Consider the following 53,578-nt stretch of genomic DNA (forward strand, 5'->3'; position numbering starts at 1 on the left):
GGGGTATAGCGCAGTCCGGTAGCGCGCCTGCTTTGGGAGCAGGATGTCAGGAGTTCGAATCCCCTTACCCCGACCATATTCACGAAAAAGGGCACCTCAATGAGGTGCCCTTTTTCGTATGCCCGTGGAAAAGTTCGCAGGCCCGCTGGCGTCGAGCCTGGGTAGGGTACCTACAGCCCTTGATGCCTCGATTGTGCTTGTGCTGAATGTTCTCCGTCGCTGTATTTGGCTGATGACTCGAGTCATGGCTGAAGCGGCGAGCCCTCTTTGTGGGGGAGGGCGTTTTCCAGGCAGTTGAGTCAACTGCCAATGATGTTGTACCGCGGTCCGTACGGCAGCCCGGTGATATTGCACGCACCGTGCTCGTCGACGATCAGGATGTCGTGTTCCCGATAACCGCCGGCACCGGGCAGGCCTTCGGGCAGCCTGATCATCGGTTCGATGGACACCACCATGCCGGGCTCAAGAATGGTCTCCACATCCTCACGAAACTCCAGCCCGGTCTCGCGCCCATAGTAGTGGTTGAGGATGCCGAACGAATGGCCATAGCCGAAGGTACGGTATTGCAGCAGGTCGTGCTCCAGGTAGAGGGCGTTCAGTTGTCGAGCGATATCGCTGCAGCGTGCGCCGGGCTTGACCAGTTGCAGCCCGGCTTCATGCACCTGGACGTTGATCTCCCACAATCGCAGGCAGGCGTCGGGGCAATGGCCGAGGAACAGCGTGCGCTCCAGGGCGGTGTAGTAGCCGGCGATCATCGGGAAGCAGTTGAGGCTCAGCACTTCTCCTGGGCTGACCCGTCTCGAGGTCAGTGGATTGTGTGCGCCATCGGTATTGAGCCCGGACTGAAACCAGGTCCAGGTATCCATCAGTTCGGCCCCCGGAAACGCCTCGGCAATCGCCCGCACCATGGCCTGGGTGGCGTGTCCGGCCACTTCGTATTCCGGTACCTGGTTGTGCAGGGCTTCGATGGCGGCGGCCCCGCCGATGTCTGCAATCCGCGCCCCCTGGCGGATCAGCGCTTGCTCTTCGGCGGACTTGAGCATGCGCAGGTTCATGCAGGGCGTGGCGATGTCCAGTAACTGTGCCTGGGGATAGAGCTCGGAAAAGGCCCGGTGATTGGGCAGGGTCAGATGATCGAACTCCAGCCCCAGGCGCGAAGCGCGGGGCAGGGCCTGCTTGACCGCGACGAAGAAATTGCCTCGCTGCCAGTCGGTGTAGATCACCTGGGCATCGCAGGTCGCCCGCCGCCCCGGTTGGCCGCCGTCGATATTGGCGCTGATCAGCACGCTGTGTTCCTGGGTCACCACGAGGGCGTACTGGCGGCCGAAGGAGCAATACAGGAAGCCGGCGTAGTAGTTGATGTTGTGGTACGAGGTGAACAGCGCGGCGTCAATGTCCTGTTGCGCCATGTAGGCCCGCAGGGCGCCCAGGCGTCGAGCGTATTCTTTGGGGGAGAAGGTGGCAGGGGCTTTGTCACCGTTGTGCAACTCAAGCGTCTGGGGCATCTGCATGGCCTGGGTCCTTGTCTGCTATGAGCGATGCATGGCGCCACACGGGGTGGGCCGTGACACTGCATTGCAGCAGATAGGGCGGGGGCAGGCATGTGCGGTACCGACCTTGAGCTGGTTGTCAGCGCTGTTTTGCGGGTCATGGCTATGGGCGCCGATGACGCTGGGGCAAGCGCTGGTTGTGCCGCAAACCTGGTATTTCTTATAGGTTTTGCCTGGCCCGTTGCTGCCGGGCGTGGCATTCTGGCCCTTCGCTGTTAAGGATCAACAGTAAGGAAGCGGCAAGGATGCAGAGCAGGCTCGCGGAATTTGATACCCATCTTTTGTCCGGAAACTCGCTGCATGAGCGAATGACGGGAACCATGACACTGGCCTCGGAACTGGGTTTCGATGCCCTGGTTTATGACTACAGCCCGGTGCCTTTCGATCAGGCAGGCGAGCTGATCATCCCCAGTGCCATGGTCTGCAATACCCCCAGAGACTGGCTGGAGCTCTGGTGCGATCAGGGTTACTACCATATCGACCCGGTCCAGCAGGTTGCTCTGGACAGCTCCTCGCCCTTTATCTGGTCCTACAAGCCCGAGGCGGAAACCGTCCTGCGTCAGGCCCTCGGGCAGCAGCACGCTCCGGTATCCAGTTACCTGCACCATCATCAAATGGCCCACGGCATGACCGTGCCCATCCATTTACCCAGGGGCGGTTTCGCCAGCCTCACCGGTTTGCGCTCCGGCAATGCCACGGTGGCATTACAGGACTTGCAACAGGTTCAGGGCCACTTCACCCTGCTTGCTCATGCGTTGCAGGAGCATCTCTATCCACAGCTCAGCAAATGCGTTCGCAGTTATCCGGTTGATCTGACCCGGCGTGAACGCGAGTGCCTGAAATGGGCTGCAGAGGGCATGACTTCCGGCGAGATTGCCGAGCGCCTGCAGCGTTCGCAGGCCACGATCAACCTGCACCTGACCTCGGCGATGCACAAGCTGGGCGCCAGGAATCGGGTTCAGGCGGTGGTTCGCGCGGTTCACTATCGCCTGCTGGGTAACTGAGGCGAGTAGCACAGGCTCTGCCGCACTGGAGGCGTCGGAGCGCGGAACGGAAGATTGAACGACACAGGCTGATTGTCATCAGGGAGCGATGCGCAATGAATGCAAGCAAACCACCACTGGAAGGCTATGCCTCCTTTGGCGTCCATCAGACGTGGTATCGGGTCACCGGGGATCTGCACAGCGGACTTACGCCCCTGGTGATTCTGCACGGCGGTCCGGGCTGCACCCATGACACCCTGGACGCCTTCAGGGATGTGGCCGCCAGTGGTCGGGCGATCGTTCAATTCGATCACCTGGGAAGTGGCCTCTCCACTCGTCTGGATGGCAAGCCGCCGTCGTTCTGGAGCCTTGAACTCTACCTGGAGCAGCTGGACAACCTCCTGGACCACCTGCGCATCAGCCAGGACTACGCCCTGCTGGGTCACTCCTGGGGAGCTGCGCTGGCCAGCGAGCACGGGGTGCGCGCGCCGGCCGGCTTGCGTGCGCTGATCCTGGCCAATGCGCCAGCCGACATGCGCACCTGGGAAGCCGAGACCCTGAAACTGCGCGCAGCCCTGCCTGAGGAGGCGTTGCAGGTGCTGACCTGGCATGAGCAGCCGGGCTCCCCTCGTGGCGCCGAATATGTGCAGGCCTGGCAGTTGTACTTTGAACGGCATGTATGTCGGCTGCGCCCGTGGCCTGAAGAGGTGGCGCGGATGTTTGCCCAGGGCCGTGGTACCGATGGCGCGGAGCGGGGGGGAGGTTTTCCGCTGATGGACAACCTGCGGGACTGGAGCATCGTCGAGCGCCTGGGACGCATCGAGGTGCCGACGCTTTTGATCTGTGGCCGCTACGATGAAGCCACGCCAGTTGTGGTCAGCCCCTACCTGGAGAAGATTCCCGGCATTCGCCTGGCGTTGTTCGAACACTCCAGCCACATGCCCCACGTCGAGGAGCGGGTCGCCTGCATGGGCACCGTCGTGAATTTTCTCGATGAATGCCTGTAACCGTACGCCAGCAGCCCCCGCTACGTTACGTAGCGGGGGCGTGGTTTTTCAGGGGCCTAGTGCAGCTTCAGGCGTGGATCGGTACCGCGGCCGATTCGGCTGCCAAGCATCAGCATCGCGGTGCGGAAGACTCCGTACAGCGCCATCTGGTGCATGCGATACAGCGAGATGTAGAACATCCGCGCCAGCCAGCCTTCGAGCATCACGCTGCCAGTGAGGTTGCCCATCAAGTTGCCCACCGCCGAGAAGCGCGACAGCGAGATCAGTGAGCCGTAGTCGGTGTACTTGTAGGTCGGCAGGTCCTTGCCTTCGATGCGCAGCTTCAGCGACTTGGCCAGCAACGAGGCTTGCTGGTGCGCGGCCTGGGCCCGTGGCGGCACATTACGGTCGCTGCCTGGTTGCGGGCAGGCGGCGCAGTCGCCGAAGGCAAAGATGTTCTCGTCGCGAGTGGTCTGCAGGGTCGGTAGTACCTGCAGTTGGTTGATGCGGTTGGTCTCCAGGCCGTCGATGTCCTTGAGGAAGCCTGGCGCGCGAATGCCCGCGGCCCAGACCTTGAGGCTGGCGGGAATGGTCTGGCCGTCGGCGGTGATCAGGCTGTCGGCGGTCACTTCGCTGACCGAGGCGTTGGTCAGCACCTTGACCCCGAGTTTCTCCAGGGTCTTGTGCACCGGGCCGCTGATGCGTTCGGGCAGGGCAGGCAGCACCCGTGGCCCGGCCTCGATCAGGGTGATGTGCATGTTTTCCGGGAGAATCCGGTCCAGCCCGTAGGCCGCCAGTTCATGGGCCGCGTTGTGCAGTTCTGCCGCCAGTTCCACGCCAGTGGCGCCGGCGCCGACGATGGCCACGCTGATCTGCTCCACGGCATCGGTCTGCCCGGCATGGGCTCGCAAGTAGTGGTTGAGCAGTTGCTGGTGGAAGCGCTCGGCCTGCTTGCGGGTGTCGAGGAACAGGCAATGCTGGGCCGCGCCCTGGGTGCCAAAGTCGTTGGTGGTGCTGCCCACGGCGATCACCAGGGTGTCGTAGCCCAGCTCCCGGGCCGGCAACAGCTCCACGCCTTCTTCGTCGTAGGTGGCGGCCAGTTGGATCTTCTTGCGCTGCCGATCGAGCCCGCTCATGCGGCCCAGCTGGAACTCGAAGTGGTTCCATTTTGCTTGGGCGACGTAGTTGAGTTCGTCTTCGGAAGAGTTCAGGGAACCGGCAGCCACTTCGTGAAGCAGCGGTTTCCAGATGTGGGTCAGGTTGGCGTCCACCAGCATCACACTGGCGGTGCCGCGCTTGCCCAGAGTCTTACCCAGGCGGGTCGCCAACTCCAGGCCGCCGGCGCCGCCGCCAACGATGACAATACGATGAGTCATGGGGATATCTCGCAAGGCTAAAAGAAATCGGTGCAGTCAACCGAGCGAGCGCGAAGCAGCTCATAGCGTCAGGTAACTGATGAAACGGCTCAACAGGCCCAGGGCGACAGTCACCGCAATCACCACCACGAGGAGCATCCACGGCCGGAAGGGCCGGCGCTCGACTCGATGCTGGGGCAGTTGCAGGTATTCTTCGACATGGCGTTGGTCGTCGGGGTTCAGGCGGCTGCTCATAAAAGACCTCGTCAGATAGACGTCGCAACGTTGAGGAATGTTACAGCGCGGTGTTATCCGGCATGAACGGAGCATAGCCGCTGCCGCGTGAGGGCTCGCTGGCACGGGCCCGGCGTTGGCAGGCAAGTGTGCTTTTTTACCATTGCCGGGCGGATTGCGCCATGGCTACACAGGCCGCATTGACCGGCGTTACAAACTGATGCCGACGTCGAAGAGGATGCTGCGGCCCAGGTTGCTGCGCAGGAACTCCGGTGCATCCGGGTGGGCGAACAGCACGCGGGCGAACGTCGGCCCCACCAGGGACAGCGAGCGCCAGCCCTGGCGCAGGTATTCGGTGGGGGGCGGGAAGTGGCTGTTGAGATCCAGGACTTCGCGTTTCAGGGCGGCGAAGGCAATGATGTCCAGCTCGCCGAGGTTCATTCCGCGCTCCTGATAGTTGTGGGCCTTCTTGCGCAAGGTCGGTGCCAGGCGCAGCAACAGTTCGCTGGCCGGGATGCGCTTGGGCTTGGCTTCGCGGCGCACCAGCTGGCTCAGGGAGAACGCGCTGCGCCGGCGCTGCAGTTCGTCGCGCCATTCATCGTTGAGCCTGCGGCCTTCGTCGAGGACGAAGAACACTTCGAAGCTGGCCTCGCGAAACAGCACATCGGGGGGCTCTTGCCCGGCGGCGGTGAACTCGTCGTTGCGGTAGGGAATGTTCAGGCCTTGCAGCAGGCGCTGGCAGACCCAACGCTCACGCTCCCATTTGCGGGCATTGGACAGGAACGCGTTGGCTTGTTCGGCCTGGATGGTAAGCAGGCGCAAAAAATCTGAGTCATCCATACCCCCAAGCTTAGCGCTCAAATATGACCTTAAAAACCACAGCCGTGCAAAAACCTCCGCAGGCGTCGCCGGCAACCTCGCTGGAGCCTGCCCAGGGGCGGTGTAGACTGTTTGCCGTCCAACCATTCGATAAGGAGTGCGCAGTGAAGCGCTGGTCAATGCTGTTGCTGGCCCTGTTGCCGTTGTGGGCCCAGGCCCTGGAAATAGGAGAGCGCCTGGCGCCCTGGACCCTGCTGGATCAATTCGACCAGCCCTACAGCCTCGATTCCCAGGCGCGGATCCTGTTGGTGGCACGCAGCATGGATGCCGCCAAAGTGGTGAATGCGGCGCTCAAGGACAAACCCAAGGGCTACCTGCAGGAGCGCCACGGGGTGTTTGTCGCCGATATCCAGCGCATGCCGACAGTGATCGCCAAACTGTTTGCGGTGCCGGCCATGAAGGATTACCCCTACCGAGTGATGCTCGATCGCGATGGGCGCGTGGCACCACGCTATCCCGCCGCCGAGGATCAGGTGCTGTGGCTGCAACTGCAGGATGGGCAACTGGTCGCCCGGCAGGCGTTCGCCACGGCCGCGCAATTGGCTGCGGCGCTGGAACGGGCCCAGCCATGATCAGCGCGGCGCTGCTGTCGCCGCAAAGCCTGATTGGCGGCTGGCTGCTGTATGTGCCAGTACTGATCTGGGCGGTACTGCGGGCGCCCTGGGTCGAGCTGTTTACCGACAGCCGGCGCCAGCACTTGCTGTTTGGCACGGTGTTCGCCTTGTTTCTGCTGTGGCTGGTGCGCCGGGATTTCGACACGGGGGTCTCCTACCACTTCATCGGCATGACCGCAGTAACCCTGCTGCTGGACTGGCCGCTGGCGATAGTTGGCGGCTTGATCGCACAGTTGGGCCTGCTGGCCCTGGGCCGGCAGGACCTGGCGGCGCTGGGGGTCAATGGAACCTTGCTGATCCTGCTGCCGGTGGCGGTCACCGAGGCCTGCGCCTGCCTGGTGGAACGGGCCCAGCCGCGCAATCCCTTCGTCTATATCTTCTGCTCGGGGTTCTTTGCCGCGGCACTCTCGGCATTGTTATGCCTGCTCTGCGGCCTGGGCCTGCTGTGGTTCGACGAACGCTTTGCCATGCCCGAATGGCTGGAAGATTTTGTCGGCTACCTGTGGCTGATCATCTTCCCGGAAGCCTTTATCAACGGCATGGTGATCAGCGCCCTGGTGGTGTTCTGCCCGGAATGGCTGGAAACCTTCAACCGTACCCGCTACCTGTCGGCGCCCTGGAAAGACGAGGATCCGCGCCCTTGATCCATATCAATCCACGGTGTTTTGCCGGGCTGCATGCTCGGCAAAAATCTCAGGAGTGCGGTCATGAGTGTCTACCAGTGGGCCCGGCAGGAAGTGCGCGACAGTCTGCACAATGCTCAGCAGGAAGGTTTTGAACCGGGGTTGAGCCTGCGCGCCCTGCTCAGTGCGGTGGTGCAGCAAAGCAAGAGTGTGCGCAGCATCGAGGACCTGGCAGACGAGCTGCAGTTTCTAGCGGAAAACCTCGACGACGATCAGGACTACAGCTTCATGCGGCCCTGACCGGCGCCGGGGTGAGCACTCAGTGAGCGCGAGGGGGCAGCTCTTCGGAGAACAGCTCGTCCTCGGCATCCGGGCTCACCGGAATCTTGTGCTCCTCGGCAGCCCAGGCGCCCAGGTCGATCAGCTTGCAGCGATCGGAACAGAAGGGCCGGTTGATGTTGGTCGCGGTCCATTCCACAGGGGCGCCACAGGTTGGGCATTCGACGGTCAGGGGTTGGCTCATGACTGGCCTCCACGCAAAGTTAGGTAAAAGTGATGCAGGCGCTCGACCTCGCTGCGCAACCAGGCGTGGTCGCGGTCGTTGACCAGCACGTCATCGGCATGGCGCAGGCGTTCCTCACGGCTGGCCTGGGCCTGGAGAATCGCCTGGACCTGCTGTTCGCTGATCTGGTCGCGCCGCAGGGTACGCTCGATCTGCAGTTGCTGGGGCACGTCGATCACCAGAATCCGCTGGGTCATCCGCGACTGGCCGGATTCGATCAGCAGCGGCGACACCAGGATTGCGTAGGGCGATTCGGCGCGGGCCAGGTGGCTGACAATTTCCTCGGCGATCAGCGGGTGCAGCAGGGCTTCCAGCCAGCGACGCTGTTCGGGCACCTCGAAGATCAGCTTGCGCAGAGCCGCGCGATCCAGTTGGCCGTCGGCCTGCAGCACGCCTTGGCCAAAGTGCCGGGCAATCTGTTCCAGGGCCGGGCGGCCGGGCTCCACCACCCAGCGGGCGGCATGATCGGCATCGATCACATGCACCCCCAGGTCGATGAAGTGCTGGGCGGCGGCACTTTTGCCGCTGCCGATGCCGCCGGTCAGGCCGAGGGTCCAGGGTGTGTTAACGGAGCGAGTCATTGGAAACCGACAAACTGCAGATAGAAGTCGGTTATTTGACCACCCCAGAGCAAGGCAATCCAGCCGGCAATGGCCAGAAAGGGTCCAAAGGGGATTGGCGTCGAAGTCTTTTCCCGGCGCAGGCGCAGCAGGATCGTGCCGAGAATCGCCCCCAACAGGGATGACAGTAGCAGGGTCAGCGGCAGGATCTGCCAGCCGCCCCAGGCCCCGAACAGGGCCAGCAGCTTGAAATCACCGTGGCCCATGCCCTCCTTGCCGGTCAGCAGCTTGAACAGCCAGAACACCGACCACAGGAACAGGTAGCCGATCACCGTCCCCCACAGCGCATCCTCCAGGCTGATCAGCAGGCTGAAGCTGTTGGCGATCAGCCCCAGCCATAACAGTGGCAGCACCAGCACATCCGGCAGCAGCTGGTGATCGGCGTCGATCAGGCTCATTGCCAGCAGCCCCCAACTGAGGATCAGCATCAGCCCGGCCGCCCAGCCGAAGCCGAAGTGCCAGGCGATAAAACCCGAGATCAGCCCGCAGGCCAGTTCGGTCAACGGGTAGCGCGGGCTGATGGAGCTATTGCAGTGGGCGCAGCGGCCACGTAGCCACAGGTAACTGAGCAGCGGAATGTTTTCCCAGGGGCGGATCGGCTGCGCACAGTGCGGGCACTGGGAGTGCGGCAGCATCAGGTTGTAGGGCGCAGCCACAGGTTCCGGCTCCAGCCCCAGCACGTCGCGGGCCTGGGCTCGCCAGTCGCGTTCGAGCATTTTCGGCAGGCGCCACACCAGCACGTTGAGAAAGCTGCCGACGATCAGGCCCAATACCAGGGCCGCAGCCACGAAGGCCATGGGGTAGAGAGTGAGGGCGTCAGTCAGGGGCATGTTCAGATCGCTGTACCGAGTTGGAAGATAGGCAGGTACATGGCAACCACCAGGGCGCCGACGATACCCCCCAGGACCACCATGATCAACGGCTCCATGAGGCTGGTCAGGCTGTCCACCAGGTTGTCCACCTCGACCTCGTAATGGATCGCGACTTTTTCCAGCAGATGATCCAGGGTTCCGGACTCTTCGCCGATGGCGGTCATCTGGATCGCCATGGTCGGGAAGACCCCGCTGGCGCGCATGGCAAAGTTCAATTGCATGCCGGCGGCGACCTGCTGGCGGATCCGTTGCACCGCTTGCCTGAAGACAGGGTTGCCGCTGGCTCCAGCCACTGAATCCAGGGCCTGCACCAGGGGAACGCCGGCGGCGAAGGTGGTGGCCAGGGTCCGTGCGTAGCGGGCCACCGCGGATTTATGCAGCAGTGGCCCGGCCAGGGGCATGTGCAAAAGGCCGACATCCAGGCGGTCACGCAAGCTCGGGGAGCGCTGATAGGCCAGGCGCGCCGCAAGCCCGCCCAGCACACCGGCGGCCAGCAGCAGCGCCCCCTGCTGCTGGATGAAATGTGACAGAGCGATGACCCACTGGGTGAGCAGTGGCAACTCGGCATTGAAACCGGCGAACAAGCTCTGGAACTGGGGGACCACCTTGAGCAGCAGGATGCTGCTGACCACGACCGCCACGCCGATCACCGCCAAGGGATAGACCATGGCTTTCTTCAGCCGCGCCTTCAGGTTCTCGCTCTTTTCCTTATAGGTGGCGACTCTCTCCAGCAGGGTATCCAGGGCGCCGGCCTGCTCGCCGGCGTCCACCAGGTTGCAGTACAGCGGGTCGAAGTGGCGCGGTTGTCTGCGCAATGCCGCGGCCAGGCTGGAGCCGGCCTCGATGTCGCGCTTGAGGCTGGCCAGCAGTTGGCGCATCTGCGGATGCTCGAAACTTTCGGCAATGATGTCGAAGGATTGCAGCAGCGGCACCCCGGCCTGCATCAGCGTGGCCAGCTGCCGGGTGAGCAGGGCAATGTCCCGTGCCCCTACTCGCTGATGCAGGCGCAGCCAGCCCTTGGGTTTGCGTCGGATTCGGGTTGGGGTGATGCCCTGTCTGCGCAATTGCGCCCTGATCAGGGCCGGGGTCGCGGCGCTGAGTTCTCCGGTGAGGGGGCGGCCCTGGCTGTCGGTGCCGTGCCAGAGATAGACACTGGTCGCGGGTGCTTTTACCGCCATGGTTCGATCCTTGGTGCAAGGGTGGATAGGGAGGCGCAAGCGCCCTGCTGTGTTCGAACGGGTGATAGATCACCCTGACCCCCGGACGTTCCTTGGTGGGCGCGCGAGCCGACTGTCGGGTCGCCATGCACCTGTCCAAGCCTAGCTGGCGAGGCGCTGCCGGAGAGGGGCAGGGGCTGACGAAATTTGTCAGTTTGTGCGACTCCTTGCGCTCAAGGCCATGGGCTATCGCGCCTGCAGGCCACGTAATCCGTGGGTTATCCCCTGGCACAGGCTGTGCTTCACGCCTTTGTGCTCATGCAACATTCGTCCATGCCAGGAGGCAACCCATGAAACATCAATCCGGTTTTACCCTGATCGAATTGCTGGTGGTGGTAGCCATCATCGGCATCCTCGCCACCGTGGCGATGCCGATGTATGCCAAGTACCAGGCGCGGGCCAAGGTGATTGCCGCCCTGGCCGAGGCGTCGGCCCTGAAGGTCAACGTCGAGGATCTGCTGAACCAGGGGACCGATCCGACCCTGGCCCTGGCCGGGGGCACGGCCCAGACCGCCAACTGCCGGATGAGTGCCGGCGGGACGGCGGCCACCGGTGAAGGCAGCATTGGCTGCACCCTGCTCAATGCGCCGGGGCCGGTGCTGAACAAGACCCTGACCCTGACCCGTTCGGCGACTTCAGGATGGACATGCACCACCACTGTGGAGGCCGACTATGCGCCCAAAGGCTGTGGTGCGGAGGGGGCTTGAGGAGGCTTTTCACGATTGGCCAGGCCGCGCTGAAAAAGCCGCAACTTGCATGCAGATTGGCGGGCAGTCATGCATTTTGCATGATGCCGAATTATTTTGGATTTTATAACTTATTGATTTTTATGAATATTTATAGGCTCCCAGACTTGGCACAGCATCTGCAATATCCCTCATAACCCTGTTGCCAGGACACGGCGCAGGCTTTCTTAAAGAACAGGAGTTACTCGTATGAAGAAGTTCGCTATCGCTGCCGCAACTGCTACCGCTCTGACCCTGACCATGGCTAACGCAGCATTTGCGCAGACCACTCAAAACACCCAGTCGCCCATGGTGGTGGCTGCCGGTGAAGTGACCAAGGCCAAAGAGGCCACCTCCGATACCTGGATCACCACCAAAGTGAAAAGCGATCTGGTAACCGAGAAAGGCATTCCTGGCACCGACATCAAGGTTGAAACCAACAAGGGCGTTGTTTCGCTGTCGTCCACTGTTGCGGTAACCGAGGCTCAGAAAGCTACCGCCGTGGCCATCACCAAGAAAATCAAAGGCGTCAAGGCAGTTTCCGCTGACGGCCTGAAAGCCGAGTAACACTCACGCTTCTCGCCTGGACAGGGAGAGGGTGCGGTAGACGAGCCGAGTGATACGTCTGCCGCTTCTCAAAAGGGTTCATGCGGAAGATCACAAGGACGTGATCATTACAGGCCCCGGCACTGAGTGTCGGGGCCTGTTCTATTGTGGGCGCCAAGGCAGGCGCTGCAGGAGAGACCGGCCGGGCTGGGTGGAGCCCGGCGCGAGAGGTTTATTCGCTGTCCAGGTGCAGCGGGGTGACGACCCGGCCATCGCTTTCGGCCTGGCCCAGGTTGGCATCGATGAAGTAGACCCGGTCGTCGGCCAGTTGGCCCTTGTCCACCAGGAAGTCCTTGATGCTGCTGGCGCGCTCCTGACCCAGTTGTCGCAACAGCACGTCGCTGCTGCTCCAGAACTTGATCAAACCTTCACGCAGCTTGGCGCTGCGTTCGTCGCGGCTGAGCTGGGTCCATTCCGCCGGCGGCTGCTGTTTCAGGCGGGTGCGGTAGATGCCTTCCAGCAGAGGGGCCTTTTCGCCCTCGGGAACCTGCAGCAGGGACGCCTGGGCGGGGACCTTGTCACCGCGGCGCTGGAGGATCTTGTAGTAGTTGTACTGGTATTCGCGCTCCAGCCGCTGCTCGGCGATCAGCGGGCCGTCACTGCTCTGGGCGCTGGTACCTTCGATTTCCAGGCGCAGGGTCGGACGCTCCTTGAGCGCCTTGGCCAGGGTGGTCAGGGCCGACTCGGATTCCTTGCTCAGGTCGCTGGAGCCTGGAGCGAAGGACACGTTGCTCAGGTCTTCCGAGCCACCACCGCTGACCAGCCCGCCAATGAACTTGAAGGGTGCCTGGGCGGCGCGCAGCACCAGATTGCGCAGGGTCTGCCAGACAATCGGCATCACGCTGAACTGCGGGTTGTTCAAATCACCGGAGATAGGCAGCTCGATGGAGATCTTGCCGTCCGTATCTTTCAGCAAGGCCACTGCCAGGCGGATCGGCAGATCCACGGCGTCCGGGCTGTCGACCTTTTCCCCCAGTTGCAACTGCTCGACCACCAGTTTGTTCTCGGCCTTGAGCTGGCCCTTGGTGATCATGTAGTGCAGGTCGAGGTTGAGCCGGCCCTTGCGGATGCGGAAACCGGCGAATTTCCCGGAGTAGGGGGTCAGGGTGGTCAGTTCCACTCGTTTGAAGCTGGTGGCGATATCCAGGGCGGCCATCGGATCGAACGGGTTGACGCTGCCCTTGATGGTCACCGGCGCATAGCGGTCGACCTTGCCCTTGACGTCCACGTCTGCCGGCTTGGCCTGGCGGCTGTCGATGGTGCCGACATGGCCGTTGAGCTGCTGGATGGCGGTAGCGAAGTTCGGCGTCAGGCTCAGGTCGGCGAAGTTCGCCGAACCGTCGTTGATGGCGATTTCACCGATGTGGATGCCCAGGGGCTTGCTTGAGCTGGGCTCGGCCTTCGTCGAGGATTTGCCACCACTGCTGGGTGGTTGTGGAATCAGCAGGTCGTCGATATTGGTGGTGCGGTCATCGTTGATGATGAAACGTGCATAGGGCTGCATCAGGTTGACCCGGCTGATGGTCAGGCTGTCACCGTGCTGATAGTTCAGGCCTTCGACCACCAGTTGTTTCCATTTCACGAAGTCGCGGGTCTTGAGGGTGTCCAGGGTGTGCAACTGGTCCACATTGGCCCGGCCGGTGACGCTGAAAGTCAGGGGTTCGACTTTCTTCAGGTCCACTGCCAGGTCACTGCCGAGCATGCCGCTGCGCAGTTCCAGGCGGATGAACGGGCTGATATAGGACTGGGCGACGCGCAGATCGATGTCCCGGGTCTGCACCTTGAGTTTGGCGCTGACGGGGTTGAGGTTGACCTCGCCGGTGGCGTTGACCTTGCCTTGTTTGCCCAGGCCGGTATCGAGCTTGAGGGTGAAGGGTGACTGGTTGAGGCTGTCGAAGTTCTGCAGGTCCAGGTTCAGCGGCCCCAGCTCCAGGGCTACGGCGGGCTTGGCCTTGCGATCGGCCAGGTGCACCTGGTAGTTGCGCAGTTGCACGTCCTTGAGCAGCACCTGCCAGGGTTTGCCTGGTACTGCCGGTTCCTTGGGGGCGTCGGCGGCGGCCGGCTCGGGTTTTGGCGCCGGTTTGGCCGGCTGACTGGCGAAGAGCTTTTGCCAGTCCAACTGGCCATCGGCTTCAAGGGCGGCCCAGGTTTCGAGCTTTTGGCTGCGGACCTTGCCGACAATCACGTGCTGCTTGGCCAGGTCGACTGTGGTTTCGCTGACGTCCAGGCGCTCCAGGCGCGCCAGTGGGCGACCGTCCGGGGCCTTGATGGCAAAGGGCGCGACGCTGATGGAGGTGTTGTCCAGCAGCAGCTCGGTTTCCTTGGTCAGGCTGAATTTGTAGTGGGTACTGAGGTTGACCACGCCGTCTTCCAGCACCAGCGGCACCGCATCGCGCACATAGGGCCACCAGGCTTTCATCTTGCCGTCGGTGACTTTCAAGGTGCCTTCGGAGGTCAGCGGCGTCACGCTGAAGTTGCCGCTCCAGTCGATCTGCCCGCCCTCGGGGCCGGTGGCCACCAGCGTCATGTCGGCGCTGTCGTCCGGCAGGGTACTGAGGTTCTTCAGCTCAAAATCGAGCTTGTTGTAGAGGAATTCGATGGGTTCGCTGGGGCGCAGGTCCTGGAAATGCAGGTAGCCGCCGGCCAGCTTGATGCGTTCGATGCGTACCGGGAAGGGTTTGGCGTTGGGGTCGCTTGGGGTCGGTTCGCTGGCCGGCAGCTTGAACAGGGCCAGGAGGTTGAGCTTGCCTTCCTTGTCGAAGAGGATTTCGGTCTTGGGCTGGTCCAGCTCGACATCCGCCAGGTGCAGCGCGCGTTTCCACAGGCTGTCCAATTGCAGATTGGCGTAGAGGCGATCGAAGGCGATCTGCTCCTTGCCCGGTTCACCGATGCTCAGGCCCCAGAGGGTCAGCTCCAGGCTGAAGGGGTTGAGCTCGATGCGCTGGATATGGGCTGGGGTGGTGGCGTAGTTGGCCAATTGCTGGTTGGCCACCCGCAAGGCAATGCCCGGCAGAATCAGAAAGCCCAGCAGACTGTAAAGGGCGAGAGCGGTCAACAAGGCGCAAAGAGCGCGAATCAATCCTTTGGTCATGCGAGGCTTCATCTATCTGAATCGGAAGTGCCTTGGAGTATGGCACGCGTTTACGGTTCCGAAACCACTCCAGTCTTCAGGATTGTTCAGATTTCCTGCCCTTGGTCAAAGTTGCAGGATCAAGGTTTTCAGTGGGGGTTGCCCGTCTTGGGAGGGGAAGTCCGCGGCGGGTACCAGGACCTGGCAGTCGCGCACCGGACGCCCGGCCTTCTCGGCGCAGCGCAATACTTGTTCACGCCAGTCCGGCATCGAGACCTTGGCCAGGTTGTTGCAGCAGATCAGCACGCCGTCTTCGGCGGTGGCAAGCAGTGCCGGCTTGAGCAGGCTCTGGTAATCACGCAGCAGGTCGACCGTACCGAAGGCGCTCTTGGCCCAGGCTGGCGGGTCCAGCAGTACCAGATCGTACTGGCGCTGTTCAAGGCGCGGATAGCTGGGCAGTTTCTGCCCGCGGCGCTGGCTGATGGGCAGGCCCGCCAGTTGGCGGATGGCCGGGAAATAGTCCGACTGCACGAACTGCATCTGTGGCAATTGCGGGTTGAGCTGGCCGTTCTCCCGTCCGACGGCCAGGTTGCCCTCGGCGAAGTCCAGGTTGCACACTTCGCGCGCGCCGCCAGCTGCGGCGCTGAGGCCTACGCCACAGGTGTAGGCGAAGAGGTTGAGCACGCGTTTACCCGCGCTGTGCTGCTTGACCCAGCCACGGGCGTTGCGCAGGTCGAGAAACAATAGCGGGTCCTGCCCGGCGTGGCGTCCACGCACGCGGTAATTCAGGCCCCATTCGTGGCCAACCAGGTCCTCGAGGGCAGCCTCTTCGGCGCGGTACACCGAGTCTTCGCGGTCGATCCGCGAGTTGCCCCGGGAGCGGTCGTTGTAGACCAGCAGGGTCGACAGGTTCAGATGCTGATTGATGCTGTCGTGCAGTTGCAGCAGGGCGTCGCGTTCCAGCGTCTGGTGAAAGCTCTGTACCAGCAATTGCGGGCCATAGCGGTCGATGGTCAGGCCGCCGGCACCTTCCTGGCTGCCGTGGAACAGGCGATAGCAGTCGGTGCCTTGCTGATGCAACTCGGCGAGCAGGTCCTGGCGGTGATCGAGAGCGGCGCGCAGCGCCTGATTCAAGGAGGACATGCGGAGCGCCTTGGAGCTGAGGAGTGAGGCGCGGCAGTTTACCAGCGTCCCGTCCGTTGTAGGAGCCAGCTTGCCGGCAAAGACGATCATGCGCAGGTCTTCCCCGTAGGAGCCAGCTTTCTGGCGAAGGCGCTCTCACGGGCGCCTTCGCTGGCAAGCCAGCTCCTACAAGGAGGGCGGTTTTGCGCGGAGGTTAGCGCTCGATCGCCAGGGCCACGCCCTGGCCGCCGCCGATGCACAGGGTCGCCAGGCCCTTTTTGGCATCACGCTTGATCATTTCATGCAGCAGGGTCACCAGCACCCGGCAGCCCGATGCACCAATCGGGTGGCCGATGGCGATCGCACCGCCGTTGACGTTGACCTTGCTGGTGTCCCATTCCAGCTCCTTGGCCACCGACAGCGACTGCGCGGCGAAGGCTTCGTTGGCTTCGATCAGGTCCAGCTGGTCCAGGGTCCAGCCGGCCTTGTCCAGGCAGCGGCGGGTGGCCGAGACCGGGCCGATGCCCATGATCGCCGGGTCGACGCCGGCGTTGGCGTAGGCGGCAATTTTTGCCAGCACCGGCAGGCCCAGGGCCCGGGCCTTGCTGGCGCTCATCAGCATCACCGCGGCAGCGCCGTCGTTCAGCGCCGAGGCGTTGCCGGCGGTGACGCTGCCGTCTTTCTTGAACGCGGGCTTGAGCTTGGCCAGGGCCTCGGCGGTGGTGCCGGGGCGTGGCTGCTCGTCGGTGGCGAAGGTCAGGGGGTCGCCCTTGCGTTGGGGAATCTGGATCGGGGTGATCTCGTCGACAAAGCGCCCGGCCTCGATGGCCGCCGCGGCTTTGTGCTGGGAAGCGGCGGCGAAGGTGTCCTGGGCTTCACGGCTGATGCCGTATTTCTCCACCAGGTTCTCGGCGGTGATGCCCATGTGGTAGTCGTTGAAGGCGTCCCACAGGCCGTCGCTGATCATGGAGTCGACCATCTGGCTGTGGCCCATGCGCAGGCCGGTGCGGGCGCCGGGCAGCACGTAGTTGGACAGGCTCATGTTTTCCTGGCCGCCGGCGATGATCACCTCGGCATCGCCGCAGCGGATGGCCTGGGCGCCCAGGTGCAGGGCCTTGAGGCCGGAGCCGCAGACCTTGTTCAGGGTCATGGCGGGTACCGCGTGGGGCAGGCCGGCCTTGATCGCGGCCTGGCGTGCGGGGTTCTGCCCGGCGCCGGCGGTGAGCACCTGGCCCATGAGTACTTCGTCGACCTGGGCCGGGTCGATGCCGGTCTGGGCCAGCAATTGGCGGATGACCGCGGCGCCCAGGTCAACGGCGGGAATGTTCGCCAGGGAGCCCTGGAAACTGCCCACGGCGGTGCGGGTGGCGGCAACGATTACGACGTCTTGCATGATCGGGTCCTTGTGTTCGGTGGCAGGGACCTGTGGCGTGGTGCGGGTGTTGGCCGGGCGGCACAGGCACTGGAAATTGGCGAAATCATGGTTGCACACAACCCCGGGAGCCGGCCAATCGCGAACCGGCCGGTCGCGTTGTGCTTGAACGGTCGGTTTTTACAGCCCCATGCGTCGTTTCGCCCGGTGCACGGAGCTGTCCCGTACCGCCCAGCGCAGCATCGGCGTGCTGCGCTTGACGCTGGCACGAATCAGTTGGCGTTGCAGCGGGTTCTGATTGACCTCGAGCATGGCGCTGGCCCAGTCCGGCAGCAGGTCGATGCCGGCCTGCATCATCAACGAACCGAAGGGTTTGGCCAGGCGGCTGGGGGCTGGGGCAGCCAGCAGCAGGCGCAGGACCTCCCGGCTGCGCTGGTCGCAGAGCAGTTGGGGGCGCATGGCCAGCAGGTAGTCGGCCACGGCGCGTCGCGAGCGCGGCACGTCCCGGGCTCCCAGGCGTTCGGCGATCAGGGCGATCTCGTCGTAGTAGCGATCCTGGTCAGCCCCGGAAAGATGAGGGTTGAGGTAACGCAAGTGCGCGGCAAGAAAGCTGCTGACCTCAGCCACGTGAACCCAGGTCAGCAGATCGGGGTCGCTGGCGGCATAGGGGCGGCCATCGGGGGCGGTGCCGACTATGTGCAAGTGAATGCTGCGTACCTTGTCGATCAGCCATTCGGCGTCCTGGCGGGAGCCGAAGGTGGTGCCGGAGATGAACTGCCCGGTGCGGCGCAGGCGGCCGATCATGTCCTGGCGAAAGTTCGAGTGATCCCAGACGCCGGCCAAGGCCAAAGGATGCAGGGCCTGCATCAACAGGGCGCTGATGCCGCCGATCAGCATGCTGCTGAAGTCGGCGTGCACCTGCCAACTGACGGACCCCGGCCCGAACAGGCCGGGGTCACCTTTGGGATGTTCCAGGTCGAGTTGGCCCAGAGACAGGCCGGACAGGCTCATGACCTGGCTTTCGATGCGGCTGCGAATGAATTCCATGACAGCTCGGTGTGGCTATTTAAAAAAGAAGCGCGGCGGATGCCGCGCCGGTTTCAAACGTTCAGGCGTTTGTCGATCAGGCCGTCCACCACGCTGGGGTCCGCCAGGGTCGAAGTGTCACCCAGGGTATCCAGTTCGTTGCAGGCGATCTTGCGCAGGATACGCCGCATGATCTTGCCCGAGCGAGTTTTCGGCAGGGCCGGAGCCCACTGGATCAGCTCCGGCTTGGCGAAACTGCCGATCTCGCGGCTGACCAGGGCCAGCAGTTCCTTCTTCAGTGCCTCGTCGGGCTCGACGCCCTGCATCGGTGTGACGAAGGCATAGATTCCCTGGCCCTTGAGATCATGGGGGTAACCGACCACCGCCGCTTCGGCGATGCTGTCGTGCAGCACCAGGGCGCTTTCCACTTCGGCGGTGCCGATGCGGTGCCCGGAAACGTTGATCACGTCGTCGATGCGCCCGGTGATCCAGTAGCTGCCATCCTCGTCGCGCCGGGCACCATCACCGGTGAAGTAATAGCCGGGGTAGGGAGCGAAATAGGTTTCGACCATGCGCTTGGGATCGCCATAGACGCTACGGATCTGCGCCGGCCAACTGGCCTTGATTGCCAGGATGCCGCTGCCTGCCCCATGGATTTCCTTGCCCTGGTCGTCCAGCAGCACCGGTTGTACGCCGAACATCGGGGTCGAGGCGCATCCGGGCTTGATCTGCCGGGCGCTGACCAGGGGGCTGAGCATGATGCCGCCGGTTTCGGTCTGCCACCAGGTATCGACAATCGGGCAGCGTTGTTCGCCGACCACGTTGAAATACCACTCCCAGGCTTCCGGGTTGATCGGCTCGCCGACGCTGCCGAGCAAGCGCAGGCTGGCGCGGGAGGTGTTCTGTAGCGGGGCGCTGCCTTCGCGCATCAGGGCACGCAGAGCGGTGGGCGCGGTGTAGAAGATGTTCACCTGATGCTTGTCCACCACCTCCCAGAAACGCGAGGTGCTGGGGTAGTTGGGCACACCTTCGAAGATCAGCGTGGTCGCGCCGTTGGCCAGGGGGCCGTAGAGGATGTAGCTGTGGCCGGTGACCCAGCCGACGTCGGCGGTGCACCAGAAGACTTCGCCGTCGCGGTAGTCCAGCACGTACTTGAAGGTCATGGCGGCCTGTAGCAGGTAGCCGCCGGTGGTGTGCAGCACGCCCTTGGGTTTGCCGGTGCTGCCGGAGGTGTAGAGGATGAACAGCGGGTCTTCGGCGTCCATCGGTTCGGGGGCGCATTGGTTGCTGGCGCCAGCCACGGCCTGTTCATAGGGAATGTCGCGATCTGGCACCCAGTTCACCGGGTTGCGGGTGCGTTCGACCACCAGCACGCTGCTGACATCCGGGCAACTGAGCAGGGCCTTGTCGACGTTGCTCTTCAGCGGAATCAGTTTGCCGCCGCGCACGCCTTCATCGGCGGTGATCACGGTGCGGCAGTCGGCGTTGAGAATGCGGTCGCGCAGGGCCTCCGGCGAAAAACCGCCGAACACCACCGAATGCACCGCGCCGATCCGGGTGCAGGCGAGCATGGCGTAAGCCACTTCGGGAATCATCGGCATGTAGATGCACACCCGGTCGCCCTTCTTCACGCCACGGCTTTTCAGCACGTTGGCCAGGCGGCAGACCCGGTCGTGGAGTTCCTGGTAGGTGATGCGCTGGGAGTCTGCCGGGTTGTCACCTTCCCAGATGATCGCCGCCTGATTGCCGCGTTTTTCCAGATGACGGTCGATGCAGTTGTAGCTGACGTTGAGTTGGCCACCGCGAAACCAGTTGGCCTCGCCGGTGCGCATGTCGTGGCTGTGGACGCTGTCCCAGGGGCTGCTCCAGTGCAGGAAACGCCTGGCCTGCTCGGCCCAGAACTGGTCCGGCTGCTCAATGGACTGGCGGTAGAGGTGGTGGTAGTCGTCCTGGCTCATTTGTGCCGCCCGGCGGACGGCATCGGCTTTCGGAAAAGTGCTGATATCGAACATGACGGTTCCTTATTCTTGTTTTGCGACAAGTCATAAGGGTGCGCACAAGTGCCGGGAAGGTTCAAGTGGGGAAGGGCCGGGGCCCGGACAGGAGCCGGTGTGGCCGGCTCCTGGGGTGACAGGGTCGATCAGCCGCGGTGACGGCCGCGGAAGTAGTTGATCAGGCCTTGGGTCGATGCGTCGTCGGCCAGGGTTTCGTCGCTGCCGACCAGGCGGTTGTAGACGCCTTTGCCCAGCTCCTTGCCCAGCTCCACGCCCCACTGGTCGAAGGCGTTGATACCCCAGACCACGCTTTGCACGAAGACCTTGTGTTCATACAGCGCCACCAGTGCGCCAAGGCGCCGCGGGCTGATGCGCTCCACCACCAGGGTGTTGCTCGGACGGTTGCCGGGAATCACCTTGTGCGGTGCCAGCTTCGCGATTTCGGCTTCGCTCAGGCCTTTCTCGCGCAGTTCGCTCTCGGCTTCGGCGTGGGTCTTGCCCAGCATCAGTGCCTGGCTCTGGGACAGGCAGTTGGCGTACAGCCACTGATGGTGGTCGGCCACCGGGTTGAAGCTGACGATCGGCACGATGAAGTCGGCCGGAATCAATTGGGTGCCCTGGTGCAGCAACTGGTGGTAGGCATGCTGGCCGTTGCAGCCCACGCCGCCCCAGATCACCGGGCCGGTATCGGTGGCCACCGGGGTGCCGTCCTGGCGCACGCTCTTGCCGTTGGATTCCATGTCCAATTGTTGCAAGTGCTTGGTGATGTTGCGCAGGTAGTGGTCGTACGGCAGGATCGCGTGGCTCTGCGCGCCCCAGAAATTGCCGTACCACACGCCCAGCAGCGCCAGCAGCACCGGCATGTTCTGTTCGAATGGGGCGCTCTGGAAATGCTGGTCCATGGTGTAGGCACCGGACAGCAGCTCCTTGAAGTTGGACATGCCGATGGCCAGGGCGATCGGCAGGCCGATGGCGGACCACAGCGAGTAGCGCCCGCCGACCCAGTCCCACATCGGGAAGATGTTCTCTTCGCGAATGCCGAAGGCTACTGCCGCCGCATTGTTGCTCGACACGGCGATGAAGTGGCGGTGCAGTTCGGCCTCCGAGCCGCCCTGGGCCAGGTACCAGGCCCGTGCTGCCTGGGCGTTCTTCAGGGTTTCGAGGGTATTGAACGACTTGGAGGAAACGATGAATAGCGTAGTTTCTGCACGGATTTTCGCAGAAAGCTCATGGAACTCGCTGCCATCGATGTTCGCCAGGTAATGGCAGCGCACGCCTTTCTGGGCGTAGGACAACAGCGCTTCGGAAACCAGCTCCGGGCCGAGGAAGGAGCCGCCGATGCCGATGTTCACCACGTCGGTGATGGGCTTCTCGGTGTAGCCGCGCCACAGGCCGTCGTGGATGCGGCCCACCAGCTCGGTGATCTGGTTCAGTACCTTGTGCACTTCGGGCATCACGTTGACACCGTTCACCGACAGCTTGTCGCCCACCGGGCGGCGCAGTGCGGTGTGCAAGGCCGGGCGGCCTTCGGAAGCGTTGACCAGTTCGCCGGTGATCATGGATTTGATGGCGTCTGAGAGGCCGACTTCCTTGGCCAGGTTCACCAGCAGGTCGCGGGTTTCGCTGGTGATCAGGTTCTTCGAATAGTCGAGAAACAGCCCGCAGCTGCTCAGGGTGAATTGGCTGAAGCGCTGCGGATCGGCATTGAACGCCTCGCGCATGCTGAAATCCTGCATGGCTTGGCGGTGGTCTTTCAACGCTTGCCAGGCGGGCAGAGCGGTAACGTCATGAGGAGTGCGGTAGTACGCCATCGCTGCGGTTTTCCTTTTGCTTGAACTGCCTTTTGGACACTGAAAAGCCCGGAACGTCCTGCGCGGTCTCAAGGACCCGTTGGGCCGGCCCTGTGCTGATACGTTTAATCACTCGGGGGGATAACAGTAACCCCGGCGTGCTGTTCTGTCTTGGCTTTGTCCGACTGGTGGCCAGTACTATTTTGTACTCAGCGGGCCTGCCTGGTCTGGATTCGGGCTTTCAATGGGTAGAAATAGGGGGAAGCGTCAGGCGACCTGATCCGCAATCGCAGGGCTGGTAAGGCTCTGCTCATTGCCAGGGGCCATGTGCAGCATGCGCGGCTTGAAACCGAGCAGTTCGGCTTCACTGCAGGGAGCATAGGTACAGAGGGTCGCTCGATCACCGACCTTGGCCTTGAACATGATGGTGTACATGGGGTGTTCCCTGGGGCAGATCCTTGAACGGGGCCCGCAGTCATGGGCTGCAGGCCCCAGCCGGCGGCAGTTTGCCCGAAGGTTGGAGTTCGGGCAATCGGGCGTTCATGCCGGTGTGTCGAGGTCCAGGTGCAGGTTGTCGATCAACCGTGTCGCGCCCAGATAGGCTGCCACAAGAATCACCAGTTCACGGTCTTGCGCGGTGGCTGGACGCAGGTTCTGTGCCTGGCGGATTTCCAGGTAGTCACGGCGCAGACCGGCGGCTTCAAGCTGCTGCTGTTGTTCGGCCACAAGCTTGGGATAGTCGCGTTCGCCGTTCCTGATGGCCTGGGCAATCTGGCTCAGGCTGCGGTACAGCACCGGGGCGATAGCGCGCTGCTCTTCGCTCAGGTAGCCGTTGCGCGACGACAGGGCGAGGCCGTCGGCGGCACGTACCGTTGGCTCACCGATGATCTGGATCGGCATGTTCAGGTCGTGCACCAGGGCCCGAATCACTGCCAACTGCTGGTAGTCCTTCTGGCCAAACACCGCGAGATCGGGCTGGACCATGTTGAACAGCTTGCTGACCACTGTAGCCACGCCTTCGAAATGCCCGGGACGGCTGGCGCCGCACAGGCCTTCGGACAGCTGGGGAACGCTGACCCGGGTCTGCCCGGCCATGCCGTCGGGGTACATTTCTTCGACGGTGGGGGCAAACAGCAGGTGGCAACCGGCTTCCAGCAATTTTTCCTGGTCGGCGGCGAGGGTGCGTGGGTACTTGTCCAGGTCTTCGCCGGCACCGAACTGCAGTGGGTTGACGAAGATGCTGGCGACCACGAAGTCCACCCGCTGGGCGGCTTTGGCCACCAGGGCGGCGTGGCCACTGTGCAGGTTGCCCATGGTGGGCACGAAGCCGATCCGCTTGCCCTCACTGCGCGCGCGGGCGACCGCGGCGCGCAATTCGCGCACGGTTTTGACTGTATTCATGCAGAGAACCCGTGTTCGGCGCCAGGGAAGGTGACGGCTTTGACTTCTTCGACATAGGCGCTCAAGGCGGCCTGGATACTGTCCTTGCCTGCCATGAAGTTCTTCACGAACTTCGGCGAGCGACCACTGAGGGACAGCCCCAGCATGTCGTGGAGCACCAGGACCTGGCCGTCGGTAGCATTGCCGGCACCGATACCTATTACCGGGATCTTCACCGCCTGGGTGATTTCCGCCGCCAGCTCGCTGGGCACGCACTCCAGCAGCAGCATTGCCGCGCCGGCCTGCTCCAGGGCGATGGCATCGGCACGCATCTGCCGTGCCTGGCTTTCATTGCGGCCCTGGACCTTGTAGCCGCCCAGAACGTTCACGGTCTGTGGCGTCAGCCCCATGTGCACGCAGACCGGCACTCCACGCTCGTTCAGCAGGCGCACCGGCTCGGCCAGCCAGGCTGCGCCTTCGATCTTGAGCATATGGGCGCCGGCCTGCATCAGCTGGGCCGAACTGCTCAGGGCCTGTTCAGTGGTGGCGTAGGACATGAATGGCAGGTCGGCCAGGATCAGTGCCCCGTTGTTGCCGCGCTTGACCGCCGCGACGTGATAGGCCATGTCAGCGGTGCTGACGGGCAGGGTGCTGTCGTGTCCTTGCAGCACCATGCCCAGGGAGTCGCCTACCAGCAGGACTTCGACGCCTGCCTCGCAGCAGGTGTGGGCGAAGGTGGCGTCGTAGCAGGTCAGCATGGTGATTTTCTCACCTTTCTGCTTGAGGCTTTGCAGGGTGGTCAGAGTGATATCTGGCATGAAAGGGGTCCTCATTTCAGGCGCTTTGGAAACTACTGCGAGTAACGCGCGTGATTCTTCGTTATTCAGGCGCACGGTCTTTTGTCGTGCTTATACAGCCTGGTTCCAAGCGATTTGAACGGGCTTGCGGCAGTCGCGCCTGTGGCGTCGGGCCCATCATTCTGTGCCCAGAAGAGGTGCCATGCCAGCGGGTGCCACCGCCGTTGCACAACTGCCCCTGCCTGGCGTTTCCCGGGCTCGCCGCGAACCGGCCTCACTTGAATTGCGCCCTTTAGCGCCGTGATGGCGGCAACGGGACGCCTATAGTCGTGAGGAGAACTCGGGAAGTCAATTAGATGTGTTACCGCATTGTTACGCTGCCAGTGTTACCGCCGTTACTGATGCGTTTCAGCGGTCAGGCCAGGCGTTCCAGGCCGACAAATGGGCAGGCAGCGAGCAGTTCGTGCAGGGTGCGGCCGTCAGCCAGTTGCAGGTCGGCAGGGGCCAGTTCCGCCAACGGGTAGAGCACGAAGGGGCGCGCCTGCATGTGGTAATGGGGGACTTTGAGGCGGGGTTCGTCGATCAGTCGATCGCCGAACAACAGGATGTCCAGATCCAGGGTACGTGGGCCCCAGCGCTCATTTCGCTCACGGCCTTGCTGGTTTTCGATGGCCTGCAAGGCGTCCAGCAGGGCTAGCGGCGCCAGCGCGCTGTCCAGCGCCGCGACGGCGTTGGTATAGCGTGGCTGGCCTGGGAGCAATGAGTCGCTCTGGTAGAAGGCCGATACGCCGTGCAGGCGGCTTTCGGGCAACTGCGCGAGGGCCTCGGTGGCACTGCGCAGTTGTGCTTCAGGGGCTGCCAGATTGCTGCCCATGCCGATATAGATGCGTTCCATCTATTACTCGCCCGATGCGCCGCTGCTGCGCTTGCGCTTGGCACCGCTGCTGCGCCGGCGCTTGCGTGGCGCGCCACTGGCGTCTTCCTTGCCGCTGAGGTCGCGGATCATGTCGCGGCGTTCGGCGTCATTGGCGTCCTGATAGTCGGTCCACCATTCTCCCAGGCCATCGGTCTGCTCGCCGGCGCTTTCGCGCAGCAGCAGGAAGTCGTAGCCGGCACGGAAGCGCGGATTGTCCAGCAACTGGTCGGCGCGCTTGCCGCTGCGCCGTGGCAGGCGTTCCTGCATATCCCAGATTTCGCGGATCGGCATGGTGAAACGCTTGGGAATAGCGATGCGCTGGCACTGTTCGGCGATCAGCTCGTGGGCGGCTTCCTGCATGGCCGGAATCGGCGGCATGCCACGCTCCTGCAGGCGCAGCACCCGGGTCGGCAGGGCTGGCCAGAGCAGGGCGGCGAACAGGAAGGCTGGGGTCACCGGCTTGTTCTGCTTGATCCGCAGGTCGGTGTTGACTAAGGCTTCGCTGATCAGCGTATGGGTGTAGGTCGGGTTGTACTCCAGGGCTTCGGCGCTGGCCGGGAACAACGGGTCGAACAGTTGCAGGTCCACCAGCATTTCGAAGGTGTCCGCCGCGTAGCCGGAGAGGAACAGCTTGAGCACTTCTTCGAACAGGCGCGCCGAGGGGATTTCCCGCAGCATCGGTGCCAGTTCGCGAATGGGCGCGGCGGTGTGTTTCTCGATGCCGAAGTTCAGTTTCGCTGCAAAGCGTACTGCTCGAAGCATACGTACCGGGTCTTCCTGATAACGCTGGCGAGGATCGCCGATCAGGCGGATCAGGTTGTTGCGAATGTCGTGTACGCCATTGGCGTAATCGAGAATGCGTTCGCTGACCGGATCGTAGTACAGGGCATTGATGGTGAAGTCGCGACGTTGCGCGTCCTCTTCCAGGGTGCCATAGACGTTGTCCCGCAGGATCCGCCCGCTTTCGTTGCGCGATGACTGGTTACTGTCCTCGTCGTCTTCGTTTTGCGGGTGATTGGCGCGGAAAGTCGCAACTTCGATGATTTCGCGACCGAAGTGGATGTGCACCAGCTTGAAACGTCGGCCAATGATGCGCGCGTTACGGAACTCGGCCTTGACCTGTTCCGGCGTGGCGCTGGTGGCGACGTCGAAGTCCTTGGGGGTGATATTGAGCAGCATGTCGCGCACGCAGCCACCCACCAGGTAGGCCTGGTAGCCGGCGTTCTGCAGGCGTTCGACGATATTCACCGCATACCGGCTGAACTGGGCACGTTGCAGCGAATGCTGGCTGCTATTGAGCACTTCAGGCGTGCTGCGTTTATGTTGCGTACGACGCAAGGGAGAACGGAATGACTGGAACAGCTTCTTCAGCATGGGATGCACTGTTTGAAGGAATATTCGGCCAAAACGAAGAGTGGCCGCATGATGGGCGGGGATTCTAGCATTTAGTCGAAGGATGGTGTAGGAAGCTGCCGCGACTTGTACAGGCTGGCGCTGAGCTGCGGTTTGGCGAGGTTGGATGGGGGCGGGGGAGTAAAAACACGAATTCCGGAAACCACAAGGGGAGCCGAAGCTCCCCCAGAATAGTTGCGTGCTCTATTTTTATTATTGGTTTCGGGCTTCTTGTTTTTGTTAAACGCCCTTGTCATCTGGTTTACCCAGGATGACCCTCCCAATCGGGAGCCAAGAGCAAACGGATTGCTTTGATCGCTGAGTTGCAATGACCTTTCGATCCAACCAGTTCAGGCTCTGCCTTAGGGCAGTTTTTGTTGTTCTCGGCCTGGTTGTGGGGCAAGCCCCAAATACAACGCCTCTCCAAAAGAATCAGTTAGCTGCGCCTCCGCCGTGTTGTTTTTATTATGCGTGAGTCGATTCGTCTTATTTTTATTGTCTTGTGCATTGCTTGTTATTGTTCTTGTACCAAACATATAGCAGGTGCCGTGCCAACTTTTGCGATCCCCAGTAAAACAAGGGGTTAGGCGTGCCGTTGGGTGTTTTTCAGGGCAAAAAAAACCGGGGCTTCGTTACCTTTAGCCCCGGTTCCTGTTACGTGCGATGGAGCAGGTAACAGTTTTTTTCACAAAAGCGAGTGTTACCCGCGTTTTCGTCAGCCGTGGTTCAGCTTTCGCTGGCGACCCCACTCTTGCGCCGTGGGATGCCCAGGCGCTGACGACGTTCCCACAGGCATTTGCGGCTGACGCCCAGTTTGCGTGCCAGCTCGGTCTCGGTCATGTGGTCCTGGTGTTCGAGGACGAAGTGCTGGAAGTAGTCCTCCAGGGACAGGTCTTCGGTCGGTTCGTGGCTGGTGTTACCCGCTTGTGGGGGCAGGCCGACGAAGTCGTCGTCTTCCAGGTCGCTCAGTTCGATGTCGATGCCCAGCAGGTCGGCCGAGATTTCCGGGCTTTCGCACAGAATGACCGCACGCTCGACAGCGTTCTCCAGTTCGCGCACGTTCCCCGGCCAGGAGTAATGGCGGATGGCCTGTTCTGCATCGGCGGCGAACTTAAGGTCCGTGCGGCCGACGCGTGCGCTCTGGCGGGCCAGAAAGGCATTGGCAATTTCATTGACGTCTGCACCGCGCTCACGCAGGGCCGGTAGTTTCAGGGCAATCACGTGCAGGCGGTAGTACAGGTCTTCACGGAACTGGCCTATTTTCGACAGGCTTTTCAGGTCGCGGTGAGTGGCTGCAATCAGGCGCACATCGACTTTCTGTGACTGTACCGAGCCGACACGGCGGATCTCGCCTTCCTGCAGTACTCGCAGCAATCGCGCCTGCGCCTCCAGCGGTAGCTCGCCAATCTCGTCGAGGAACAGGGTGCCGCCGTCCGCAGCTTCTACCAGGCCGGCACGGCCGGCGCTGGCCCCGGTGAACGCGCCTTTCTCGTGGCCGAACAGTTCGGACTCGATCAGGGTTTCCGGAATGGCTGCGCAGTTCACCGAAATCATCGGTGCCTTGGCACGCTTGGACAGGTTGTGCAGGGCCCGGGCTACCAGTTCCTTGCCGGTACCGGATTCACCCTGAATCAGTACATTGGAGTCAGTGGGCGCCACTTTGCGGATCTTGCTGTACAGATCCTGCATGGGAGCGCAGGAACCGATGATGCCGATTTCGCCATTGTTGTTGCCCGCACCGGCCCGCTCCGCAGTGGCGCCAGCCTTGGCGGCCGGACGGTCTGGCGGGGCATTTTCGGCGCTTTGCCGATCCCGCAGGATCCGCGCCACGGCCTGGAGCATTTCATCGTGATCGAACGGCTTGGCGATGTAGTCCACCGCGCCCATTTTCATCGAGTCCACGGCTGAGCGCAGGCTGGCGTAGCTGGTCATGATCAGCACCGGAGTGCCCTGGCCGAGCTTGATCAATTCGGTGCCCGGGGCGCCTGGCAGGCGCAAGTCACTGACGATCAGATCGAAAGTGGGAATGCTGAAGCGTTCCTGTGCCTCCTGCACTGAGCCGGCTTCGCTGACCTGGTACTGGTTGCGTTCCAGCAGGCGGCGCAGGGCGGAGCGGATAATGGTTTCGTCTTCGACGATCAGAATATGCGGCATTGATTCAATTCTCTCGACGGTCTCAGTTCACAGCGGACGTCGCTTCGACATGACGCGGTAAAGTCACCCGGATACGGGTGCCGCGTTGGCTTTGAGGATCGGCCGGGCTGTCGATGGTGATTTGTCCATAATGCTCTTCAACGATGGAATAGACCAGTGCAAGGCCCAGACCGGTGCCTTCCCCAGGGTCCTTGGTGGTGAAAAACGGTTCGAACAATCGGTCCATGATGTTCTTCGGAATGCCGCTGCCTTCGTCCTCCACGATCAGGTCGACCGTGTGCTCGAAAGCCTCGCTCTTGACGCGTACCGCGCTGCCAGGAGGGGAGGCGTCGCGGGCGTTGGAAAGGAGGTTGATCAGTACCTGGGCAAGGCGCTGGGGATCACCGTCGACCCAGTGGTCGGGATCGCACAGGTTGAAGAACTGCACCTCGAAATTGCGCCGGTTCAACGCCAGCAGGCCAATGGCGTCCTGGGCCACTTCGGCCAGGCACACCGCCTCGTCGTTGTGCTGATGGCTGCCGGCGTGGGCGAAGCTCATCAGCGACTGGACGATGCGCGAGATGCGTTTGGTCTGTTCGAGGATCTGCTCGCTGATTTCCGTCAGTTCGCCGTCCTCTTCCCGTTCTTCGCGCAGGTTCTGCGCCAGGCAGGCGATGCCGGTAATCGGGTTGCCGATCTCATGGGCCACCCCGGCCGCCAGGCGCCCGATGCTGGCCAGGCGTTCGGAGTGCACCAGCTTGTCTTCCAGGGTTTGGGTTTCGGTCAGGTCTTCCACCAGCAGTACCAGGCCGCTGTTGCCCGGGGCCAGAGGCTCATCGATGGCGGCCTTGTGCAGGTTCAGCCAGCGGGTCTGGCCATCGAGGGCCAGGTGCTGTTTGTGCAAGTGTTCGTCCGGCAGGTTGATAAAGCCCTGCAGCAGGTCCTTCCACGGGTTGGTAATGGTGCTCAGGCGCGAGCCCACCACGTGCTGGGCAGGTATGCCGGTGAGCTCCTCCATGGCCTTGTTCCACATGAGGATCTCCTGGTCCTTGGCCAGGGAGCACACCCCCATCGGCAGCTCTTGCAGGGTTTGCCGGTGATAGCGGCGCAGGGCATCGAGCTCGGCGGCCAGGCCGGTGAGGCGTGAGTGGTAGTCCTCCAGCCGGCTTTCGATGAAGTGGATGTCCTCGGTGACGTAGTTTTCTCCACCGGCCTTGTAGGGCAGGAAGGTTTCCACCATGTCCTGGGCGACGCTGGGGCCCATCAACCCGGACAGGTTGGCTTCGATGCGGTCGCGCAGGCGCCGCAGGGCGTAAGGTCGGCGTTCGTCAAAGGGCAGATACAGATCACGCAGGGCCTGCTCCACTTCCTTCTGGGCTGCCTTGGCCCCCAGCGGCTTGGCCAGTTGGGTGGCGAACTCCTGGGGCGAGGCGGCGTGCAGTTCCCGGCGTTGCGGACGGCGCACGTTGTCCACGGCACAGGCTTCGGCGGCGCTGGCCTCCTCGGTGCTGGCATTGGTGAACAGCGAGATCAGGGTGAACATCAGGACGTTGGCCGCCAGCGAGGCGATGGCCGCCATATGCCAACTGGTGTCGTCCAGGACGTAGATCATGTTCAGCAGCGGGATGTAGAAACCCTGCAGGTTGCCGATCAACGGCAGCAGCATGGTCACCAGCCACACCAGGATCCCCGCCAGCAGGCCGGCGATGAAGCCCCGGCGGTTGGCGGTCGGCCAGTACAGTACCGACAGCACGCCCGGAAGAAATTGCAGGGTGGCGACGAAGGCCACGATCCCCAGGTTGGCCAGGTCCTGCTCGGCGCCCAGCAGCAGGTAGAAGGCGTAGCCGGCCATGATAATGGCGACGATCAGGGCGCGGCGGGTCCACTTCAGCCAGCGGTAGATGTTGCCCTCCGCCGGCGGCTGGTAGAGCGGCAGCACCAGGTGGTTCAGGGCCATCCCCGAGAGCGCCAGGGTGGTGACGATGATCAGGCCGCTGGCGGCCGACAGCCCGCCGACATAGGCCAGCAGAGCCAGGGCCGGGCTGTTGGCGGCGATGCCGATGCCCAGGGTGAAGTATTCCGGGTTGGTGGTAGCGCCGAGCTTGAGGCCGGCCCAGAGAATCAGCGGCACTGCCAGGCTCATCAGCAGCAGGAACAGCGGCAGCCCCCAACTGGCGCTGACCAGGGCGCGAGGGTTGAGGTTCTCGGTAAAGGTCATGTGGTACATGTGCGGCATGACGATCGCCGAGGCGAAGAACACCAGTAGCAGGGTGCGCCACGGGCCTTCCTGAAGGGGTGTATGCAGTGCGGCAAGGGCAGTCTGGTTCTGCAGCAGCCAGAGTTCCAGTTGTTGCGGGCCGTCGAATACCCCGTACAGCGCGTACAAGCCGACACCGCCAATGGCGATCAGCTTGATCACCGATTCGAAGGCAATGGCGAACACCAGGCCTTCATGTTTTTCTCGGGTGGCGATATGCCGCGAGCCGAAGAAGATCGTGAACAAGGTGATCAGCGCGCAAAAGCTCAGCGCCACCCGATGCTGCACTGGCTCGTGGGTGAGAATGCCAATGGAGTCGGCCACGGCCTGGATCTGCAGCGCCAGTAATGGCAGCACGCCGATCAGCATGAAAATCGTGGTCAGCGCACCGGCCCAGGTACTGCGAAAACGGAAGGCGAAAAGGTCGGCCAGGGATGACAGCTGGTAGGTGCGGGTGATTTTCAGGATCGGGTAGAGCAGTACCGGTGCCAGCAGGAAGGCCCCGGAAACCCCCAGGTAGCTGGACAGGAAGCCATAGCCGTACTGGTAGGCCAGGCCGACCGTGCCGTAGAACGCCCAGGCACTGGCATAGACCCCGAGTGACAGGGTGTAGGTCAGCGGGTGGCGAATGATCGAGCGGGGGATCATCCCGCGCTCACTGATCCAGGCAACGCCGAACAGCACCGCCAGGTAGGCGGCGCTGATCAGGATCATCTGGGTCAGGCTAAAGCTCATCGGCATCTTTTTGGCTCTGCAGGATGAAGGTCACGACGATCAGAATCAGCCAGAGCAGATACGGGCGATACCAGGCGCCAGTAGCATCGATCCACCAATCCATGATGGCGGGGGAGAACAGATAGATCCCCACTACCAGGAGCAGGACCAAGCGATAGATGTACATCTCGGCCTCTCTTTATTGTGTGCGTGCCCGAAAACGTGCGGCGATGGTAACGGATGGGCGCCAAGCTGCAAGTGGCGTCAGCTTAATTGCGCTTCCGGCACGCTCAGTGTGCGTGGAATCAGGGCGGCATCCCAGTGGGCCATGCCCCAGGCCATTATCTGCGCGACGCTGGCGCCATCGAGGTCGGCCGGTGGCTTCTGGCCCAGTGCCCGCAGGGCGCGCAGCAGCAGGGGCGGGGCCTGATCCTCGGTCAGCGGGGGCGAGCGGTAGGACTTGCCCAGTTTGTGCCCGTCCGGCTGGGTGATCAGCGGTACATGCAAGTAGCGGGGCTGGGAAAGGCCCAGCAGTTCCTGCAGGTACAGCTGGCGCGGTGTGGAATCCAGCAGGTCGGCGCCGCGCACGATATCAGTGATGCCTTGCCAGGCATCGTCGAGCACCACGGCCAGTTGGTAAGCGTAGAGACCGTCGCGGCGGCGGATCACGAAGTCCCCTACTTCCCGGCCCAGGTGCTGGCGGTATTCGCCCTGGACCCGGTCGACGAAGCGATACTCCAGTTCGGGTACCCGCAGGCGGATCGCGGCGTCGTCCTGGGCGTGGCCGAGGTTGCGGCACAGTCCCGGGTAAATGCCATGGTAGGGCTCCAGCTGTTTGCGCGAACAGGTGCAGGCATAGGCCAGGCCCTGCTGGAACAGGCGATTGAGGACTTCGCCATAGGCGTCGTGGCGATCGCTCTGGCGGATCATCTGCCCGTCCCATTCGAAGCCGTAGCTTTCCAGAGCCTTGAGAATGGCCGCCTGGGCACCGGGCTCTTCCCGGGGCGGGTCAAGGTCCTCCATGCGCAGCAGCCAGCGGCCGCCGACGGCGCGGGCATCAAGATAGGAGGCAAGCGCGGCAACCAGAGAGCCGAAATGCAGATAGCCGCTGGGAGTGGGGGCGAAGCGCCCGATGTACGAGGAAGAGGTGGAGGCAGTCATGGAGCGGATGTTACTTCGTCTGGCCCCGGGGTGACGATGGTGCCGGGGGATCGCTTTGGCGAGCGGGCTTGCTCTTGCAGGGAAGGTAGAAACGAAAACGGAGCGTGGGTACGCTCCGTTTCAGGTTCCAGCCGGCGATTATTTGCCGACCTGTTTTTCCTTGATTTCCGCCAGTGTCTTGCAGTCGACGCACATGTCGGCGGTTGGGCGGGCTTCCAGCCGGCGGATGCCGATCTCGACGCCGCAGGATTCGCACCAGCCGTATTCTTCGTCTTCGATCAGTTGCAGGGTCTTGTCGATCTTCTTGATCAACTTGCGCTCGCGATCGCGGGCCCGCAGTTCGAGGCTGAACTCTTCTTCCTGGCTGGCACGGTCAGCCGGGTCGGGGAAGTTGGCCGCTTCGTCTTTCATGTGATCAACAGTGCGGTCGACTTCCTGCATCAAGTCCTGTTTCCACTTGTTCAGGATCTTGGTGAAGTGCTCGCGCATGGGCTTGCCCATGTACTCTTCGCCCGCAGTTTCAACGTAAGGTTCAAAACCGCTGATCGATTGAATCTGTTGCTTTGCTTGGGTGGGCATGAATGGACCGCCTCTACTCTTGTAATCCATTGCGCAGGATTGCTCCATCTCCGACACTTGCCGGCCCTGCGGCTGCAAGCGGGCGAACTTACCAGATCAAACCAGAGCGCGCTACTCCCGGTTGTCGAGCCTATGTCCTGCTTCGTCCATGGATATGGGAAAAGTCTGACATGGCTTGCTGATCGGTTCGTTCAATCATTGATTTTAGTCAAGTCTGCGGGTTGTGTTGGCGCCAGTTGGCGCAAGCAACAGACCGCTCGGATCCGCCTGGGTTCTCCCGGGCTTGATCAGATGGGTAGAATCGGTCCTTTGCTCCCCCCTCGAATCAATGAAGGAAGGCTAATGGCTCAGCTCTACAGTGCGCGTAGTCGCGCTATCGAACCTTTCCATGTCATGGCCTTGCTGGCCCGCGCCAATGAGCTGCAAGCCGCCGGGCATGATGTGATTCACCTGGAAATCGGCGAACCGGACTTCACCACCGCCGAGCCGATCATCAAGGCCGGGCAGGCCGCGCTGAGCGCCGGCAAGACGCGCTACACCGCAGCCCGCGGAATTCCCGAGCTGCGAGGGGCGATTTCCGGCTTCTATCAGCAGCGTTACGGCCTGGACATCGATCCCGAGCGGATCATGATCACCCCCGGTGGTTCCGGTGCCCTGTTGTTGACCAGCAGCCTGCTGGTGGACCCGGGCAAGCACTGGCTGCTGGCGGACCCGGGTTATCCGTGCAACCGGCATTTTCTGCGTCTGGTGGAAGGGGCTGCGCAGTTGGTCCCGGTGGGGCCGGATGTGCGTTACCAACTGACGCCGGACCTGGTGGAGCGCTATTGGGATCAGGACAGCGTAGGCGCCCTAGTGGCCTCGCCGGCGAACCCCACCGGCACGGTCCTGAGCCGGGACGAGTTGGCGGGGTTGTCCACCGCGATCAAGGCTCGCAACGGGCATCTGGTGGTGGACGAGATCTACCATGGCCTGACCTATGGCACCGATGCCGCCAGCGTTCTGGAAGTGGATGACAGCGCTTTCGTCCTGAATAGTTTCTCCAAATATTTCGGCATGACCGGCTGGCGCCTGGGCTGGCTGGTAGCTCCGCCGGCAGCCGTGGGTGAACTGGAAAAGCTGGCACAGAACCTCTATATCAGTGCGCCGAGCATGGCCCAGTATGCTGCGCTGGCTTGCTTCGAGCCGCAGACCCTGGAGATCCTCGAGGAGCGCCGCGCCGAGTTCGGGCGCCGCCGGGATTTCCTGCTGCCAGCCTTGCGTGAGTTGGGCTTCGGCATCGCTGTGGAACCTGAAGGGGCGTTCTACTTGTACGCGGACATCAGCGCCTTCGGCGGTGATGCCTTCGCCTTTTGCCGGCACTTCCTGGAAACCGAGCACCTGGCCTTTACCCCTGGCCTGGACTTCGGCCGGCATCAGGCTGGCCATCATGTGCGCTTTGCCTATACCCAGAGCCTGGAACGCCTGCAGGAGGCGGTTGAGCGTATCGCCCGTGGCCTGCAGAGCTGGCACGCCTGATGCGCTTCGATCCTCCCCTGGAAGAGGGGCGTCTGCTGCGTCGTTACAAGCGCTTCCTGGCAGACATCGAAACCACCACCGGCGAGCTGTTGACCATCCATTGCCCCAATACCGGCTCGATGCTCAATTGCATGGTCGAGGGCGGGCAGGTGTGGTTCAGCCGCTCCAATGACCCCAAGCGCAAGTTGCCGGGCACCTGGGAAATCAGCGAAACCCCTCAAGGCCGCCTGGCCTGCGTCAACACCGGGCGGGCCAACGGGCTGGTGGAAGAAGCCTTGCGGGCGGGGCTTATCAGCGAGTTGAACGGCTTCACCGGGCTCAAGCGCGAGGTGCCTTACGGGCAAGAGAACAGCCGTATCGATTTTCGCCTGGATTACCCGGACGGCCCGGCGTATGTCGAGGTCAAAAGCGTCACCCTGGGCTTCGATGGCACGCCGGTGGCAGCGTTTCCCGATGCCGTGACCCAGCGCGGCGCCAAGCATCTGCGGGAACTGGCGAGCCTGGCCCGGGAGGGCGTGCGGGCGGTTCAGCTGTATTGCGTCAACCTTTCGGGCATCGACGCGGTGCGGCCGGCGCAGGAGATCGATCCGGGTTACGCCGCTGCCCTGCGCGAAGCCCGCGCGGCGGGGGTTGAGGTGCTGGCCTATGGTGTGTGCCTGACGGCCGAGCAAGTGTGCATCGACCGACGTCTTGAAGTGTTGCTCGGGGATTAGAGGTCCACCCAGATCCCCTGGCTGTCTTCATGGCAGCCGATGCTCTCCAGGAACTGGCCGGCGCAAGGTCCGGCCACGCACTCTCCGCTCTCGATCAGAAACAGGGCGCCATGGGTGGCGCACTGGATCAGGCTGGCGCTGGGGTCGAGGAACTGGTCAGCCTGCCACTCCAGCGCCACTCCCCGGTGCGGGCAGCGATTGGCATAGACATAGGCCCGCTGCTCGCGCCGCACGGCGAACAGCTTCAGCCCGGAGAGCTGGAAGCCCCGGCTGCCGGCTTCGGGCAGATCGTTGCCGGCGCAAAGAAATTTCATGGCTATCCTCTTGGTCCGAAGGCTCTGCGTCCAGGCTGTCACAGTTTCTTTCCGGCTGCAGGATGAAACATGTCGGCACTTGACGGCTAAATGAAAACAATTATCAAATGGCCGCCCCGCCCGTTACGGGACGCTTGTTCCTTTCGATGCCCGGCCTGTCCGGCATGTCACATGGACAGCAGCTGCGCGGGCCCCCACTTTAATGAAGGAAATGTTCTTATGCGCCTGAGTGCCTGCGCCATTGCGTTCTGTGCCGGATTGCTGGTGAGCCAGTGGGCCACCGCTGATGAGTTGCCGCAGCGTTGGGTCAGTGCCGGTGGGGCCTTGTCCGAGTGGATAACGGCTCTGGGGGCCGAGTCCAAGCTGGTGGGCGTCGATACCACCAGCCAGCACCCGGAGTCGCTCAAGGCGCTGCCGAGCATCGGCTATCAGCGTCAGTTGTCGGCCGAAGGCATTCTCAGCCTGCGGCCGCAGATTCTGGTGGGTACCGAGGAGATGGGGCCGCCGCCAGTGCTTTCGCAGATCCGCAGTGCCGGGGTCAAGGTCGAACTGTTTTCCGCCCAGGCCGACTTGCCGACCTTGCAAGCTACCCTGCAGCATCTGGGGCTATTGCTGGGCCGAGAAGAGCAGGCCGGGCAACTGTTCCAGGGCTATCAGCAACAACTTGGGCAGCAGCAGGCGTGGGTCGCCCAGGCTCAAGCGCAGCACGCGGCGCCCGGGGTGCTGTTGTTGCTCGGGCATGCCGGCGGCAAACCCCTGATCGCCGGCAAGGACACCGCCGCGAATTGGCTATTGCAACAGGCCGGTGGGCGCAACCTGGCGACTCATACCGGCTATAAGCCATTCTCGGTCGAATCCCTGGCGGGCTTGAATCCGGATGTACTGGTGTTCTCCGATCGCAGCCTGACCGGCGATGCCGCTCGTGCCGCACTGTTCAAGGAGAACCCGGTGCTGGCATCCACACCGGCGGCCAAGGCCGGGCGGGTGGTGGAACTGGACCCGACCTTGCTGGTGGGAGGCCTGGGCCCTCGCTTGCCTGATAGCCTGAAACGCCTCTCCAGCGCCTTTTATCCCCAGGCCAAGCCGGCCCAATGAGTCGTCTGGTCAAGCCTCGAACACTGTTTATCGGGCTGGGCGTCCTGTGCCTTGTGGCGATCTGGCTGTCCCTGGCCCTGGGCCCTGTCAGCCTGCCCTTGTTTGATACCTTGCGTGCCGCCTTGCGCCTGCTTGGATTGCCGATCGACGGGCAGGGCCTGGAGCAGGCGGAACTGATCCTGGGACAGATTCGCTTGCCCCGGACTCTGCTCGGTCTTGCGGTGGGCGGAGTTCTGGCGCTGTCCGGGGTCGCCATGCAAGGGCTGTTTCGCAACCCCCTGGCTGATCCGGGGTTGGTGGGGGTTTCCAGTGGTGCAGCATTGGGTGCGGCCATCGCCATTGTTGGCGGCTCGATGTTCGGCGGCCTGCCAGAGGCTGTCGGCCCTTATTTGCTCTCCCTGTGTGCCTTCCTTGGCGGCCTGGGGGTGACGGCGCTGGTGTATCGCCTGGGGCGGCGCAACGGGCAGACCCATGTGGCAACCATGCTGCTGGCGGGGATTGCCCTGACGGCGCTGGCCAGTTCGGCGGTGGGGTTGTTCACCTATCTGGCGGACGACGCCACGTTGCGCACTCTGACTTTCTGGAACCTGGGCAGCCTGAATGGTGCCAGTTACCAGCGCTTGTGGCCCTTGCTGCTGGTGACCGCCGCGGTTGCGCTGTGGCTGCCGCGCCGGGCCAAGGCGTTGAATGCACTGCTGTTGGGCGAGTCCGAGGCCAAGCACCTTGGCATCGATGTCGAAGGTCTCAAGCGCGAGCTGGTGTTCTGCACCGCGCTGGGTGTGGGCGCTGCCGTGGCGGCGGCGGGAATGATCGGTTTTGTCGGCCTGGTGGTGCCGCATCTGGTGCGCCTGTTGTCCGGTCCGGATCACCGAACCTTGCTCCCGGCCTCGATCCTGGCCGGAGCCAGCCTGCTGCTGTTGGCTGACCTGGTGGCGCGCCTGGCGCTGGCGCCTGCCGAGTTGCCCATCGGTATCGTCACGGCCTTTATCGGTGCGCCATTCTTTCTGTACCTGTTGTTGCGAGGGCGTGCCTGATGCTGCGAGTCGAGAACCTGCATGTGCGGCGCGGCGGCAAAGATGTCCTGGCTGGCATCGACCTGCAGTTGCTGCCGGGCGAGGTGCTGGGAGTCCTCGGCCCTAATGGTGCAGGTAAAAGCAGCCTCTTGGGGGGCTTGAGTGGTGAACTGGCGGCTCATCAGGGGCAGGTGCTGCTGGATGATCAGGAACTGGCTCATTGGTCGGGCGCCGAGCGTGCGCAGCGCCTGGCAGTGCTGCCCCAGGCTTCGAGCCTGGATTTCGCCTTTCGTGTGGAGGAGGTGGTGGCGCTGGGGCGTTTGCCCCATCAGACCGGGCGCGTGCGTGACGAGGAAATCGTCAACGCTGCTTTGAATGCTGCCGATGTGGCGCACCTGTCGGGGCGCAGCTATCTCGCGCTGTCCGGCGGCGAGCGCCAGCGGGTGCATCTGGCGCGGGTCCTGGCGCAACTGTGGCCGGGCCAGCCAGGGCACAACCTGCTGCTGGATGAGCCGACTTCTGCACTCGACCCCTTGCACCAGCACGTCACCTTGCAGGCCATTCGAGCCTTCGCCGACCGCGGCGCGGCGGTGCTGGTCATCCTGCATGACCTGAATCTGGCTGCGCGTTATTGTGACCGGGTCTTGTTGCTTGAAGGCGGCCGCCCGCATTCATTGGGAACACCGACCGCGGTACTGCGGCCTGAGCCCCTGAAGGCGGTGTTCGGCCTGGAAGTTCTGGTGCAGGAGCATCCCGAACGCGGGCACCCGTTGATCATCGCCCGCTGAGGCGAAGCCCGGAGAGACCTGATGCGCGTATTGCCATTGTTGCTGGCCATGCTGCTGGCCGCCTGTCACAGCATGCCGGGGATCCTGCCGCCGCCGGTGGCTTCGGCGCCCGGCAGTATCATTGAGCTGCGCAGTGCCAAGGCGCTGACCCCTGTCGAACTGGTAGGGCGCCTGGCACGGGCCCCCCGAGTGATCATTGGCGAGCAGCATGACAATCCCGATCATCATGTCCTGCAACTCTGGCTCTTGCGCTCCATGGCCCGGGAGCGGCCACAGGGCAGTCTGTTGCTGGAAATGCTCAACCCGGATCAGCAGCCAGAAGTCGATGGGGTAAAACGCTCCATTGATGGGGGGCGGTTGCCTGATGACCTACCCGGCAGGTTGGCCTGGCAATCAGGCTGGGACTGGAGCCTCTACGGCCCGCTGGTGGGTTTTGCCCTGCGTCAGCCCTATCCCTTGCTCGCTGCCAATCTGGATCGCCAGGAGGTGCGTGCCATTTATGCACGGGCGCCCGTCCTGACCGGCACACGGAGCAACGCACCGTCGGTGATCGAGGCATTGGCCGGGCAAATCCGCGAATCGCACTGTGGCTTGCTGCCGGAGAGCCAGGTGCCGGCAATGCGGGCGGTGCAGCAGCAACGGGACCGACGCATGGCTGAACAGCTGCTGGCGGCTCCGGCTCCGGCCCTGTTGCTGGCCGGGGCGTTTCACGGTCGCAAGGATCTTGGCGTGCCTCTGCATCTTGCCGATCTGGACCGAAGCCAGGAGGTGGTGGTGTTGATTCTGGCGGAGCAGGGGCAACAGGTTGCCGCGGCATCGGCCGACTACGTCTGGTATACGCCGCCCCAGCCCGCCAAGGACTATTGCGCGCAACTGAGGCCCTGATCGGAGGGCTTTTCTGCGGGCAAAAAAAGACCCGGCAAGAGCCGGGTCAAATAACCGTGATTAGCCTGATGAGGAGATAATCTGAGAGTCCGAACCACTGGTCTTCCAGGTTATCGACTGATCTCGCGACCAGTTGTGATAATCATAACGATTCTCATTTCGAAGTCAACAAGGCTTTTCAGATTTCTGCATATTTTGCCAAACGTCCGTTTGGATCTGCCTGGAATCCGGGGTCAGTTCGAGTTGTTCAAGGTCATGAGCCGGGTCACTTCCTTGTTCAACAGGTCGATGCGGCGCGCCATACTTTCGATCAGGCTGTGGGCAATGCGCGGATTGCTCTGGGTCAGGCTGAGAAACTGGTCCTTGGGAATCAGCATGATTGTGCTGGGTTCGCTGGCGATCACGCTGGCGCTGCGTTTTTCTCCGGTGAACACTGCCATGGCGCCGAAAATCTCGTCCTTGGGGACGTCGCCGACCTTGTGCCCGTCGACGAAGGCCTGTGCATGGCCTTCGAGTATTACAAACACATGATCTGCCTCATCCCCCTGGGTAATCAGCCTTTCGCCCGCCTCCACGCGCTTGAAGCCGTTGCTGCTGCGCAACTCTGGCGGCTTGAGACGGGCAATGGCATCGGACAGCAGGGCGGTCTGGCCGATCAGGTACTGTACGAGCAGTTCCGAGCGTTGTACGTCGGCCTGGATGTGCCGAAACACTTCAGTCCTCAGATAGGGAATCAGTTGCAGCGGCGTATCGCAGTGCAGTTGCCACTGCGGGAGTTCGATGCCGCGCCGCAGCCCCACCAGGTCGCCTTCATGCAGGTAGAACAGTGGCCGCTCTTCGACACTGGCCTGGATCACGCCACTTGCCAGCAGGAACAACTGGTCGCCGGGCAATACGCTGGACAGCTCAGCGATGGGGCCAAGCTCCAACGTCGGGCCGCTGGGCGCAAGCCCGTCCAGCAATTGCGGCGGAATGCTCTGCAGTCTGTTGATCAAGGCGTCGGCGTAAGCCGGCTGCTCCCCCATTAGATACATTTGGCTCTGCCAGTCAGTTTTTGTGACGAGAGGAAATGGCGTCCAGTTGCTTGTTCAACGCCTCTTTGCGTTCGGCGGGAAGGTCGTTCCAGTGCATGTCCATCAGGGCGCCCTCGATGGCATAGAGCAAGACTTTCGACGCACGAAAACCACGGGTCCGCACGGCCCGGTAGGCGTCCACCGCACCCAGGCGGCGCAAGTCGGAAGCGCTATGGATGCCCACTGCATGCAGCCATTGTGCCGATGTCTTGCCAAGGTTCTTCAGGTGTTGCAGTTCATCATTCATTAAGCCTCCTGGCGATGGCCGAATGGTGAGTGGGCAGCCTCAGAGGAGTGTAGCGCTCAGTAGAAAACGCGCTGTTCTTTGGTCGGGTTTGGCGCAAATGCTTCTAAGGGCGCAGCGGTGAAGCTCGAAGGGAGGGGGGGCAGGCCATGCGAAGGGCGGGGTGCAGGCGAGAAAGCGGACCAGGTCCGGCGCTGAACAGAACGCCGGACAAAGACGGGCGGCGGGGTCAGCGAGTGCGGTAACGCAGGCGAGTGCCGAAATTGACCGACATGAGAATCTCGTCGGCACTCAGTTCCACCGGAAAGTAGGCGCCGGAAATCTGTGCATGGGCGAGGCTAGCGCCTTCCATGGACGAGTTTCTCAAGTCCAGCCCCCGCAGATCCGCGGAGCGAAAGTAGGCGTCAGTGAAATCGATGCCTTGTGCGTTCAGTTCCCGCAGGTCGAGGCCGCGGAAATCCCCGCCGCGCATGTCGATGGGTTGATCTTTCGGGCGTTCGCGGTTGAAGCCGACGATGTCGTCTTTATGCAGCAGGGCGTAAAGCGGAGTGTCGAGAAGTTTCGGTTGGCTCATGGCGACGTCACCAGTGTTGGATTTATGACGCCAGTATAGTGCCACTATTTTTCAGCCGTGAAGTCTTTGCCACTTCACGGCTGAAATGACCGTTTACAGGCCTGGGAGGCGTTGGCGAATGTTGGCAACCAGGGCGTCCAGGCTGCCGCTTTCGTTGGTTTCTATGCGCTTGCTGCGCAGCAGCTCTTCGTCGGTCAGCGCTTCGCGAGTGGCTTGCTGGTTGGCAATCACTTCCAGAGTGGCGTCGGATGGATCGTTCTGATCGGCCTGGCGCTGGGCCAGCCAGCTGGCAACCACTGCCTCAGGAGCGTTGCAGTCGATGATCAGGCAGGGCGTACCAGTGGCCTCGGCCACTTTGGCCGCGGCATCGCGCTGGGCACGTTTGAGGTAGGTCGCGTCGATCACTACCGGGAAGCCGGCACGCAGGATGGTTTCGGCGATTTCATGCAGGCGCGCGTAGGTGGCGCTGCTGGCTTCGCTGCTATAGATGCCAGCGTGTGGGTCGTTGGGCACCTGTTGCTCGCCGAACAGGCGCTTGCGCTCTACGTCGGAGCGCAGGCGAACGGCGCCCAGTGCCTCTACCAGGCGCATGGCCACGCGGCTCTTGCCGACCGCCGAAATGCCTGAGGTGATGGCCAGGAAACGCGATGGAATGGTGCTGTAGCTTTCCGCCAGATTGGCGTAGTTGCGGTACTGGCGCAGGGTGGTGGCGCGCTGCACCGGCGTGGCTTCGGCAGGCATGCTGAACAGACTGACCTTGGCGCGTACCAGGGCACGGTAGGCCTTGTAGAAATTGAGCAGCTCCAGGCCCTGGTAGTCGCCGGTCAGCTCCAGGTACTGGCTGATGAAGCGTCGCGCCAGGCTCTTCAGACCGCGGTCTTCCAGGTCCATGGCAAGGAAGCCGGTATCGGCGTAGACGTCGGTGAAACGAAACGGTTCGTTGAATTCGATGCAGTCGAAAATCACCACCTTGCCGTCGATCAGAGTGGCGTTGCCCAGGTGAATATCGCCATGGCATTCACGGATGAAACCTTCGCTCTTGCGTTGGGCCAGCAGAGGCTTGAGGCGTTCGAAGCTGGTTTCGGCCCAGGCTTGCAGGGCTTCAAGTTGTTGCAGATCGGCCTTCTCGCTGAGGAATGGGCGGATTTGTTCGAAGTTCTGACGCACCGGAGCCATCACGCTCTCCGGGGTGCCGGCTTCATGCTCAGCTGGAACCTTGGGCGCGCTAAGGTGGAAGTGGGCGATCTGCCTGGCCATCTCATCGATGTGCGCAGTGGTCAGCTCGCTGTTGGCCTGCAAGGTGCTGAGCAACTGGCTTTGCGGGAACTGACGCATTTTCAGTACGTATTCGATAGCCGGACCATCGCCGCCCAGTACCGGGGCTTCGGCGCTACCGGTGATCGGCAGGACTTCCAGGTACAGGTCCTCGGTCAGGCGCTGGTTCAGGCGCAACTCTTCGCCGCAGAAGTGCTCGCGGGCGTCCAGGCTGGTGAAGTCGAGGAAGCCGAAATTGACCGGCTTCTTCACTTTATAGGCAAAGGGGCCGGTGAGCAGAACCCAGGAGATGTGGGTTTCGATGACCTGAAACCCTTCTACGGGATGAGGAAACAAGGCGGGGTTTTGCAGGGCAGCGATCAGTGACTGGCTCACAGGCGATCCTTCAGAGTCGGGAAAATCGAGGGCGTCATTATGGCCGCTGAACGCACTAAGGCAAACCTCGGGTGGCGCATGTTGACGATGAATAAAGTGCGTATAATCCGCCGCCATGACTCGTACCCGATCCCCTCGTTCTGCTAAAAAAACGCCGTCTGGTGGCCTGCGCCCCTGGCTGGGCTGGGCCCTCAAGCTCAGTCTGGTCGGTCTGGTGGTGCTCGCCGGCTTTGCGGTTTACCTCGATGCCGTGGTCCAGGAAAAATTCTCCGGCAAGCGCTGGACCATTCCGGCCAAGGTCTACGCCCGCCCGCTTGAGCTGTTCGTCGGACAAAAGCTCAGCAAGGACGATTTCCTCACGGAACTCGACGCTCTGGGCTATCGCCGTGAAAGTGTCGCCAACGGCCCGGGCGCAGCCTCGGTCAATGGCAATACCGTGGACCTGAACACCCGCGGCTTCCAGTTCTATGAAGGGCTGGAGCAGGCTCAGCCGGTGCGCGTGCGCTTCTCCGGCGATTACGTGGCGGAACTGTCCGGCAGCAAGGGGGCCAAGCTCGCGGTGGTGCGCCTGGAGCCATTGCTGATCGGCGGCCTGTACCCGAAGAACCTCGAAGACCGGATCCTGATCAAGATCGATCAGGTTCCGCCGTATCTGCTGGAAACTCTGGTGGCGGTGGAAGACCGCGACTTCTATTCACACCACGGGGTGTCGCCCAAGTCGATTGCCCGTGCGATCTGGGTCAACACTTCGTCCGGCCAGATGCGCCAGGGCGGCAGTACCCTGACCCAGCAGTTGGTGAAAAACTTCTTCCTGACCAACGAGCGCAGCCTGTCGCGCAAGCTCAATGAAGCGATGATGGCGTTGTTGCTGGAGCTGCATTACGACAAGCGCGAGATTCTCGAGGCCTACCTCAACGAGGTCTTCGTCGGCCAGGACGGTCAGCGTGCGGTGCACGGTTTCGGTCTGGCCAGCCAGTTCTTCTTCAGCCAGCCCCTGTCCGAACTCAAGTTGCACCAGGTGGCGCTGTTGGTCGGGATGGTCAAAGGGCCTTCCTATTACAACCCGCGGCGCTACCCGGAACGTGCCCTGGAGCGGCGTAACCTGGTGCTCGATCTGCTGGCACAGCAGGGCGTGGCTACCCCGGAACAGGTGGAGGCGGCGAAGAAGATGCCACTGGGCGTAACCAAGCGCGGCAGCCTGGCGGACAGTTCCTTCCCCGGTTTCCTCGACCTGGTCAAGCGTCAGTTGCGCGAAGACTACCGTGATGAAGACTTGACTGAAGAAGGCCTGCGGATCTTCACCAGTTTCGATCCGATCCTGCAGATGAAGGCCGAAGCCTCGGTCAACGACACCTTCAAGCGCCTGGCCGGGCGCAAGGGCTCGGAAGACGTCGAGGCGGCGATGGTGGTGACCAACCCGGAAACCGGTGAGGTCCAGGCCATGATTGGCAGTCGTCAGGCCAGCTTTGCCGGTTTCAACCGGGCCTTGGATGCGGTGCGTCCGATCGGCTCGCTGATCAAGCCTGCGGTCTACCTGACCGCCCTGGAAAAGCCCAGCCAGTACACCCTGACCAGTTGGCTGTCGGATGAGGCGTTCTCGGTAAAAGGTGCAGACGGCCAGGTGTGGAAGCCGCAGAACTATGACCGGCGCTCCCACGGTACGGTGTTCCTGTACCAGGGCCTGGCTCACTCCTACAACCTGTCTACCGCACGGCTCGGCCTGGAAGTGGGTGTGCCCAATGTCCTGAAGACCCTTGGGCGCCTGGGGGTGACCCGCGAGTTCCCGGCCTTCCCATCGATGCTGCTGGGGGCAGGGGGCATGAGCCCGATGGAAGTGGCGACCATGTACCAGACGCTGGCCAATGGCGGCTTCAATACGCCGATGCGCGGGATTCGCAGCGTGTTGACAGCGGAAGGCGAGCCGCTCAAGCGCTATCCGTTCCAGATTCAGCAGCGCTTTGATGCCGGCTCGATCTATCTGATTCAAAGCGCAATGCAGCGGGTGATGCGCGAAGGCACCGGCAGCTCGGTGTACAACGTGTTGCCCAAGACTCTAGCGTTGGCGGGCAAGACCGGTACCAGTAACGACTCCCGTGACAGCTGGTTCGCCGGTTTCAGCCAGGACCTGCTAGCCGTGGTCTGGCTGGGCCGCGACGATAACGGCAAGACGCCGTTTACCGGTGCTACCGGCGCCTTGCAGGTGTGGACCAGTTTCATGCGCAAGGCCGACCCGCTGCCGTTGGATATGCCGCAGCCGGACAACGTGGTTCAGGCCTGGGTCGATTCGCGTACCGGGCAGGGCTCCGATGCCAACTGTCCGGGGGCTGTGCAGATGCCGTATATTCGCGGCAGCGAACCGCCTCCCGGTGCTTCCTGTGGGGGAGAAAACCCGGCAGGCGGCGATTCGGTGATGGATTGGGTCAAGGGCTGGATGAACTAAGCGATGAGGGTTTGACGTGAACAAGTGGTGGATTCCAGCTATTACAGCTCTGGCGTTGCTCAACGGTTGCGCCAGTGTGCAGCGCGGCTCTATTCCCGTCGTGGATTCCGGCACTGCCGTGTCCAACAGCGAGCGGATTTCCGCCTCCGGAGGCTTTCGCCAGACGACCATCAAGCGCCCGGCGCAGGCTCAGGCACAGGCGATTCCGGAAGATTCCGGCGTAGTGGTAATGGTTCCGGGCGGCGGCGCTACGGCCTCGGCGCCGATCAGCAGTTCGCCCATTACTCCGGGGCCGGTCACTTCAGGGCCTATTACCCCGGGGCCGGTGGACGGCTCCGGTTATCAGTCGGCACCGATCAGTCAGGGCACTTACAACATGCCCTCTACGCCCAGTGGCATCCCTTCGGCCCGGGCCGGTGGTCTGTCGGCCGATGAGCAACTGGATGGCCCGGTGCTGGCGTTGCTGACCACTGCGCAACAACAGCAGTCCAGTGGTGACTTGAACGGTGCTTCCTCCAGCCTCGAGCGAGCGCAGCGTGTTGCGCCACGCGAGCCGCAGGTGCTGTATCGCCTGGCTCAGGTACGCATGGCCCAGGGGGATGCGCCCCAGGCCGAGCAGTTCGCTCGCCGTGGCCTGAGTTTTGCCAACGGCCGCCCTGATCTCCAGGCAAGCCTGTGGGAGCTGATTGCCCAGGCGCGTGAGAAACAGGGTGATGCCGCAGGTGCAGCGCAGGCGCGCCAGAAAGCTCGGGTTTCGCTGTGATGGATGGGCGCTTTCCCAGGATCGCCGAGCAGTTGCTGCTGATCGAGCGTGAGTTGCGTGTGCAGGGCCTGTGGGACGACGCTGTGCCCAGCGCCGAGGCACTGGCCAGCACTCAGCCCTTTGCCGTGGATACTCTGGAGTTCGAGCAATGGCTGCAGTGGATCTTTCTGCCCCGCATGAAGATGATTCTGGAGCAGGATTTGCCGCTGCCCAATGCGTCAGGTATTCAGGAAATGGCCGAGATGGTGTTCTCCACTCGCCCGATGCAGGGGCGTGACCAGCAGTTGCGAGTTCTGCTCAAAGAGTTTGATCAGCTCATCGTTGCTACTCGCTGAAACACGACTGCCAGGCATGCCTGGCAGTCGCCTCCCTCCATGCTGCCCACTTCAGTCTCGTTCTCTCGAGGTGACAACTTCGGAGGGGTCATGTCTGTCCGTGCATTGCTGTTGTTGCAGTGCATGACGTTCCTCTCGGCTCTCTGGCAATGGGGTTTCGCCCAAAGTCCGGGTTCGCATTTCTGAGTTGCTTGCCGAAGATTGCGCAATTGAAGCGCAGACAGCAGTCGTTTTTGGGTTTTTTCTTGCGTTCTCATGCGCTTAGTTCGAATTAACCACATAGACGACTTGACTTGAAGAGGACGAAACAGAAGAATCCAAAGTCCGCTGTAGAGGGACTGCCAGAAGCAGACCCACTCAGCAGATCATGAGGCGCACATCCGCGCCGAAGTGCTACACCCGCAACGCGTTACCTCGCGCTGGGTGGGAAAACCCCGCAACACTTTGGGGCGCTCCCAATACTTGCTCAGTCAGTGCTGACGTAGTCGGCGACCACCGTCGCTCATGCTCTGCTGAGAAGTAAACCTATTAAGACCCGCTCCCTTTTGAGGGCGGTATTCTGGCGTTTTAGAGGTGAACAACGTGGAGCTTTTATCTGGCGGTGAGATGCTCGTCCGCTTTTTGCGTGACGAAGGCGTCAAATATATCTACGGGTACCCGGGTGGTGCTCTCCTTCATGTTTACGATGCCCTGTTCAAAGAACCGGAAGTGACCCACATCCTGGTTCGTCACGAACAAGCGGCGACCCATATGGCTGACGGCTATGCCCGTGCCACCGGTAAAGCCGGCGTGGTACTGGTGACCTCCGGCCCGGGCGCGACCAATGCCATTACCGGTATTGCCACCGCCTATATGGACTCGATTCCCATGGTGATCATTTCCGGCCAGGTGCCCAGCACCATGGTGGGCACCGACGCGTTCCAGGAAACCGACATGATCGGTATCTCCCGGCCGATCGTGAAGCACAGCTTCATGATCAAGCACGCTTCGGAAATCCCGGAAGTCATGAAGAAAGCCTTCTACCTGGCGCAATCCGGTCGTCCTGGTCCGGTGGTGGTCGATATCCCCAAGGACATGACCAACCCGGCTGAAAAGTTCGAATACGTTTTCCCCAAGAAAGCCAAGCTGCGCTCCTACAGCCCAGCTGTTCGCGGTCACTCCGGGCAAATCCGCAAGGCGGCAGAAATGCTCCTGGCGGCCAAGCGCCCTGTGCTTTATGCAGGCGGCGGCGTGATTCTCGGCGGCGGTTCCGCACCGCTGACCGAACTGGCCAAGATGCTCAATCTGCCAGTGACCAATACCTTGATGGGCCTGGGCGCCTATCCGGGCACCGACCGGCAGTTCGTGGGCATGCTCGGCATGCACGGCAGCTACACCGCCAACCTGACCATGCACCATGCCGACGTGATCCTGGCCGTGGGCGCGCGCTTCGATGACCGGGTGATCAACGGTGCGCCGAAGTTCTGCCCGAATGCCAAGATCATCCATGTCGATATCGACCCAGCTTCCATCTCCAAGACCATCAAGGCCGATGTGCCTATCGTCGGTCCAGTGGAGAGCGTCCTGACTGAAATGGTCGCGGCACTCAAGGAAATCGGCGATACCCCGAACAAGGAGACGGTCGCCAGTTGGTGGAAGCAGATCGAAGAGTGGCGCGGTGATCGCGGCCTGTTCCCTTACGACAAGGGCGACGGCAGCATCATCAAGCCACAGACCGTGATCGAAACCCTGTGCGAAGTCACCAAGGGCGATGCCTATGTGACCTCCGACGTGGGGCAGCACCAGATGTTCGCGGCGCAGTACTACCGGTTCAACAAGCCCAACCGCTGGATCAACTCCGGTGGCCTGGGCACCATGGGCTTCGGTTTTCCGGCGGCCATGGGCGTGAAATTGAGCTTTCCGGATAATGATGTCGCCTGCGTCACCGGTGAAGGCAGTATCCAGATGAACATCCAGGAGCTGTCGACCTGTCTGCAGTACGATCTGCCGGTCAAGATCATCAATCTGAACAATGGTGTGCTGGGGATGGTGCGCCAGTGGCAGGACATGAGCTACGGCAGCCGTCATTCGCACTCCTACATGGAATCGCTGCCTGACTTCGTCAAGCTGGTCGAAGCCTATGGTCACGTGGGCATGCGTATCACGGATCTGAAGGATCTGAAGCCGAAGATGGAAGAAGCGTTCGCCATGAAGGATCGCCTGGTGTTCCTCGATATCCAGGTCGACACCAGCGAGCATGTCTATCCGATGCAGATCAAAGACGGCTCCATGCGCGATATGTGGCTGAGCAAGACGGAGCGTACTTAATCATGCGGCACATTATTTCCTTGCTTCTGGAAAACGAACCGGGTGCTCTGTCTCGTGTTGTAGGTCTGTTCTCGCAACGCAACTACAACATCGAAAGCCTGACGGTGGCGCCGACTGAAGACCCGACACTGTCGCGTCTGACCCTGACCACCGTTGGCCATGACGAGATCATCGAGCAGATCACCAAGAACCTGAACAAGCTGGTTGAGGTGGTGAAGCTGGTAGACCTCTCGGAAAGCGCGCACATCGAGCGTGAACTGATGCTGGTCAAGATCAAGGCCACTGGCGCCCAGCGCGCCGAGGTCAAGCGCACTACCGATATTTACCGTGGGCAGATCGTTGATGTCAGCGCCAGCGTGTATACCGTTCAACTGACCGGTACCAGCGACAAGCTCGACAGCTTCATTCAATCGATCGGCACCGCATCGATTCTGGAAACCGTACGCAGTGGTGTCACCGGGATTGCCCGTGGCGACAAAGTACTGAGCATCTAACTCAAATTAGCGAATGGCCGGAACGGCCTGATATAGGGGAAATTCATGAAAGTTTTCTACGATAAAGACTGCGACCTGTCGATCATCCAGGGTAAGAAAGTTGCCATCATCGGCTACGGTTCCCAGGGCCACGCTCAAGCATGCAACCTGAAGGATTCCGGCGTAGACGTGACAGTCGGCCTGCGTAAAGGCTCGGCTACTGTTGCCAAGGCTGAAGCCCACGGCCTGAAAGTAACCGACGTTGCTGCAGCCGTTGCCGGTGCCGACCTGGTCATGATCCTGACCCCGGATGAGTTCCAGTCCCAGCTGTACAAGAACGAAATCGAGCCGAACATCAAGAAGGGCGCCACTCTGGCCTTCTCCCACGGCTTCGCGATCCACTACAACCAGGTTGTGCCTCGTGCCGACCTCGACGTGATCATGATCGCGCCGAAGGCTCCAGGCCACACCGTACGTTCCGAGTTCGTCAAGGGCGGTGGTATTCCTGACCTGATCGCGATCTACCAGGACGCTTCCGGCAACGCCAAGAACGTTGCTCTGTCCTACGCCGCAGGCGTGGGCGGCGGCCGTACCGGCATCATCGAAACCACCTTCAAGGACGAGACTGAAACCGACCTGTTCGGTGAGCAGGCTGTTCTGTGTGGCGGTACCGTCGAGCTGGTCAAAGCCGGTTTCGAAACCCTGGTTGAAGCTGGCTACGCTCCAGAAATGGCCTACTTCGAGTGCCTGCACGAACTGAAGCTGATCGTTGACCTCATGTACGAAGGCGGTATCGCCAACATGAACTACTCGATCTCCAACAACGCTGAATACGGCGAGTACGTGACTGGTCCAGAAGTCATCAACGCCGAATCCCGCCAGGCCATGCGCAATGCTCTGAAGCGCATCCAGGACGGCGAATACGCGAAGATGTTCATCAGCGAAGGCGCTACCGGCTACCCATCGATGACCGCCAAGCGTCGTAACAACGCCGCTCACGGTATCGAAATCATCGGCGAGCAACTGCGCTCGATGATGCCTTGGATCGGTGCCAACAAAATCGTCGACAAAGCCAAGAACTAAGTTCGAGTCTTGTCAGGGAAAACGCGGCCTAGGCCGCGTTTTTTCGTTTGCATGGATAGGTTCTGGTATAAAGCTGGATCCTTTGTGGCCGAATCGCGGCCCTGGGTATCTGTCGAAACTTTTCACACCGTTGCAAGGTAATGTCCATGAGCGAACGTCCCGAAGAGCCAAACCAGGCCTCTGACGCCGAAAGCCTGCTACCGATCGATGAGCATGTCGAAGAAGGGCATGACGCTGAAGGCCGTAAAGTCCGGCATCGTGGTATCTATCTTCTGCCGAATCTGTTCACCACTGCGAACCTGTTCGCGGGGTTCTATTCCATCATTAGCTCCATGAGCGCCCAGAGTGCAATGAGCGCCGGAGATGCGGCCGGGGCGAGCAAGTACTTTGCCTTTGCCGCGATCGCCATTTTCGTGGCCATGGTGCTTGATGGCCTGGATGGGCGTGTTGCCCGCATGACCAACACACAGAGTGCTTTTGGCGCTGAATACGACTCGCTGTCCGATATGGTTGCATTCGGCGTAGCGCCGGCGTTGTTGGCCTTTGGCTGGGCCCTGGGTGACATGGGCAAGGTCGGCTGGATGGTCGCCTTCATCTATGTGGCAGGCGCGGCCTTGCGCCTGGCGCGTTTCAATACTCAAGTCGGTACTGCCGACAAGCGTTATTTCATCGGCCTTGCCAGCCCGGCAGCGGCAGGTGTGGTGGCCGGTATCGTCTGGGCATTCAGCGACTACGGGATCCAGGGGTCGAAGATGTCGTTCCTGGTGGCGTTGATGGTGGCCGCCGCAGGCATGCTGATGGTCAGTAACATCAAGTACAACAGCTTCAAGGACCTGGACCTGAAAGGGCGTGTACCTTTTGTGGCGATCCTGGCGGTGGTACTGGTGTTTGCAGTGGTGTTCAGCGATCCGCCGCGCATTCTGCTTTTGGTGTTCCTCGCCTATGCGGCGTCGGGCCCTATCCAGTACCTGTTGCACCTGCGTCGTCGCAAAAGCGTCGAGTGATGTAATTTCCCCCATACTCCGCAGTCTATTGGTACATCTGTCCTCCAATACTGCGGAGTTGCCATGTTATTCAAATTCCCCAAGTCGTCCGACTGCAATGAGTCCCAGGTTACGCCCGAATCTCTTTACCTCTCTCGACGCAGCCTGCTCAGTGGTGCGGTTGCGGGCATGGCGTTTGCCAGCTTGCCGCGATGGGCAGCAGCACAGGACGCGTCGCGTTATGCCGATGTTGAGCCGGGCCAGGCTCCCGGGTGGTTCTCCGACAAGCTGTCGACCACTCAGTGGCAAGCTGTAACCGTCAGGGATGAGGCGATCACTCCTTTCAAGGACGCGACTCACTACAACAATTTCTACGAATTCGGCACTGACAAGGGGGACCCGGCGGCCAACGCGGGCGCGCTCAAGACTCAGCCTTGGAGTGTGGTCGTGGATGGTGAGGTGGCTAAGCCAGGCCGCTACGCCCTGGAAGATTTCATGAAGCCCTACTCGCTGGAGGAGCGTATTTATCGACTGCGTTGCGTAGAGGCCTGGTCGATGGTGATTCCCTGGATAGGTTTTCCAATCTCTGCCTTGCTCAAGCAGGTGGAGCCCACCAGCAACGCCAAGTTCATTCGCTTTGAAACGTTGCAGGATCCCAAGAGTATGCCGGGCCAGCGCTCCGGCTTTGCCTTGATCGACTGGCCCTATGTCGAGGGATTGCGTCTTGATGAGGCGATGAATCCATTGGCGATTCTTGCGGTGGGGATGTACGGGCGTGAACTGCCTAACCAGAATGGTGCGCCGCTGCGCCTTGTAGTGCCTTGGAAATATGGCTTCAAAAGTGTGAAGTCGATTGTGCGCATCAGTCTGGTCAGCGAGCAGCCCAAGACTACCTGGCAGAGCATTGCGGCCAACGAATATGGTTTTTACGCGAATGTGAATCCGACGGTTGATCATCCGCGCTGGACCCAGGCTCGGGAACGACGTCTACCCAGCAGTCTGTTCAGTCCCAATGTGCGGGAAACCCAGATGTTCAACGGTTACTCGGATGAAGTCGCTTCTTTATATAGCGGCATGGATCTGCGGAAGAACTACTGATGCGTTATTCGTTCTGGCGTATCGGCGTCTTCATCGCTGCGGCTATCTGGCCGCTGTATTGGCTGTATGAGGCTTGGGCTTCGGTCTTGGGACCGGACCCGGGCAAGGTGCTGGTTGATCGCCTGGGGTTGGGCACGCTGGTGCTGTTGTTGATCACCTTGGGCATGACTCCTTTGCAAAAACTCACGGGGTGGTCGGGCTGGATCGCTGTGCGCCGACAGTTGGGGTTGTGGTGCTTCGCTTATGTAGTGCTGCACCTGAGTGCTTATGGGGTATTCATCTTGGGGTTGGACTGGTCGCAGCTGGGAGTTGAGTTGCGCAAGCGCCCCTATATCTTTGTCGGAAGCCTGGGGTTCCTCTTTCTGTTGTTATTGGCTGTGACGTCCAATCGTTATAGCCAGCGTCGCTTGGGGGCGCGTTGGAAGAAGCTGCATCGCCTGGTTTATCTCATCCTGGGGCTGGGGCTGCTGCATATGCTATGGATTGTCCGGGCGGACCTGAAGGAGTGGGCGGTCTACGCTTCTATAGGGGGGCTGTTGTTGTTGCTGCGTGTTCCCCCTGTAATGCGCCGGATTCCGCGCTTAATCGCAAAGAAAGCATCTTCTGCAACAAAATCGTAATTAACCCTTGACGGCAGATTCTACAGGTCTATAATTCGCCCCACTTCCGGCGCAGTCGAAACGGAAAACTCCTTGAGATTCAA

50 protein-coding genes and 1 pseudogene are annotated in these 53,578 nt (G+C 61.9%); 22 read left to right on the forward strand and 29 right to left on the reverse strand.

The window, feature by feature from the left end; genetic code table 11:
- Positions 1-299: 299 nt before the first annotated feature.
- Complete coding sequence (locus ACUXVH_RS29895) at positions 300-1,511, reverse strand: aminopeptidase P family protein (RefSeq protein ID WP_065363665.1); 1,212 nt, start codon at positions 1,509-1,511, stop codon at positions 300-302.
- Between the two features lie 284 nt (positions 1,512-1,795).
- Here ACUXVH_RS29895 and ACUXVH_RS29900 point away from each other — a divergent pair, with 284 nt between their 5' ends.
- Positions 1,796-2,554, forward strand: coding sequence for a LuxR family transcriptional regulator (locus ACUXVH_RS29900; RefSeq protein WP_011063531.1), 759 nt, complete (start codon positions 1,796-1,798; stop codon positions 2,552-2,554).
- A gap of 95 nt (positions 2,555-2,649) precedes the next feature.
- Positions 2,650-3,540 carry a proline iminopeptidase-family hydrolase gene (locus ACUXVH_RS29905; RefSeq protein ID WP_065363667.1) on the forward strand — a complete coding sequence of 297 codons (891 nt, stop codon included), beginning with the start codon at positions 2,650-2,652 and terminating at the stop codon, positions 3,538-3,540.
- A 56-nt stretch (positions 3,541-3,596) separates the two neighbouring features.
- On the opposite strand, the gene ACUXVH_RS29910 is transcribed toward ACUXVH_RS29905, so the two are convergent.
- From ACUXVH_RS29910 to ACUXVH_RS29920, 3 genes are all read right to left on the reverse strand, one after another.
- Positions 3,597-4,895 (reverse strand): NAD(P)/FAD-dependent oxidoreductase, encoded by a 1,299-nt coding sequence (locus ACUXVH_RS29910; RefSeq protein ID WP_011063529.1) that lies wholly within the window; start codon positions 4,893-4,895, stop codon positions 3,597-3,599.
- A gap of 60 nt (positions 4,896-4,955) precedes the next feature.
- Complete coding sequence (locus tag ACUXVH_RS29915) at positions 4,956-5,129, reverse strand: DUF3094 family protein (RefSeq protein WP_015637073.1); 174 nt, start codon at positions 5,127-5,129, stop codon at positions 4,956-4,958.
- Between the two features lie 189 nt (positions 5,130-5,318).
- The gene (locus ACUXVH_RS29920; RefSeq protein ID WP_011063528.1) at positions 5,319-5,948 is read right to left on the reverse strand and encodes a DUF1780 domain-containing protein; all 630 of its coding nucleotides are present in this window, start codon (positions 5,946-5,948) and stop codon (positions 5,319-5,321) included.
- Between the two features lie 143 nt (positions 5,949-6,091).
- On the opposite strand from ACUXVH_RS29920, the gene ACUXVH_RS29925 reads away from it, so the two are divergent.
- From ACUXVH_RS29925 to ACUXVH_RS29935, 3 genes are all read left to right on the forward strand, one after another.
- Positions 6,092-6,559: a hypothetical protein gene (locus ACUXVH_RS29925; RefSeq protein ID WP_026019989.1), complete on the forward strand. Its 468-nt coding sequence runs from the start codon at positions 6,092-6,094 to the stop codon at positions 6,557-6,559.
- Positions 6,556-7,245 carry an energy-coupling factor ABC transporter permease gene (locus tag ACUXVH_RS29930; RefSeq protein WP_053153931.1) on the forward strand — a complete coding sequence of 230 codons (690 nt, stop codon included), beginning with the start codon at positions 6,556-6,558 and terminating at the stop codon, positions 7,243-7,245. Before ACUXVH_RS29925 ends, ACUXVH_RS29930 begins: the two co-directional genes overlap by 4 nt.
- A 63-nt stretch (positions 7,246-7,308) precedes the next feature.
- A complete protein-coding gene (locus tag ACUXVH_RS29935) occupies positions 7,309-7,524 on the forward strand; it encodes a hypothetical protein (RefSeq protein WP_011063525.1) in 216 nt (71 codons plus the stop codon).
- A 19-nt stretch (positions 7,525-7,543) separates the two neighbouring features.
- Here the strand turns inward: ACUXVH_RS29935 and yacG are convergent, their stop codons facing one another.
- Genes yacG through ACUXVH_RS29955 form a run of 4 tightly spaced genes read right to left on the reverse strand, consistent with a single transcriptional unit; the run spans position 7,544 to position 10,456 of the window.
- Positions 7,544-7,747: a DNA gyrase inhibitor YacG gene (yacG, locus tag ACUXVH_RS29940; protein WP_015637069.1), complete on the reverse strand. Its 204-nt coding sequence runs from the start codon at positions 7,745-7,747 to the stop codon at positions 7,544-7,546.
- On the reverse strand, positions 7,744-8,367 hold the full coding sequence (coaE, locus tag ACUXVH_RS29945) for a dephospho-CoA kinase (RefSeq protein ID WP_065363668.1): 624 nt from the start codon (positions 8,365-8,367) through the stop codon (positions 7,744-7,746). The genes yacG and coaE overlap by 4 nt, the downstream gene beginning before the upstream one ends.
- The gene (locus ACUXVH_RS29950) at positions 8,364-9,236 is read right to left on the reverse strand and encodes a prepilin peptidase (protein WP_065363669.1); all 873 of its coding nucleotides are present in this window, start codon (positions 9,234-9,236) and stop codon (positions 8,364-8,366) included. Before ACUXVH_RS29950 ends, coaE begins: the two co-directional genes overlap by 4 nt.
- A gap of 2 nt (positions 9,237-9,238) precedes the next feature.
- Positions 9,239-10,456, reverse strand: a complete 1,218-nt coding sequence (locus tag ACUXVH_RS29955) for a type II secretion system F family protein (protein WP_065363670.1) — start codon at positions 10,454-10,456, stop codon at positions 9,239-9,241.
- A 329-nt stretch (positions 10,457-10,785) separates the two neighbouring features.
- On the opposite strand from ACUXVH_RS29955, the gene ACUXVH_RS29960 reads away from it, so the two are divergent.
- Complete coding sequence (locus tag ACUXVH_RS29960) at positions 10,786-11,202, forward strand: pilin (RefSeq protein WP_011063520.1); 417 nt, start codon at positions 10,786-10,788, stop codon at positions 11,200-11,202.
- A 228-nt stretch (positions 11,203-11,430) separates the two neighbouring features.
- Positions 11,431-11,787, forward strand: a complete 357-nt coding sequence (locus ACUXVH_RS29965; RefSeq protein ID WP_011063519.1) for a BON domain-containing protein — start codon at positions 11,431-11,433, stop codon at positions 11,785-11,787.
- Between the two features lie 211 nt (positions 11,788-11,998).
- Here ACUXVH_RS29965 and ACUXVH_RS29970 read toward each other — a convergent pair whose 3' ends face one another.
- The 16 genes and pseudogenes from ACUXVH_RS29970 to dksA form a co-directional block, all read right to left on the reverse strand.
- Complete coding sequence (locus ACUXVH_RS29970) at positions 11,999-14,917, reverse strand: DUF748 domain-containing protein (RefSeq protein WP_065363671.1); 2,919 nt, start codon at positions 14,915-14,917, stop codon at positions 11,999-12,001.
- A 105-nt stretch (positions 14,918-15,022) separates the two neighbouring features.
- Positions 15,023-16,039: a class I SAM-dependent rRNA methyltransferase gene (locus ACUXVH_RS29975; protein WP_065363672.1), complete on the reverse strand. Its 1,017-nt coding sequence runs from the start codon at positions 16,037-16,039 to the stop codon at positions 15,023-15,025.
- Positions 16,040-16,232: 193 nt separating this feature from the next.
- The gene (locus ACUXVH_RS29980) at positions 16,233-17,411 is read right to left on the reverse strand and encodes an acetyl-CoA C-acetyltransferase (protein ID WP_065364706.1); all 1,179 of its coding nucleotides are present in this window, start codon (positions 17,409-17,411) and stop codon (positions 16,233-16,235) included.
- A 159-nt stretch (positions 17,412-17,570) separates the two neighbouring features.
- The gene (locus tag ACUXVH_RS29985) at positions 17,571-18,437 is read right to left on the reverse strand and encodes an oxygenase MpaB family protein (RefSeq protein WP_445496662.1); all 867 of its coding nucleotides are present in this window, start codon (positions 18,435-18,437) and stop codon (positions 17,571-17,573) included.
- A 53-nt stretch (positions 18,438-18,490) separates the two neighbouring features.
- Positions 18,491-20,428 (reverse strand): acetate--CoA ligase, encoded by a 1,938-nt coding sequence (acs, locus tag ACUXVH_RS29990; RefSeq protein ID WP_065363673.1) that lies wholly within the window; start codon positions 20,426-20,428, stop codon positions 18,491-18,493.
- Between the two features lie 128 nt (positions 20,429-20,556).
- A complete protein-coding gene (gene pgi / locus ACUXVH_RS29995) occupies positions 20,557-22,221 on the reverse strand; it encodes a glucose-6-phosphate isomerase (protein WP_065363674.1) in 1,665 nt (554 codons plus the stop codon).
- A 246-nt stretch (positions 22,222-22,467) separates the two neighbouring features.
- Positions 22,468-22,617 (reverse strand): annotated as a pseudogene (locus ACUXVH_RS30000) (aspartate 1-decarboxylase); the annotation flags it as partial.
- A 123-nt stretch (positions 22,618-22,740) separates the two neighbouring features.
- Positions 22,741-23,601, reverse strand: coding sequence for a pantoate--beta-alanine ligase (gene panC, locus ACUXVH_RS30005; RefSeq protein ID WP_011063512.1), 861 nt, complete (start codon positions 23,599-23,601; stop codon positions 22,741-22,743).
- Complete coding sequence (gene panB / locus ACUXVH_RS30010) at positions 23,598-24,398, reverse strand: 3-methyl-2-oxobutanoate hydroxymethyltransferase (protein ID WP_011063511.1); 801 nt, start codon at positions 24,396-24,398, stop codon at positions 23,598-23,600. Before panB ends, panC begins: the two co-directional genes overlap by 4 nt.
- 394 nt (positions 24,399-24,792) lie before the next feature.
- On the reverse strand, positions 24,793-25,272 hold the full coding sequence (gene folK, locus ACUXVH_RS30015; protein ID WP_015637060.1) for a 2-amino-4-hydroxy-6-hydroxymethyldihydropteridine diphosphokinase: 480 nt from the start codon (positions 25,270-25,272) through the stop codon (positions 24,793-24,795).
- 3 nt (positions 25,273-25,275) lie between these two features.
- Positions 25,276-26,667: a polynucleotide adenylyltransferase PcnB gene (locus tag ACUXVH_RS30020; protein ID WP_065363675.1), complete on the reverse strand. Its 1,392-nt coding sequence runs from the start codon at positions 26,665-26,667 to the stop codon at positions 25,276-25,278.
- Positions 26,668-27,411: 744 nt separating this feature from the next.
- On the reverse strand, positions 27,412-28,839 hold the full coding sequence (locus ACUXVH_RS30025; RefSeq protein WP_011063508.1) for a sigma-54-dependent transcriptional regulator: 1,428 nt from the start codon (positions 28,837-28,839) through the stop codon (positions 27,412-27,414).
- A gap of 22 nt (positions 28,840-28,861) precedes the next feature.
- Positions 28,862-31,816 carry a sensor histidine kinase gene (locus ACUXVH_RS30030; protein ID WP_011063507.1) on the reverse strand — a complete coding sequence of 985 codons (2,955 nt, stop codon included), beginning with the start codon at positions 31,814-31,816 and terminating at the stop codon, positions 28,862-28,864.
- Positions 31,800-31,976 (reverse strand): hypothetical protein, encoded by a 177-nt coding sequence (locus tag ACUXVH_RS30035; protein WP_003176118.1) that lies wholly within the window; start codon positions 31,974-31,976, stop codon positions 31,800-31,802. Before ACUXVH_RS30035 ends, ACUXVH_RS30030 begins: the two co-directional genes overlap by 17 nt.
- A 77-nt stretch (positions 31,977-32,053) precedes the next feature.
- Entirely contained in the window at positions 32,054-32,950 is an 897-nt protein-coding gene (gene gluQRS, locus ACUXVH_RS30040; RefSeq protein WP_011063505.1) for a tRNA glutamyl-Q(34) synthetase GluQRS, read from the reverse strand.
- Between the two features lie 138 nt (positions 32,951-33,088).
- Positions 33,089-33,529 (reverse strand): RNA polymerase-binding protein DksA, encoded by a 441-nt coding sequence (gene dksA / locus ACUXVH_RS30045; protein WP_011063504.1) that lies wholly within the window; start codon positions 33,527-33,529, stop codon positions 33,089-33,091.
- A gap of 342 nt (positions 33,530-33,871) precedes the next feature.
- On the opposite strand from dksA, the gene ACUXVH_RS30050 reads away from it, so the two are divergent.
- Both ACUXVH_RS30050 and sfsA read left to right on the forward strand, forming a co-directional pair.
- Positions 33,872-35,044 carry a pyridoxal phosphate-dependent aminotransferase gene (locus ACUXVH_RS30050; protein ID WP_065363677.1) on the forward strand — a complete coding sequence of 391 codons (1,173 nt, stop codon included), beginning with the start codon at positions 33,872-33,874 and terminating at the stop codon, positions 35,042-35,044.
- Positions 35,044-35,757 (forward strand): DNA/RNA nuclease SfsA, encoded by a 714-nt coding sequence (sfsA, locus tag ACUXVH_RS30055; protein WP_015637057.1) that lies wholly within the window; start codon positions 35,044-35,046, stop codon positions 35,755-35,757. The genes ACUXVH_RS30050 and sfsA overlap by 1 nt, the downstream gene beginning before the upstream one ends.
- Here the strand turns inward: sfsA and ACUXVH_RS30060 are convergent.
- Positions 35,754-36,071, reverse strand: coding sequence for a Rieske (2Fe-2S) protein (locus tag ACUXVH_RS30060; RefSeq protein ID WP_065363678.1), 318 nt, complete (start codon positions 36,069-36,071; stop codon positions 35,754-35,756). The two genes, sfsA and ACUXVH_RS30060, sit on opposite strands and share 4 nt — an antisense overlap.
- Positions 36,072-36,290: 219 nt before the next feature.
- Between ACUXVH_RS30060 and ACUXVH_RS30065 the strand changes: the two genes are divergently transcribed.
- Genes ACUXVH_RS30065 through ACUXVH_RS30080 form a run of 4 tightly spaced genes read left to right on the forward strand, consistent with a single transcriptional unit; the run spans position 36,291 to position 39,852 of the window.
- Positions 36,291-37,166: a heme/hemin ABC transporter substrate-binding protein gene (locus ACUXVH_RS30065; RefSeq protein ID WP_011063500.1), complete on the forward strand. Its 876-nt coding sequence runs from the start codon at positions 36,291-36,293 to the stop codon at positions 37,164-37,166.
- Complete coding sequence (locus ACUXVH_RS30070; RefSeq protein WP_011063499.1) at positions 37,163-38,200, forward strand: FecCD family ABC transporter permease; 1,038 nt, start codon at positions 37,163-37,165, stop codon at positions 38,198-38,200. The genes ACUXVH_RS30065 and ACUXVH_RS30070 overlap by 4 nt, the downstream gene beginning before the upstream one ends.
- Positions 38,200-38,967 carry a heme ABC transporter ATP-binding protein gene (locus ACUXVH_RS30075; RefSeq protein ID WP_011063498.1) on the forward strand — a complete coding sequence of 256 codons (768 nt, stop codon included), beginning with the start codon at positions 38,200-38,202 and terminating at the stop codon, positions 38,965-38,967. Before ACUXVH_RS30070 ends, ACUXVH_RS30075 begins: the two co-directional genes overlap by 1 nt.
- A 21-nt stretch (positions 38,968-38,988) precedes the next feature.
- Entirely contained in the window at positions 38,989-39,852 is an 864-nt protein-coding gene (locus ACUXVH_RS30080; RefSeq protein WP_019092859.1) for a ChaN family lipoprotein, read from the forward strand.
- Positions 39,853-40,085: 233 nt separating this feature from the next.
- Here ACUXVH_RS30080 and ACUXVH_RS30085 read toward each other — a convergent pair whose 3' ends face one another.
- The 4 genes from ACUXVH_RS30085 to ACUXVH_RS30100 all read right to left on the reverse strand — a co-directional run bounded on the left by ACUXVH_RS30085 (position 40,086) and on the right by ACUXVH_RS30100 (position 43,393).
- A complete protein-coding gene (locus ACUXVH_RS30085) occupies positions 40,086-40,886 on the reverse strand; it encodes a Crp/Fnr family transcriptional regulator (protein WP_019092858.1) in 801 nt (266 codons plus the stop codon).
- A gap of 13 nt (positions 40,887-40,899) precedes the next feature.
- Entirely contained in the window at positions 40,900-41,172 is a 273-nt protein-coding gene (locus ACUXVH_RS30090) for a TfoX/Sxy family protein (protein ID WP_011063495.1), read from the reverse strand.
- A gap of 226 nt (positions 41,173-41,398) precedes the next feature.
- On the reverse strand, positions 41,399-41,743 hold the full coding sequence (locus ACUXVH_RS30095) for a pentapeptide repeat-containing protein (RefSeq protein ID WP_011063494.1): 345 nt from the start codon (positions 41,741-41,743) through the stop codon (positions 41,399-41,401).
- A gap of 93 nt (positions 41,744-41,836) precedes the next feature.
- Positions 41,837-43,393: a bifunctional aminoglycoside phosphotransferase/ATP-binding protein gene (locus tag ACUXVH_RS30100; RefSeq protein WP_123397765.1), complete on the reverse strand. Its 1,557-nt coding sequence runs from the start codon at positions 43,391-43,393 to the stop codon at positions 41,837-41,839.
- A 115-nt stretch (positions 43,394-43,508) separates the two neighbouring features.
- On the opposite strand from ACUXVH_RS30100, the gene mrcB reads away from it, so the two are divergent.
- From mrcB to msrQ, 9 genes are all read left to right on the forward strand, one after another.
- On the forward strand, positions 43,509-45,833 hold the full coding sequence (mrcB, locus tag ACUXVH_RS30105) for a penicillin-binding protein 1B (protein WP_011063492.1): 2,325 nt from the start codon (positions 43,509-43,511) through the stop codon (positions 45,831-45,833).
- Between the two features lie 16 nt (positions 45,834-45,849).
- Positions 45,850-46,596 (forward strand): tetratricopeptide repeat protein, encoded by a 747-nt coding sequence (locus tag ACUXVH_RS30110; RefSeq protein WP_011063491.1) that lies wholly within the window; start codon positions 45,850-45,852, stop codon positions 46,594-46,596.
- Positions 46,596-46,931, forward strand: a complete 336-nt coding sequence (locus ACUXVH_RS30115; RefSeq protein WP_011063490.1) for a YqcC family protein — start codon at positions 46,596-46,598, stop codon at positions 46,929-46,931. The genes ACUXVH_RS30110 and ACUXVH_RS30115 overlap by 1 nt, the downstream gene beginning before the upstream one ends.
- A gap of 582 nt (positions 46,932-47,513) precedes the next feature.
- A complete protein-coding gene (locus ACUXVH_RS30120; protein ID WP_026019946.1) occupies positions 47,514-49,238 on the forward strand; it encodes an acetolactate synthase 3 large subunit in 1,725 nt (574 codons plus the stop codon).
- A gap of 2 nt (positions 49,239-49,240) precedes the next feature.
- The gene (ilvN, locus tag ACUXVH_RS30125; RefSeq protein WP_011063488.1) at positions 49,241-49,732 is read left to right on the forward strand and encodes an acetolactate synthase small subunit; all 492 of its coding nucleotides are present in this window, start codon (positions 49,241-49,243) and stop codon (positions 49,730-49,732) included.
- Between the two features lie 45 nt (positions 49,733-49,777).
- Positions 49,778-50,794, forward strand: coding sequence for a ketol-acid reductoisomerase (gene ilvC / locus ACUXVH_RS30130; protein WP_007959661.1), 1,017 nt, complete (start codon positions 49,778-49,780; stop codon positions 50,792-50,794).
- A 146-nt stretch (positions 50,795-50,940) separates the two neighbouring features.
- Entirely contained in the window at positions 50,941-51,798 is an 858-nt protein-coding gene (gene pssA / locus ACUXVH_RS30135) for a CDP-diacylglycerol--serine O-phosphatidyltransferase (RefSeq protein WP_011063487.1), read from the forward strand.
- Between the two features lie 63 nt (positions 51,799-51,861).
- Positions 51,862-52,875 carry a protein-methionine-sulfoxide reductase catalytic subunit MsrP gene (gene msrP, locus ACUXVH_RS30140; protein WP_019092854.1) on the forward strand — a complete coding sequence of 338 codons (1,014 nt, stop codon included), beginning with the start codon at positions 51,862-51,864 and terminating at the stop codon, positions 52,873-52,875.
- A complete protein-coding gene (gene msrQ, locus ACUXVH_RS30145; RefSeq protein ID WP_011063485.1) occupies positions 52,875-53,495 on the forward strand; it encodes a protein-methionine-sulfoxide reductase heme-binding subunit MsrQ in 621 nt (206 codons plus the stop codon). Before msrP ends, msrQ begins: the two co-directional genes overlap by 1 nt.
- Positions 53,496-53,578 lie beyond the last annotated feature (83 nt).

It is taken from the genome of Pseudomonas sp. 8(2025) (assembly GCF_052665325.1).

Coding starts and splice junctions, on each gene's coding strand:
- ACUXVH_RS29895 (WP_065363665.1), bottom strand. CDS start 1,511: ATGCAGATGCCCCAGACGCTTGAGTTGCACAACGGTGACAAAGCCCCT.
- ACUXVH_RS29900 (WP_011063531.1), top strand. CDS start 1,796: ATGCAGAGCAGGCTCGCGGAATTTGATACCCATCTTTTGTCCGGAAAC.
- ACUXVH_RS29905 (WP_065363667.1), top strand. CDS start 2,650: ATGAATGCAAGCAAACCACCACTGGAAGGCTATGCCTCCTTTGGCGTC.
- ACUXVH_RS29910 (WP_011063529.1), bottom strand. CDS start 4,895: ATGACTCATCGTATTGTCATCGTTGGCGGCGGCGCCGGCGGCCTGGAG.
- ACUXVH_RS29915 (WP_015637073.1), bottom strand. CDS start 5,129: ATGAGCAGCCGCCTGAACCCCGACGACCAACGCCATGTCGAAGAATAC.
- ACUXVH_RS29920 (WP_011063528.1), bottom strand. CDS start 5,948: ATGGATGACTCAGATTTTTTGCGCCTGCTTACCATCCAGGCCGAACAA.
- ACUXVH_RS29930 (WP_053153931.1), top strand. CDS start 6,556: ATGATCAGCGCGGCGCTGCTGTCGCCGCAAAGCCTGATTGGCGGCTGG.
- ACUXVH_RS29935 (WP_011063525.1), top strand. CDS start 7,309: ATGAGTGTCTACCAGTGGGCCCGGCAGGAAGTGCGCGACAGTCTGCAC.
- yacG (WP_015637069.1), bottom strand. CDS start 7,747: ATGAGCCAACCCCTGACCGTCGAATGCCCAACCTGTGGCGCCCCTGTG.
- coaE (WP_065363668.1), bottom strand. CDS start 8,367: ATGACTCGCTCCGTTAACACACCCTGGACCCTCGGCCTGACCGGCGGC.
- ACUXVH_RS29950 (WP_065363669.1), bottom strand. CDS start 9,236: ATGCCCCTGACTGACGCCCTCACTCTCTACCCCATGGCCTTCGTGGCT.
- ACUXVH_RS29955 (WP_065363670.1), bottom strand. CDS start 10,456: ATGGCGGTAAAAGCACCCGCGACCAGTGTCTATCTCTGGCACGGCACC.
- ACUXVH_RS29960 (WP_011063520.1), top strand. CDS start 10,786: ATGAAACATCAATCCGGTTTTACCCTGATCGAATTGCTGGTGGTGGTA.
- ACUXVH_RS29965 (WP_011063519.1), top strand. CDS start 11,431: ATGAAGAAGTTCGCTATCGCTGCCGCAACTGCTACCGCTCTGACCCTG.
- ACUXVH_RS29970 (WP_065363671.1), bottom strand. CDS start 14,917: ATGACCAAAGGATTGATTCGCGCTCTTTGCGCCTTGTTGACCGCTCTC.
- ACUXVH_RS29975 (WP_065363672.1), bottom strand. CDS start 16,039: ATGTCCTCCTTGAATCAGGCGCTGCGCGCCGCTCTCGATCACCGCCAG.
- ACUXVH_RS29980 (WP_065364706.1), bottom strand. CDS start 17,411: ATGCAAGACGTCGTAATCGTTGCCGCCACCCGCACCGCCGTGGGCAGT.
- ACUXVH_RS29985 (WP_445496662.1), bottom strand. CDS start 18,437: ATGGAATTCATTCGCAGCCGCATCGAAAGCCAGGTCATGAGCCTGTCC.
- acs (WP_065363673.1), bottom strand. CDS start 20,428: ATGTTCGATATCAGCACTTTTCCGAAAGCCGATGCCGTCCGCCGGGCG.
- pgi (WP_065363674.1), bottom strand. CDS start 22,221: ATGGCGTACTACCGCACTCCTCATGACGTTACCGCTCTGCCCGCCTGG.
- panC (WP_011063512.1), bottom strand. CDS start 23,601: ATGAATACAGTCAAAACCGTGCGCGAATTGCGCGCCGCGGTCGCCCGC.
- panB (WP_011063511.1), bottom strand. CDS start 24,398: ATGCCAGATATCACTCTGACCACCCTGCAAAGCCTCAAGCAGAAAGGT.
- folK (WP_015637060.1), bottom strand. CDS start 25,272: ATGGAACGCATCTATATCGGCATGGGCAGCAATCTGGCAGCCCCTGAA.
- ACUXVH_RS30020 (WP_065363675.1), bottom strand. CDS start 26,667: ATGCTGAAGAAGCTGTTCCAGTCATTCCGTTCTCCCTTGCGTCGTACG.
- ACUXVH_RS30025 (WP_011063508.1), bottom strand. CDS start 28,839: ATGCCGCATATTCTGATCGTCGAAGACGAAACCATTATCCGCTCCGCC.
- ACUXVH_RS30030 (WP_011063507.1), bottom strand. CDS start 31,816: ATGCCGATGAGCTTTAGCCTGACCCAGATGATCCTGATCAGCGCCGCC.
- ACUXVH_RS30035 (WP_003176118.1), bottom strand. CDS start 31,976: ATGTACATCTATCGCTTGGTCCTGCTCCTGGTAGTGGGGATCTATCTG.
- gluQRS (WP_011063505.1), bottom strand. CDS start 32,950: ATGACTGCCTCCACCTCTTCCTCGTACATCGGGCGCTTCGCCCCCACT.
- dksA (WP_011063504.1), bottom strand. CDS start 33,529: ATGCCCACCCAAGCAAAGCAACAGATTCAATCGATCAGCGGTTTTGAA.
- ACUXVH_RS30050 (WP_065363677.1), top strand. CDS start 33,872: ATGGCTCAGCTCTACAGTGCGCGTAGTCGCGCTATCGAACCTTTCCAT.
- sfsA (WP_015637057.1), top strand. CDS start 35,044: ATGCGCTTCGATCCTCCCCTGGAAGAGGGGCGTCTGCTGCGTCGTTAC.
- ACUXVH_RS30060 (WP_065363678.1), bottom strand. CDS start 36,071: ATGAAATTTCTTTGCGCCGGCAACGATCTGCCCGAAGCCGGCAGCCGG.
- ACUXVH_RS30065 (WP_011063500.1), top strand. CDS start 36,291: ATGCGCCTGAGTGCCTGCGCCATTGCGTTCTGTGCCGGATTGCTGGTG.
- ACUXVH_RS30070 (WP_011063499.1), top strand. CDS start 37,163: ATGAGTCGTCTGGTCAAGCCTCGAACACTGTTTATCGGGCTGGGCGTC.
- ACUXVH_RS30075 (WP_011063498.1), top strand. CDS start 38,200: ATGCTGCGAGTCGAGAACCTGCATGTGCGGCGCGGCGGCAAAGATGTC.
- ACUXVH_RS30080 (WP_019092859.1), top strand. CDS start 38,989: ATGCGCGTATTGCCATTGTTGCTGGCCATGCTGCTGGCCGCCTGTCAC.
- ACUXVH_RS30085 (WP_019092858.1), bottom strand. CDS start 40,886: ATGTATCTAATGGGGGAGCAGCCGGCTTACGCCGACGCCTTGATCAAC.
- ACUXVH_RS30090 (WP_011063495.1), bottom strand. CDS start 41,172: ATGAATGATGAACTGCAACACCTGAAGAACCTTGGCAAGACATCGGCA.
- ACUXVH_RS30095 (WP_011063494.1), bottom strand. CDS start 41,743: ATGAGCCAACCGAAACTTCTCGACACTCCGCTTTACGCCCTGCTGCAT.
- mrcB (WP_011063492.1), top strand. CDS start 43,509: ATGACTCGTACCCGATCCCCTCGTTCTGCTAAAAAAACGCCGTCTGGT.
- ACUXVH_RS30115 (WP_011063490.1), top strand. CDS start 46,596: ATGGATGGGCGCTTTCCCAGGATCGCCGAGCAGTTGCTGCTGATCGAG.
- ilvN (WP_011063488.1), top strand. CDS start 49,241: ATGCGGCACATTATTTCCTTGCTTCTGGAAAACGAACCGGGTGCTCTG.
- ilvC (WP_007959661.1), top strand. CDS start 49,778: ATGAAAGTTTTCTACGATAAAGACTGCGACCTGTCGATCATCCAGGGT.
- pssA (WP_011063487.1), top strand. CDS start 50,941: ATGAGCGAACGTCCCGAAGAGCCAAACCAGGCCTCTGACGCCGAAAGC.
- msrP (WP_019092854.1), top strand. CDS start 51,862: ATGTTATTCAAATTCCCCAAGTCGTCCGACTGCAATGAGTCCCAGGTT.
- msrQ (WP_011063485.1), top strand. CDS start 52,875: ATGCGTTATTCGTTCTGGCGTATCGGCGTCTTCATCGCTGCGGCTATC.